The sequence below is a fragment of the Pleionea sp. WD8-19 genome (assembly GCF_055326765.1).
On record NZ_JBUZOU010000003.1, the window covers coordinates 1 to 55,811 of the forward strand.

Annotated in this window: 62 protein-coding genes (1 of these 62 running past the window's edge); 49 read left to right on the forward strand and 13 right to left on the reverse strand. The window is 43.9% G+C overall.

The genetic code is table 11. The features are described from left to right. Positions 1–152 precede the first annotated feature (152 nt). Positions 153–725: a GNAT family N-acetyltransferase gene (locus tag ACTUJY_RS04260; RefSeq protein WP_463614818.1), complete on the forward strand. Its 573-nt coding sequence runs from the start codon at positions 153–155 to the stop codon at positions 723–725. 234 nt (positions 726–959) lie between these two features. Then, the gene (locus ACTUJY_RS04265; protein WP_463614819.1) at positions 960–2,963 is read left to right on the forward strand and encodes a collagenase; all 2,004 of its coding nucleotides are present in this window, start codon (positions 960–962) and stop codon (positions 2,961–2,963) included. Positions 2,964–3,092: 129 nt separating this feature from the next. Here the strand turns inward: ACTUJY_RS04265 and ACTUJY_RS04270 are convergent, their stop codons facing one another. Beyond that, positions 3,093–5,834 carry an RICIN domain-containing protein gene (locus ACTUJY_RS04270; RefSeq protein WP_463614820.1) on the reverse strand — a complete coding sequence of 914 codons (2,742 nt, stop codon included), beginning with the start codon at positions 5,832–5,834 and terminating at the stop codon, positions 3,093–3,095. Between the two features lie 307 nt (positions 5,835–6,141). Further along, complete coding sequence (locus ACTUJY_RS04275) at positions 6,142–7,947, reverse strand: cellulase family glycosylhydrolase (protein ID WP_463614821.1); 1,806 nt, start codon at positions 7,945–7,947, stop codon at positions 6,142–6,144. A 400-nt stretch (positions 7,948–8,347) separates the two neighbouring features. Here ACTUJY_RS04275 and ACTUJY_RS04280 point away from each other — a divergent pair, with 400 nt between their 5' ends. Genes ACTUJY_RS04280 through ACTUJY_RS04290 form a run of 3 tightly spaced genes read left to right on the forward strand, consistent with a single transcriptional unit; the run spans position 8,348 to position 11,632 of the window. Then, on the forward strand, positions 8,348–9,601 hold the full coding sequence (locus tag ACTUJY_RS04280) for an ABC transporter substrate-binding protein (RefSeq protein ID WP_463614822.1): 1,254 nt from the start codon (positions 8,348–8,350) through the stop codon (positions 9,599–9,601). Next, entirely contained in the window at positions 9,537–10,997 is a 1,461-nt protein-coding gene (locus ACTUJY_RS04285) for a histidine kinase (RefSeq protein ID WP_463614823.1), read from the forward strand. Before ACTUJY_RS04280 ends, ACTUJY_RS04285 begins: the two co-directional genes overlap by 65 nt. Continuing rightward, positions 10,988–11,632, forward strand: a complete 645-nt coding sequence (locus ACTUJY_RS04290; protein ID WP_463614824.1) for a response regulator transcription factor — start codon at positions 10,988–10,990, stop codon at positions 11,630–11,632. Before ACTUJY_RS04285 ends, ACTUJY_RS04290 begins: the two co-directional genes overlap by 10 nt. A gap of 111 nt (positions 11,633–11,743) precedes the next feature. Here the strand turns inward: ACTUJY_RS04290 and ACTUJY_RS04295 are convergent, their stop codons facing one another. The 3 genes from ACTUJY_RS04295 to ACTUJY_RS04305 are packed head-to-tail and all read right to left on the reverse strand — an operon-like array spanning position 11,744 to position 13,755. Beyond that, the gene (locus tag ACTUJY_RS04295) at positions 11,744–12,337 is read right to left on the reverse strand and encodes an outer membrane beta-barrel domain-containing protein (RefSeq protein WP_463614825.1); all 594 of its coding nucleotides are present in this window, start codon (positions 12,335–12,337) and stop codon (positions 11,744–11,746) included. Continuing rightward, positions 12,307–13,065: an SH3 domain-containing protein gene (locus ACTUJY_RS04300; protein WP_463614826.1), complete on the reverse strand. Its 759-nt coding sequence runs from the start codon at positions 13,063–13,065 to the stop codon at positions 12,307–12,309. The genes ACTUJY_RS04295 and ACTUJY_RS04300 overlap by 31 nt, the downstream gene beginning before the upstream one ends. A gap of 27 nt (positions 13,066–13,092) precedes the next feature. After that, on the reverse strand, positions 13,093–13,755 hold the full coding sequence (locus ACTUJY_RS04305; protein ID WP_463614827.1) for an outer membrane beta-barrel domain-containing protein: 663 nt from the start codon (positions 13,753–13,755) through the stop codon (positions 13,093–13,095). A gap of 454 nt (positions 13,756–14,209) precedes the next feature. Here ACTUJY_RS04305 and ACTUJY_RS04310 point away from each other — a divergent pair, with 454 nt between their 5' ends. The 11 genes from ACTUJY_RS04310 to ACTUJY_RS04360 all read left to right on the forward strand — a co-directional run bounded on the left by ACTUJY_RS04310 (position 14,210) and on the right by ACTUJY_RS04360 (position 29,324). After that, positions 14,210–14,809 carry an AraC family transcriptional regulator gene (locus tag ACTUJY_RS04310; RefSeq protein WP_463614828.1) on the forward strand — a complete coding sequence of 200 codons (600 nt, stop codon included), beginning with the start codon at positions 14,210–14,212 and terminating at the stop codon, positions 14,807–14,809. A 3-nt stretch (positions 14,810–14,812) separates the two neighbouring features. Beyond that, on the forward strand, positions 14,813–16,582 hold the full coding sequence (locus ACTUJY_RS04315) for a tetratricopeptide repeat protein (RefSeq protein WP_463614829.1): 1,770 nt from the start codon (positions 14,813–14,815) through the stop codon (positions 16,580–16,582). Continuing rightward, on the forward strand, positions 16,579–19,425 hold the full coding sequence (locus ACTUJY_RS04320) for a tetratricopeptide repeat protein (protein ID WP_463614830.1): 2,847 nt from the start codon (positions 16,579–16,581) through the stop codon (positions 19,423–19,425). The genes ACTUJY_RS04315 and ACTUJY_RS04320 overlap by 4 nt, the downstream gene beginning before the upstream one ends. After that, positions 19,406–20,215 carry a tetratricopeptide repeat protein gene (locus ACTUJY_RS04325; protein ID WP_463614831.1) on the forward strand — a complete coding sequence of 270 codons (810 nt, stop codon included), beginning with the start codon at positions 19,406–19,408 and terminating at the stop codon, positions 20,213–20,215. The genes ACTUJY_RS04320 and ACTUJY_RS04325 overlap by 20 nt, the downstream gene beginning before the upstream one ends. Then, positions 20,212–20,523 (forward strand): hypothetical protein, encoded by a 312-nt coding sequence (locus tag ACTUJY_RS04330; RefSeq protein ID WP_463614832.1) that lies wholly within the window; start codon positions 20,212–20,214, stop codon positions 20,521–20,523. Before ACTUJY_RS04325 ends, ACTUJY_RS04330 begins: the two co-directional genes overlap by 4 nt. Before the next feature lie 7 nt (positions 20,524–20,530). Continuing rightward, the gene (locus tag ACTUJY_RS04335) at positions 20,531–21,223 is read left to right on the forward strand and encodes a MotA/TolQ/ExbB proton channel family protein (protein WP_463614833.1); all 693 of its coding nucleotides are present in this window, start codon (positions 20,531–20,533) and stop codon (positions 21,221–21,223) included. A 7-nt stretch (positions 21,224–21,230) separates the two neighbouring features. Further along, the gene (locus tag ACTUJY_RS04340; RefSeq protein WP_463614834.1) at positions 21,231–21,734 is read left to right on the forward strand and encodes an ExbD/TolR family protein; all 504 of its coding nucleotides are present in this window, start codon (positions 21,231–21,233) and stop codon (positions 21,732–21,734) included. After that, the gene (locus tag ACTUJY_RS04345) at positions 21,718–22,332 is read left to right on the forward strand and encodes an ExbD/TolR family protein (protein ID WP_463614835.1); all 615 of its coding nucleotides are present in this window, start codon (positions 21,718–21,720) and stop codon (positions 22,330–22,332) included. Before ACTUJY_RS04340 ends, ACTUJY_RS04345 begins: the two co-directional genes overlap by 17 nt. A gap of 1 nt (position 22,333) precedes the next feature. Next, a complete protein-coding gene (locus ACTUJY_RS04350) occupies positions 22,334–23,299 on the forward strand; it encodes an AgmX/PglI C-terminal domain-containing protein (protein WP_463614836.1) in 966 nt (321 codons plus the stop codon). A gap of 424 nt (positions 23,300–23,723) precedes the next feature. Then, a complete protein-coding gene (locus tag ACTUJY_RS04355) occupies positions 23,724–28,757 on the forward strand; it encodes a PKD domain-containing protein (RefSeq protein WP_463614837.1) in 5,034 nt (1,677 codons plus the stop codon). A gap of 150 nt (positions 28,758–28,907) precedes the next feature. Then, positions 28,908–29,324 (forward strand): DUF6491 family protein, encoded by a 417-nt coding sequence (locus tag ACTUJY_RS04360; protein ID WP_463614838.1) that lies wholly within the window; start codon positions 28,908–28,910, stop codon positions 29,322–29,324. 128 nt (positions 29,325–29,452) lie between these two features. Here ACTUJY_RS04360 and trhO read toward each other — a convergent pair whose 3' ends face one another. The 3 genes from trhO to fusA all read right to left on the reverse strand — a co-directional run bounded on the left by trhO (position 29,453) and on the right by fusA (position 33,692). Next, positions 29,453–30,445 carry an oxygen-dependent tRNA uridine(34) hydroxylase TrhO gene (trhO, locus tag ACTUJY_RS04365; RefSeq protein WP_463614839.1) on the reverse strand — a complete coding sequence of 331 codons (993 nt, stop codon included), beginning with the start codon at positions 30,443–30,445 and terminating at the stop codon, positions 29,453–29,455. A 130-nt stretch (positions 30,446–30,575) separates the two neighbouring features. Next, positions 30,576–31,514: an AEC family transporter gene (locus ACTUJY_RS04370; protein WP_463614840.1), complete on the reverse strand. Its 939-nt coding sequence runs from the start codon at positions 31,512–31,514 to the stop codon at positions 30,576–30,578. 93 nt (positions 31,515–31,607) lie between these two features. After that, positions 31,608–33,692, reverse strand: coding sequence for an elongation factor G (fusA, locus tag ACTUJY_RS04375; protein WP_463614841.1), 2,085 nt, complete (start codon positions 33,690–33,692; stop codon positions 31,608–31,610). A 553-nt stretch (positions 33,693–34,245) separates the two neighbouring features. On the opposite strand from fusA, the gene rpsJ reads away from it, so the two are divergent. The 28 genes from rpsJ (at position 34,246) to rplQ (ending at position 47,971) form a co-directional block, all read left to right on the forward strand. Next, positions 34,246–34,557 (forward strand): 30S ribosomal protein S10, encoded by a 312-nt coding sequence (gene rpsJ, locus ACTUJY_RS04380; RefSeq protein ID WP_144393999.1) that lies wholly within the window; start codon positions 34,246–34,248, stop codon positions 34,555–34,557. A gap of 90 nt (positions 34,558–34,647) precedes the next feature. After that, entirely contained in the window at positions 34,648–35,283 is a 636-nt protein-coding gene (gene rplC, locus ACTUJY_RS04385) for a 50S ribosomal protein L3 (RefSeq protein ID WP_463614842.1), read from the forward strand. 11 nt (positions 35,284–35,294) lie between these two features. Continuing rightward, positions 35,295–35,912 (forward strand): 50S ribosomal protein L4, encoded by a 618-nt coding sequence (gene rplD, locus ACTUJY_RS04390; protein WP_463614843.1) that lies wholly within the window; start codon positions 35,295–35,297, stop codon positions 35,910–35,912. After that, complete coding sequence (gene rplW / locus ACTUJY_RS04395) at positions 35,909–36,202, forward strand: 50S ribosomal protein L23 (protein WP_463614844.1); 294 nt, start codon at positions 35,909–35,911, stop codon at positions 36,200–36,202. The genes rplD and rplW overlap by 4 nt, the downstream gene beginning before the upstream one ends. A gap of 18 nt (positions 36,203–36,220) precedes the next feature. Continuing rightward, positions 36,221–37,048: a 50S ribosomal protein L2 gene (gene rplB, locus ACTUJY_RS04400; RefSeq protein ID WP_463614845.1), complete on the forward strand. Its 828-nt coding sequence runs from the start codon at positions 36,221–36,223 to the stop codon at positions 37,046–37,048. A gap of 14 nt (positions 37,049–37,062) precedes the next feature. Then, entirely contained in the window at positions 37,063–37,338 is a 276-nt protein-coding gene (rpsS, locus tag ACTUJY_RS04405) for a 30S ribosomal protein S19 (RefSeq protein WP_463614846.1), read from the forward strand. Positions 37,339–37,351: 13 nt separating this feature from the next. Beyond that, positions 37,352–37,684, forward strand: a complete 333-nt coding sequence (gene rplV / locus ACTUJY_RS04410; RefSeq protein ID WP_463614847.1) for a 50S ribosomal protein L22 — start codon at positions 37,352–37,354, stop codon at positions 37,682–37,684. A gap of 10 nt (positions 37,685–37,694) precedes the next feature. Continuing rightward, positions 37,695–38,396: a 30S ribosomal protein S3 gene (rpsC, locus tag ACTUJY_RS04415; protein ID WP_463614848.1), complete on the forward strand. Its 702-nt coding sequence runs from the start codon at positions 37,695–37,697 to the stop codon at positions 38,394–38,396. Positions 38,397–38,407: 11 nt separating this feature from the next. After that, the gene (rplP, locus tag ACTUJY_RS04420; protein WP_309204310.1) at positions 38,408–38,821 is read left to right on the forward strand and encodes a 50S ribosomal protein L16; all 414 of its coding nucleotides are present in this window, start codon (positions 38,408–38,410) and stop codon (positions 38,819–38,821) included. Continuing rightward, positions 38,821–39,012, forward strand: a complete 192-nt coding sequence (rpmC, locus tag ACTUJY_RS04425) for a 50S ribosomal protein L29 (RefSeq protein ID WP_463614849.1) — start codon at positions 38,821–38,823, stop codon at positions 39,010–39,012. The genes rplP and rpmC overlap by 1 nt, the downstream gene beginning before the upstream one ends. Further along, positions 39,012–39,272 carry a 30S ribosomal protein S17 gene (gene rpsQ, locus ACTUJY_RS04430; protein WP_463614850.1) on the forward strand — a complete coding sequence of 87 codons (261 nt, stop codon included), beginning with the start codon at positions 39,012–39,014 and terminating at the stop codon, positions 39,270–39,272. The genes rpmC and rpsQ overlap by 1 nt, the downstream gene beginning before the upstream one ends. Positions 39,273–39,384: 112 nt before the next feature. Further along, a complete protein-coding gene (gene rplN / locus ACTUJY_RS04435) occupies positions 39,385–39,753 on the forward strand; it encodes a 50S ribosomal protein L14 (protein WP_463614851.1) in 369 nt (122 codons plus the stop codon). A gap of 13 nt (positions 39,754–39,766) precedes the next feature. Next, entirely contained in the window at positions 39,767–40,087 is a 321-nt protein-coding gene (rplX, locus tag ACTUJY_RS04440; protein ID WP_463614852.1) for a 50S ribosomal protein L24, read from the forward strand. A gap of 20 nt (positions 40,088–40,107) precedes the next feature. Beyond that, positions 40,108–40,647, forward strand: a complete 540-nt coding sequence (rplE, locus tag ACTUJY_RS04445; RefSeq protein WP_463614853.1) for a 50S ribosomal protein L5 — start codon at positions 40,108–40,110, stop codon at positions 40,645–40,647. A gap of 11 nt (positions 40,648–40,658) precedes the next feature. Then, entirely contained in the window at positions 40,659–40,964 is a 306-nt protein-coding gene (gene rpsN, locus ACTUJY_RS04450) for a 30S ribosomal protein S14 (protein WP_463614854.1), read from the forward strand. Positions 40,965–40,981: 17 nt separating this feature from the next. Next, entirely contained in the window at positions 40,982–41,380 is a 399-nt protein-coding gene (gene rpsH / locus ACTUJY_RS04455; protein WP_463614855.1) for a 30S ribosomal protein S8, read from the forward strand. 11 nt (positions 41,381–41,391) lie between these two features. Beyond that, on the forward strand, positions 41,392–41,925 hold the full coding sequence (gene rplF, locus ACTUJY_RS04460; RefSeq protein ID WP_463614856.1) for a 50S ribosomal protein L6: 534 nt from the start codon (positions 41,392–41,394) through the stop codon (positions 41,923–41,925). A gap of 9 nt (positions 41,926–41,934) precedes the next feature. Continuing rightward, positions 41,935–42,288, forward strand: coding sequence for a 50S ribosomal protein L18 (rplR, locus tag ACTUJY_RS04465; protein ID WP_463614857.1), 354 nt, complete (start codon positions 41,935–41,937; stop codon positions 42,286–42,288). A gap of 10 nt (positions 42,289–42,298) precedes the next feature. After that, the gene (rpsE, locus tag ACTUJY_RS04470) at positions 42,299–42,805 is read left to right on the forward strand and encodes a 30S ribosomal protein S5 (protein WP_463614858.1); all 507 of its coding nucleotides are present in this window, start codon (positions 42,299–42,301) and stop codon (positions 42,803–42,805) included. Between the two features lie 5 nt (positions 42,806–42,810). Continuing rightward, positions 42,811–42,993 carry a 50S ribosomal protein L30 gene (gene rpmD, locus ACTUJY_RS04475; RefSeq protein ID WP_463614859.1) on the forward strand — a complete coding sequence of 61 codons (183 nt, stop codon included), beginning with the start codon at positions 42,811–42,813 and terminating at the stop codon, positions 42,991–42,993. Between the two features lies 1 nt (position 42,994). Next, positions 42,995–43,432 carry a 50S ribosomal protein L15 gene (gene rplO, locus ACTUJY_RS04480; RefSeq protein ID WP_463614860.1) on the forward strand — a complete coding sequence of 146 codons (438 nt, stop codon included), beginning with the start codon at positions 42,995–42,997 and terminating at the stop codon, positions 43,430–43,432. Then, a complete protein-coding gene (gene secY, locus ACTUJY_RS04485) occupies positions 43,432–44,766 on the forward strand; it encodes a preprotein translocase subunit SecY (protein WP_463614861.1) in 1,335 nt (444 codons plus the stop codon). The genes rplO and secY overlap by 1 nt, the downstream gene beginning before the upstream one ends. A 41-nt stretch (positions 44,767–44,807) precedes the next feature. Further along, a complete protein-coding gene (gene rpmJ, locus ACTUJY_RS04490; protein ID WP_463614862.1) occupies positions 44,808–44,921 on the forward strand; it encodes a 50S ribosomal protein L36 in 114 nt (37 codons plus the stop codon). A 104-nt stretch (positions 44,922–45,025) separates the two neighbouring features. Next, the gene (gene rpsM, locus ACTUJY_RS04495) at positions 45,026–45,382 is read left to right on the forward strand and encodes a 30S ribosomal protein S13 (RefSeq protein ID WP_463614863.1); all 357 of its coding nucleotides are present in this window, start codon (positions 45,026–45,028) and stop codon (positions 45,380–45,382) included. Positions 45,383–45,398: 16 nt separating this feature from the next. Further along, positions 45,399–45,788 carry a 30S ribosomal protein S11 gene (gene rpsK / locus ACTUJY_RS04500; RefSeq protein ID WP_463614864.1) on the forward strand — a complete coding sequence of 130 codons (390 nt, stop codon included), beginning with the start codon at positions 45,399–45,401 and terminating at the stop codon, positions 45,786–45,788. A 17-nt stretch (positions 45,789–45,805) separates the two neighbouring features. Continuing rightward, the gene (gene rpsD / locus ACTUJY_RS04505) at positions 45,806–46,426 is read left to right on the forward strand and encodes a 30S ribosomal protein S4 (RefSeq protein ID WP_463614865.1); all 621 of its coding nucleotides are present in this window, start codon (positions 45,806–45,808) and stop codon (positions 46,424–46,426) included. Between the two features lie 31 nt (positions 46,427–46,457). Then, positions 46,458–47,441 (forward strand): DNA-directed RNA polymerase subunit alpha, encoded by a 984-nt coding sequence (locus ACTUJY_RS04510; RefSeq protein WP_463614866.1) that lies wholly within the window; start codon positions 46,458–46,460, stop codon positions 47,439–47,441. Between the two features lie 125 nt (positions 47,442–47,566). Continuing rightward, positions 47,567–47,971 carry a 50S ribosomal protein L17 gene (rplQ, locus tag ACTUJY_RS04515; protein WP_463614867.1) on the forward strand — a complete coding sequence of 135 codons (405 nt, stop codon included), beginning with the start codon at positions 47,567–47,569 and terminating at the stop codon, positions 47,969–47,971. Between the two features lie 153 nt (positions 47,972–48,124). On the opposite strand, the gene ACTUJY_RS04520 is transcribed toward rplQ, so the two are convergent. Together ACTUJY_RS04520 and smpB are read right to left on the reverse strand one after the other, a co-directional pair. After that, complete coding sequence (locus ACTUJY_RS04520; RefSeq protein WP_463614868.1) at positions 48,125–49,153, reverse strand: LysM peptidoglycan-binding domain-containing protein; 1,029 nt, start codon at positions 49,151–49,153, stop codon at positions 48,125–48,127. A gap of 64 nt (positions 49,154–49,217) precedes the next feature. Continuing rightward, complete coding sequence (gene smpB, locus ACTUJY_RS04525) at positions 49,218–49,691, reverse strand: SsrA-binding protein SmpB (RefSeq protein ID WP_463614869.1); 474 nt, start codon at positions 49,689–49,691, stop codon at positions 49,218–49,220. Positions 49,692–49,905: 214 nt separating this feature from the next. Here smpB and ACTUJY_RS04530 point away from each other — a divergent pair, with 214 nt between their 5' ends. Continuing rightward, entirely contained in the window at positions 49,906–50,343 is a 438-nt protein-coding gene (locus ACTUJY_RS04530; RefSeq protein ID WP_463614870.1) for a type II toxin-antitoxin system RatA family toxin, read from the forward strand. Continuing rightward, positions 50,343–50,618, forward strand: coding sequence for an RnfH family protein (locus tag ACTUJY_RS04535; protein WP_463614871.1), 276 nt, complete (start codon positions 50,343–50,345; stop codon positions 50,616–50,618). Before ACTUJY_RS04530 ends, ACTUJY_RS04535 begins: the two co-directional genes overlap by 1 nt. A 12-nt stretch (positions 50,619–50,630) precedes the next feature. Here the strand turns inward: ACTUJY_RS04535 and ACTUJY_RS04540 are convergent, their stop codons facing one another. Beyond that, the gene (locus ACTUJY_RS04540) at positions 50,631–51,281 is read right to left on the reverse strand and encodes a hypothetical protein (RefSeq protein WP_463614872.1); all 651 of its coding nucleotides are present in this window, start codon (positions 51,279–51,281) and stop codon (positions 50,631–50,633) included. A 73-nt stretch (positions 51,282–51,354) separates the two neighbouring features. Here ACTUJY_RS04540 and waaA point away from each other — a divergent pair, with 73 nt between their 5' ends. After that, a complete protein-coding gene (waaA, locus tag ACTUJY_RS04545; protein ID WP_463614873.1) occupies positions 51,355–52,647 on the forward strand; it encodes a lipid IV(A) 3-deoxy-D-manno-octulosonic acid transferase in 1,293 nt (430 codons plus the stop codon). An 83-nt stretch (positions 52,648–52,730) separates the two neighbouring features. Here waaA and ACTUJY_RS04550 read toward each other — a convergent pair whose 3' ends face one another. Next, positions 52,731–54,062 (reverse strand): TolC family outer membrane protein, encoded by a 1,332-nt coding sequence (locus ACTUJY_RS04550; RefSeq protein ID WP_463614874.1) that lies wholly within the window; start codon positions 54,060–54,062, stop codon positions 52,731–52,733. 169 nt (positions 54,063–54,231) lie between these two features. After that, positions 54,232–54,885: a protein-L-isoaspartate O-methyltransferase family protein gene (locus ACTUJY_RS04555; RefSeq protein WP_463614875.1), complete on the reverse strand. Its 654-nt coding sequence runs from the start codon at positions 54,883–54,885 to the stop codon at positions 54,232–54,234. Positions 54,886–55,015: 130 nt separating this feature from the next. On the opposite strand from ACTUJY_RS04555, the gene ACTUJY_RS04560 reads away from it, so the two are divergent. Beyond that, entirely contained in the window at positions 55,016–55,642 is a 627-nt protein-coding gene (locus ACTUJY_RS04560; protein ID WP_463614876.1) for an NUDIX domain-containing protein, read from the forward strand. A 78-nt stretch (positions 55,643–55,720) separates the two neighbouring features. After that, positions 55,721–55,811, forward strand: the start of a protein-coding gene (locus tag ACTUJY_RS04565; protein ID WP_463614877.1) for a DUF1249 domain-containing protein. Its footprint extends 401 nt past the window's final position; the window shows 91 of its 492 coding nt (coding positions 1–91); its start codon is at positions 55,721–55,723; its stop codon lies off the right edge, out of view.

Genomic DNA, 55,811 nt, shown 5'->3' on the forward strand with positions numbered 1-55,811 from the left:
AGCATTTTAACGTGGGGCACTACAGTTCCATTTCGAGGACGGTGAGCCGACTCAACCAGGCGATGAACGATAATGCGCGGTTGCAGGAAGAGTATAATAGTATATATCAAGATTTGACCCCTTGGTAATCAAAAACCATAAGAAGCGATAGAATGGACCATCGGCACACACAAGTACTGACACAGTCAAAACGATTATCTCTAAAGCCGCTTCAAGCGGAAGATGCGCAAAGGTTATACGAATACCGTAATCAACCTAATGTGGCGTTATTTCAAGGTTGGACTCCAGAGAGTAGCGAAGAAGTTAGCAACTACGCAAATGAAATGCAAAGCAGAGCGTTTGCTGCACCTGGATACTGGTATCAGGTAGTTCTGCATTTGAGTTCTGGCGAAGTTATTGGCGACGTTGCTTTTTGTATCGATACGGAAACGAAGCAGCAAGCGGAATTAGGTATTGCTCTCGATGAAAAATTCCATGGTCAAGGTTATGCCACTGAAGCCATTTCCGCCTTGGTCGACTATTTATTCAGACAGTTTAGATTGCATAGAATTCACGTTTCTGTCGACCCGGAAAATCATGCATCGAGAAAGTTGTTCGAGCGAGTCGGGTTTCGAATGGAGGGCCATTTAATAAAAGCGGTAATGTTTAAAGGACAATGGAGTGATGATGTGATCTTAGCCGTGCTTCGTGAAGAGTGGGAGGCGCGGTCGAGACAAAGTTGTTAATTGTGTGTTGCAATGCGATGACAGATAGTCGCAATTGTCTATTTATTCACCGAGTCTTAGATTTTTTTCTTATCTGATGTTAAACGATTTTGGATAATTTTTTTCGTAGCGTAAGAAAACAATACAAGTTTTAAAATTCCTTGAAGCCGTTTGCACTTTCATCGTAAATATTCACTATGAAATCAAGCTGGTAACCGTTATTGATCACACCACTATCAATAACAGAGAAAGGCAATGTTTGTTCATAATAATTTACTTAAACGAGTCACTTTGGGCTTAATTTTCGGTGTAATGATTTTACCTGTTGTGAAAGCAGAATCAAAAGCGGTTCCTCCTTCTGTACCTATTCCAAAAGCAGTGACTCAAACTCAGCTCGACTGTGATATGAATGGTTTTGCTGAGAAAAGCGGAGATGAACTGGTCGCACATATTCGAAACGAAGACGATGCTTGCCTGAATCAACTGTTCACAGCAAATGATATTAGTTTCGCCGCGTTTCAAGAAGCCAATATGAATACTGTTGCAATAGCAACAGCGAGCTTGGCGCAAAGTTATTCGATAGACGAAGGTCCCAATGATATTGGCAAGCTGTACCTGTTTTTAAGAACCGGTTTTTTTATCCAGTATTACAATAGCGAACAGGTACCGGACTATTCCAGTGTTGTACAAACCAATGTCATTGCCGCACTGGATAACCTGGTCAACAATGCAGATTTTTACAGCAACAGCGATCAACACGGAAGAAACATTAGCGACGCCATCATTCTTATGGACAGTGCGGAATTACAGCATCGTTATTTACCTGTGGTAAGCCAATGGCTATTACGTATTGACGAAAATACGATGACGCATTGGTATATGCGAAATGCCATTAATTCAACATTGAATATTGTGTTTCGAGGCCATTGGAATGCTGAATTTGTAACGCTGGTGAAGCAAGATGCATTATTAGTAGAACAACTGGCGCGTGTTTCTCAGCTGGACTGGATGCTCGAACACGACAGCGATTTTATTCAGGAAAATGCGGCACGAGAACTCAGTCGGTTATTACAGTACCCCGATGCTGAAGTTTATAACGAGGTATCGACGGCGGTGCATGCAATTTTAAATCGCTATGAACTGGGTGGGTTGGGTAACAATGTTTGGATCGTCGTCGCTGAAAATGTGAACTACTACGCCGATTGTAACGATTACGGCACGTGCAATTTTGAAGAGCAACTGGAACAAACCATTTTGCCTCTTTCACATTTTTGTAGTGACAGTATTCGCATTCGCGCACAGGAAATGAATGATGAGCAATTTGTTAACTCCTGCCAGTTAATGCAGGATCAAGAAACGTTTTTCCATGAAAAACTGAATACAGGTATGCAGCCAGTCGCAGACGATTTAAATACGTCATTAGAAGTTGTGGTGTTCGACGCCAGCGATCAATACGAAGATTATGCAGGTTTATTTTTCGGCATTAATACCAACAACGGCGGTATGTATCTGGAAGGTGATCCCTCTCACGTTGACAATCAAGCTCGTTTTATTGCTTTTGAAGCGGAATGGTTACGTCCGGATTTTCTGGTTTGGAACCTGAATCACGAATACGTGCATTATTTAGACGGTCGATACAACCTCTACGGAAGTTTTTCTGCTGCCAATACAGCAACGCATAAAACCGTATGGTGGATCGAAGGATTAGCTGAATATATTTCGAAAAAAGAAGATAACGCTGAAGCGATAGAATTGGGTCGCAACCAAGAGTTCAGTTTAAGTGAAATTATGAGCAATACTTATAACAGCGATGTCGATCGTATTTATCGCTGGGGTTATCTGGCGGTGCGTTTCATGTTTGAACAGCATCACGATGATGTGGAAACCTTATTGGGATATCTTCGAGCCGGTGATTACGATGCTTACCTGAACTTCATTAACAGTTTAGGCACAACTTATGACGACGAATGGAATGACTGGCTGCTGACGATTACAACCGATGGTGGTGACGATGACGACGGCGATGACGGTAACGGTGATGACGGTGGCGGCGATGACGGTGGCGGCGATGACGGTGGCGATGATGACGGTGGCGATGATGACGGTGGCGATGATGGCAGCGGGAACGATGGAAACGGGAACGATGGCGACCAAAATACCGACGATACTACCAGCTCTCGTTCGGGCGGGGTGTTGCAGGGAGCGACTGCCTGGTGCTTGCTGCTGATGTTAATGACTTTGCGTCGTAAAGTTTATTGACCCTGCATAAGTTAATCATTTTCTAGCTAGTTTTAAAAGTGAAACGGTTAGCTGAAGTCCTTCTTTTTTCAGACTCATAACTTCCTGCTAACCGTTTCGGTTTACAAAGTAGTTTTAGATGTTAAGTGACTACTCATTGCCAGTCTTTTTTCGAGTTGGAAGCGATACGTTTTTCCAGGTTTGACCGTTGTCTTCTGACATCACCAGTCGATTGTCACGAGTACATCCCGTTGCATGGCACTCACCATTCGATAAGTAAGCCCAAACGACTTGCGACGATCCATACTCAAATTTTTGTAAGCCTTTAGCCATTTGCTGTAACTGATTTCGATGGTTCAATTGTTTGAAGGCTAAGTTTTCATGCAGTGGTACAGCATCGTTGTCATTACGCCGATTATTTTCGTTAATAGGACGCCAGTTTTCCCCTGCGTTTTCGGTTAAATAACTCTGCGTTTTTGGGTTAATGCCTTCGTGAATAACCACTTCAATAAATCCACGCTGTTCATCGACAAAGTGAGGCAAATGAACCGAGTAAGTTGCTTGATCATTTTTTATCAACTCGATGGCTTGCCAGCTTTTTCCACCATTAGTGGTTTTAAATAGTTGCTGTTGGTTTGCTCCACCCGCCAGCCAACCCAGTTGCTCATTAACGAAGTAGCTTGCATCGCCAATCGGTTTTGAAAGTTCTTTCCAATTTTTGCCGCCATTGGTGGTTTTAAAAAGCAATCCTTGGCTAAAGTTGCTGCTGGTTTGGAGTTGTACATCGATCCATCCCATATTGTGGTTTATAAACTGCAGGGAAATTTTTCCTATTCGTGGATAGGCTTCATTGATGGAATGAATATTGAGCACTTTAGAAGACCAATTTTCTCCGCCGTCTGTTGTATGATACAGAGTCCAACGGTTCTGGTTTTCAGCAAGAATCCACCCTTGTTCTGGCGAAATAAAACTGACGCTTTTTAAATGAGATACAGCCAGTTGTTCCGGTGTGATATCAGTCCAAAAGGTGCCACGGTCTGACGTTTTGAATAACCCATTTTCGAGAAGAACCCAAGCGTTTTCGTCGTCGAATAAATCAAACTCGGTAACCGATGGGCTTTTGTTGGATACAGCAGCATTGCTCGCGACGATGCCATCAGCAACATTTGAGTCGATGTTAATGACAACGCCGCCCCAAGACTCATTATGCCCACCCGTGTACTGGCGAATTCGTTTGGCATTCCAAACGTTGTCACTTAAACAGGGCATGTTGTAAGCCGAGGCATTGACATTGTATTGATTGTAAATCCAACTGGCTCCCCATATGGCATCGGGAACGGTAGCTGCGTTGGCGTAATCATCAACATTACAAGGCGAAGCATAAACAGCACCTTGATAACTGCGTTGACGCAAGCCATCGGTCCAGCCACTGATAAAGGATTGAGTTGCAGCAATGCAAGAAGCCGATTCGTTGTAGTACTCCATATCGTAATAAATGATGGAGTTATTTAATCCTAAGGCGTCGGCACTGTTGGCTGCGTTTGTTGCTTCCGCTAATCCTTGGTTGTAGGCGGTGTTGGTGTTGTAACTGATGCGCGAACGATAACTGGTGCAGGGAGCTTGAGGTCCCACCCAAATCGGCATATAGCGCCAGCCCTGATTAGCGGTACTTTCGATCCAAGACGCCGTTAATTGAGGTTGGCTGCATGCGCGTAAACTGCCGCCAATGTAAATACCCACGTAATGATATGGGCTGCTTTGCTTCCAGGTTTGCATGGTAGACAAGTTGGGTGCTGTACACGCATCAAAGCCGTGACCCGTGACATGTTGAGTACCCCCGTTTCCTCCTCCAGAGCTAACGGGGTTTAAACGCCACAGTTGATTGGTGGCTACGGCACCTGCGCAGCTCCATTGTTGTACATCAACTCCGTTTCCAGTTGCGCCAGTGCCTCCTTCTACATCCAGGCAACTTTGACTGTGCAAGGCTCGGAGTTGGAGTTGATCATTGGTTGGTACCAGTTGCCACAATTGATTGGTATCGTTTACACCACCGCACGACCATTGATGGGCTGTTGCACCGTTGGCTGTTCCGCCAACGCCTCCTGCAATAGTAAGACACTTGTTACTGTGCACGGCTTGAAATTGAAGTGCATCACCAACATCGACTGAACGCCAAAGTTGATTGGTATCGGAAGCGCCACCACATTGCCACTGGATAATATTGGCACCGTTGCTGGTAGAGCCCGATCCGCCCGATACGTCTAAGCACTTATTGCTGTGTTTCGCAATCCATTGAAACTGCGTGTCGATAGGAACCAGTCGCCACATTTGGTTGGTGCTGCTGGCACCACCGCAAGACCATTGTTGCACATCGGCGCCATTACCGGTTGCTCCAGCACCGCCTTCTACGTCTAAACATTTATTGCTGTGTGACGCTCGCAAATGCAGTTGATCGCCGATGGTTGCAACCGTCCAAATTTGGTTGGTTTGTGAAGCGCCAATACATTGCCACTGATGCACTGTTGCTCCATCGTTTTGAGATACGCCCGAAACATCAAGACACTTGCCACTGTGTTTTGCAATCACTTGATAACCGTTGCCCATGGGCACGAGTCGCCACAACTGATTGCTTGCAGCGGCGTTACCGCATTGCCATTGATGAATATTGGCACCGTTGGCTGTAGAGCTTGTTCCTCCTGAAACATCGAGGCACTTGTCGCTGTGTTGCACTTTAATTTGAAAATAAGTGGAAGTAAGTGAGTTGATGGATGGTGCGTTGGATTGTGTTTCGTTTATTTCGCTGTTGGCTTCAGTGCTTTGTAGTTGTGTGAGTAACACGCCAGCCAAAAAAACACTTTTTGGGATGGCCCAAAACTTGTTGTTCAAAGTCATAGTAGAACTCCTCAAAGAGTAATGAGATGAGAGCGATTCGATAAAAAAACTACGCTTGAACATGCTAGGAATGTGATGCTTTATCTGCATCGGACTTAGGACTGAATTTGGGTATATAAAACTCAAATTTTCGGCATTTGCGATTTATGATAAGCGGTAAAAAAAGGTTGATTGTGATTCTAGAAATGCGAATTTCTGAGTGAAAGGTGAAAGTAACATTAATGAGTTAAGGAAGTCACTCAGTAAAAAATCTATCTCGGTTACCCCCTATCGACATTACGATAGGGGGATGTTTTAGTTAATTGTTTTAAGACTGCCAAAGGGTTTGGCCGTTACGTATGATCCTTATTTTTCCATCATTTGAAATTTGCAAACTGGCACCTGGATTATTGTAAGTGTGGGTGTGCCAAATGGCAGAACCCGAACGATAAATGACTAAATTTCCATCCGATTGCATGAAGCAACGGGCACCCGGATTGGAGTATGTGTGCGAGTGCCACATGGGTGTTCCATCGTTTCGGTAAAGCACCAGGTTGCCATCGGTTTGCATCACCAGTCGATATTGTGAGTTGTTGGAATAGTAAGAAGTGCCTACCGTGAGCTCTCCCGTTGATGTGATGGTTTTCCAATGGTTGGTGCTGCCACTGATGTTTTTGATGGTCCAGCGCTCCCATTCGAGCAGTGCGGTTCGGTTTGCGCGAACGGGAGCGGCGCCGTTTTCAGAAGACATATACAAATTAGTCGCTACGGGTTTGATGCCGTAAACATCACCACCAATGGGCACAATGGTAAACTTGCAGTCGCCACAATATCGGTTAGAGTTATTAAATTTTAAGTAATGGCCACTGCTTTGATCCACGTCTAAATATTGATCATTGGTAGCTTGAATGCTGTAACTGCCATCGCTGTTCGGATACACGTAAAACATTTCCCAAGGACCGCGAACATTTCGGTTAGCATTAATATAATGGGTTCCATTTTCTGAGCTTAAATATTGCCCATGAAACGCTTGAATGAAGACGGGGTTGGCACGACCAGTTTGAAAGTTTACGCCACCCGGTGGTGTACCGCCACAGTTTGGATCGCTTGGAAAGTTGGCTGGGCTGCCTAAAAATCCGTTCATGCCTCCCACATGCGTGCCATTACCTGGTAACCAAGGATTTGCCGCTGTATCGCAAAAACATTGGTCGTCTACATGTCCGGCTTCGTCTTTGGTAAATTGCCAAAATGAAACTTGGTCAACCTTTAGTGTGTTTTCAAAATAGTTGAGCCATTCCGATACGTTGGCATCGGTACGTTGATTCATATCGGTAATACCAAACTCACCAATAATGGCCGGCTTACATCGCTCGTGTGCCAAGTTGACCCACTGTTGCATTGAGCCGAACTCAAGTCCATTAACGGAGCCTTCGCTGCCTAACGCGCCGGCAGCATAAAAGTGAACCGAAATATCATCCGAAGCGTTGATGACACGAATCGCAGCTTCTCGAGTATCGCTTGACCAACGGTGCTCGAGTGAACCGGGTACCGGTTGGAAGCTAATATGAGTCGCGCCTGCATTACGCATTTGCTGGACTTTCGATTCATAGTGACTGGCAAAACCAAGAGGGTTCTCGTGTCCTCCGATTTCATTGCCGAGCGACCAATAGATGTAATTTTTGTTCGCGTTAGGGGGGATGACGTTGTTGATCATGTTATTGATTTGGCCATCATTGGCTTGCAATCTTGCCAAACTGTTGTCGCCGGAAGAGTCAAACAGATCAACAGTGAGTGTCATGTTACGTGCTCGAGCAAGCTCCGCCAACCAACTCACGCGGTTAGCCATTTTACTGTATTCGTTGTCGTTATAACCCCAAAACGCCCATATACGAACGTTGGAAACGCCTAGGTTTTTTAATCGGTCCAAATCGGGGCGAGCATTGTTTTCTAACGTGAACCGGTCCGATGGCATACTCCCATCCGGATTAACTCCTAGGTCTGTGTAGTTACCAGCAACAAAAGAGTGTGTGGTGTTATTGGTTGGATTGATAAAAGCTTTGCCTTTCGCCTGACTGAAGGCAGGAGCCAGTATTGTGAAAATCAATACCAGCGCCAAGTGAAAATGCCGTCTCATTACATTCTCTCCTGATAAACGTGCGATGAATAAGTTAAAAATGTGACCAAATTCATTGGTCGAGTTCGACTTCGAACGATTGAAGTGTAAAAATATTTGTGGCGTAAAAAATCGGTCTTAAGGCTGAAATCCAAGCAAACTTATCGTAGAGTAGACCTCGAAATGCGATTTGTTTTATAGCAATTAGAGTGTTTTTTGAACAAAAGTATTCTTACAGCGTCGCAGAGCCTAATAAGTCGATCGATAAGTTAAGTTTACGTGGAGTGCCTATGAAGGATACGGATAAACATATTTTGAAACACAGAATTTTGGTAGGAAACTTTACCTAACGCGTAGATTCTTTAATGATGGGATTGTATTTCAAGTTGATCAGTTTTTAATCGTAAATGAGTAAACTTAAATGAAAAGGAATCGTAGAGCTTATAAAGTTTGCTTCTTCGTCGTGACTTATTGCTTAAGTTGTTTTGCCTTAGCCAAACAAGGTGAACACTTCAATAAGCGAAACACTGAAATTACGTTATCGTTTTGGGGTGATCCGTGGGAAGTAGAGGTGACTCAAAACTTAATTCGGGTATTTGAACTTGAAAACCCCAGCATTAAAGTGAAAACCCGGCACGTTTCATACGATAAGTATTTTGAATCGATTGACGACTGGCTCAACTCACCATCTGTCCCGGATGTTTTGTTCTTATCACATATAGAAAAGTGGGCAAGTTCCGGCCAATTGAAACCATTAGATGAATTTATCGCTAAAGAGCATTACGACACGAGCGACTTCCATCCGGCGCTGCTGCGACTTTTTCAGTTTGACGACCGAACTTATGGTTTTCCAAGAGACAATGATACAAAAGTTATTTTTTTTAACAGAAAACATTTCAAAGACGCCGATTTGCCAATACCTGAGTGTGGCTGGCAATGGGAAGACTTTAAATACGCCGTTAATAAGCTTACTAATTCCTCTAAGCAGCAATATGGCATTGTTCACAATAGCGAATGGTTGCCCCTGCTATTCTTGCAAAACACGCATCATATTTATCAACCTTCCATAACACAATTAACACGTACGGAAGAAGGTGTTGAAGCCATTATCCAATTTGTAAAAGTCATTCGTGAATACAGCCCAATAAAGAAAGTCCATGTCAGTTCTCGCGAAGCTGCGCAATGGTTTATTGAGCAGCGCGTATCGATGATGTTTGGTAATCATGCGCTCGTTCCAACGCTCATGAAAAACAAACAATTAGACTGGGACGTCACTTGCTTGCCACATATGAAAAGGAAAGCCAATAAAATTGGTGGCGCCGGGTACGTGATGAGCCAGCGCACACAAAATCCAGAAACGGCTTGGCGTCTGATTAAGTGGCTTTCCAGTCATAAAGGACAGGCTTTGTTCACTGAGTCCGGCGCTATATTTCCGGCTCGAAAGTCTGTGGCTCATTCAAAACTCTATCAAAAGCTTATCGATAAAAGTCATGCACATGTTTTTATTGCTGAAACAGACTCGGGATTTCCAAACCAGTATCATCCAAATATGGCTCATATTTTAGAACTAAATTACCATTATATTGAGCTTTACCTTCAAGGGAAAATCGATGTTGACCATGCTATTGCACAAGCCAATGCAACAACTGAAAAGCTCTTTTTTAAGCAACTTTGAACGGTATTTTGCGACTGGCAGTATAAAAAAACGTATCTTAAATGGTTACCGATTTGCACTGATTTTATGTTTGTTTGTATTGTTCAGTAGCTTGACGATTATTCAGTTTACGCATCGAGACTTCATTCAAAACAGTGACACCGATAGAGAGCTACGTTGGTTATTGACGCAGCTTCATTTAACTTACAATGAAGTGAATGAATCTGTTCGAAATTATCTTTTATCTTCCGACGAACAGTATTATTTGGAGTACGAAAAATCAGTTCAACGATTTGATGACGCATTACGTAATGTTACGCGTTTTTCTCAAAACCAGTCGCTCAATCAAGAGTTGCAAACGTTTAAGCGGCTTTACGATGTTCTGGTTGATGAAACAAAACAAAATATCGATCTGATAAAGTTGGGGTATCCACAATCGGCTCAGTTTTTGTGGGAAAAGGGGACATTAAACTTACGTCAAAAAATAAACGAACACATTAATTTGTCCTACGCAATACTCGATGGAGCAATACAGAAATCCATACAAGAAGAGCAAAAAAAAGAACTATGGATTTTAATGGTGACTTCCTTGTTATCATGTATGGTTGCTGCCTTTGGTATTTTTATAGGAAAGCGAATTTCAAAAAGTTTAACCAAACCTATTGAACAAATTGAGAGTTCGGCGATAGAAATTTCGAGAGGGAACTTGAATGTAAAGCTTCCTTTTTCCGAAAGTGGAGAGTTATCTCAGTTGGCTCAATCAATGCATCATATGGCTGCAGGTGTGAAGTCATTGATTACGCAAAATGAAAAGAAGGCGATTCAAAGTGAACGCACTCGCTTAGCGCGAGATCTACACGACGAGCTCTCTCAAACGTTATTTTCGGCCAAGTTAATGGTTTCTAATATTGTCAACGTTGATGCCGAGGCAGCCTTCAATCAAAATCAAGTAGAAAAATTACAAAACCAATTACAAGTGGCACATGAAGAATTACGAAATTTGTTACATTATTTACTGGAATGTAACTCCGAAGAGTGGAATGCTACCACTGCAGTTTCTCAGTTGATTGAACGAATTCGGTCGAACTCAAATTTACACGTTGAAGCGCAGATCGATAGCCTCATGGGAATAAGTGAACGACAACACATATTGCTTTATCGAATCGCTCAAGAAGCAATCAATAATGTGATCAAGCATTCGCAAGCATCTCAGTTAAATTTAATGTTAACGCAACAAACGCATCGCGTATCATTGAGTATTAAGGATAATGGTTGTGGGATAAAGAAAGTGGACAGTTCGGGGTTAGGAATCAATATAATGCGGCAGAGAGCAGAGGAAGAAGGTGCAACATTAAACATTGAAAGTAACGATGGTGGAACTAAGGTGTTATTGCAACTGGAGGTCGTATGTCATTAACTCAGCGCTCAGAGAGTGAATCGTATCAGCTTATGATTGTGGATGATCACTCAGTCGTTAGAGAAAGTTTGTGCGCGTTTCTTAACGCTCAGCAAAGCCTAAAAGTAGTAGCAGAAGCCAGCGGTGGTGAAGAGGCTGTCGTCGTTGCTCAAACCCTAAAGCCAGATTTGATTGTTATGGACTTATCAATGAAAAATGGTGATGGAATTTATGCGATACAAAAAATAAAAGAGCTCGGAATTACGAGTAAAATTATAGTGCTTTCAAGTTATACTAGTGCTGTATTAATGAATGATGTTAAAGCTTCGGGTGTCAATGCCTATGTAACCAAAGAGTCCAGTTCTCAGGAACTGTTAGACGTCATTTATTGTGTATTAAAGTCAGAATTGAAAATATTTAAAAACGAAAAAGACGTTGATAATTCGCCTCCTCAAATCACTATGGAAGCGTTAACCAAAAGAGAGAAGCAAATTATGAAGCTGGTTACAAAAGGGATGAGTAATCAGCAAATTTCCGATGAGCTCTGTATCGGCCTAAAAACGGTTAAAACGCATTTGAGCAATATATTTGCGAAACTGGAACTTAGAGATCGGACACAATTAGCGATTTACGCTATGAATCATTTGTTGCCTTAAAGTGAGCTTCATTTTTACAGTAGCTCGATAGTGCTACAAAAAAACAATGCTCACTAAACGTGTTTTAAAAAAGTTACCTATACCCCAATGCTCAACCCATTTGTATAAACGTTAAAATAACTTGCTTAACGTTAAAGTAATATGAGATTGCCGAGTACTTTCATCTTCTTGCAGTAAAATTGAGTCGTAGATGTAATGTCGATAGTCGACTCTCAAATTATAGTCACGAGATAATCCCAGTTGGTAACCCAAGCCAGCGGTGTAAGTAAAGCTTTCTTCACCACCAAATTGAGTGTCTCCAATACCAGCAACTAAATAAAGGGACGAGAGTTGCGCTTCTGAACCAGAAAAAAATTGTTCACCGAGTAAAAACTGGTAGCCTAAAAGAAAATCGTAATGACGAAAATCTCGATTATTACCGGTAAAAAATGGGCCATTATTTCTTTCATAACTCGATAAGGCGACATTCGCTTGGAAGTAGTTGATTTGTAAAAAGGTATCTTCCGAAGCCAAAAAGTTAAAATGAATACCGCTGGAAAACTCACTGCCGAAATCTTGAATATTCAAAAGTCCGAAGCTGACACCTATTTCAAAGCGTTCATTATCGAGTGATTGCATGGCTGCTTCATCGGCTGCGAGAGTTACTCCCGAGCCAGAAACAATGAGCCCTGCGGTTAGAAAAATGCGTTGAATCCAATGTGCCATCGATCAAGTCTCTCATCGTCTGCTACGGTTGATACTTTATAGTTTCGGTATCCCGCTTGAATAACAAAGTTTCGGCCAAGGTAGTAACTCGCGCCCGCACCAAAGTGTGTGTAACTGGAGTCTTCAATAGGTAGAGGAACTAATTCCGGTTGCACGGTGACGGACATTTGTCCGCTGCCCAAAGTGAATGCGGGTGAAACTACCCATTCAGAGTAAGGTTCAAATTGTAGGTTGACACCATAATAACGACCACGTACTTCGGCGTCGTAAAATTTACTGTGCTCTACTTCAACCGCAAGCCAAGGATAAAATCGATATCCGGAGGTTACGCTAAAGGTTTGAGCTCCTTTGAGTTGCCCATCAGAAAACTCGCCGCTATTAAAGCCGATATGCCAGCTGTCTTTCAGGTAATCCCCATAACTGACATTGGGCATATCGACGGGTTCACCAGTCGGCAATAAGGTGCGGGCAATTTGATTTGCTTTGACCCATCCGGTTTTACCATTTTGAGCCCGAATTTCATACCAGTCCGGACGACGGGTCAATAAGGTAATGCTTTCGCCTTGTTCGACTGTAAAAATTACTGGGTAGCCGCGGCCGGGACCAGTATGCATTTCAAGAAATGGATCGATCACTTCCAGTTTTACACGGGAAGTACTGCTTTCAGCCGAAAGAGTGGCAGTGTTCAGGGTAAAAGCAATGGCTAACCAGACAAATAATTTTTTCATAATGAATGTCCTTGTATACCCATTCGGCTAAAACAATATGTTTAAACCTAACGACCACTCAATATTATGAGTGCGTTTACTGTCAGACAGAAACTCGCGTTTAAAGGTGTGATCTTTAATGGTAAAGTCCCAGGTTAACCAATCGGTTACAACGCTTTTGTATTGAGTGCCCAGAACCAGCCCCGTATCATTATTGGCTGCGAATTCAATATCACTTACACCCAATAAAAGGTAGATATTGGAATTGAATTTACTTTTTTCACCGGCGAAGGACCGTCCCTGTGATAACCGGTAACTGCCTAACACTGCGGTATATTCAAAGTCGCGATCGTCGGGTCGAAGAAAATTACCGCCGGAAATATCTTCCCCGGTTGCTCGTGAAATATGGGCATTTGCGAGTTGAGCCGAAACAACCCAGTACGAATTAATGTGGTAACTTAAGTTAAATCCGGTTAGTGTGTCGCTTCCAAAATCTTCCACGGACAATATCCCGTAAAAAAGTCCTGCTTCAAATCGTTCGCTGTCAATTGCCGCTGTGTTGGCTGCGATGACTTTTTTATTGGGCTCAATTATTTTGACACTTTCAGATTGATTGGATTGCGCTTGTAATAGGCAGGGTAATATCAATGTTGCGATCGATAAACCCTTAATCCGAATATGTTTTATCCACTTGAAGTCTTTTTCCACCATAACCTCTCACCAATGAAATCAGGGTAACCTGATGAAGTACCAGAAGCGTTTTAAATGAAAGTTTCAGTAGCCTCTACTGAGTTTTAGCTATGCCTTTTTTCTTTAAAGGCTGCTTGCTAAGCCGCTTTGTTTAAAACAAAAAGCACATACTGTGCGGCTGAGTTTCAAACACCTCGGGTATTGGTTTGGCATTGTATCGAATGAATTTCAAGAGTCGAGTTGGTGAAAGAAGATCTTGTGACTGCTGTCAAACTTTAACAAGGAAAAGCCGGGGAATTGTGACAGAGTTTGATGTTTGAATAGTTCAATGTTCAGCCAATAAGATGAATTTTGTATAGTGCTTTTCCATCGTTCGGAACACCGTCGTTGTTTTCCTCGATGACTCTATAAAACATCTCAATGCCAGTTATGGTGATCTGGGTTGGTTAAGAAGTACATACTGGATTTAAATATCATGAACAAGCTTATTGTCAAATTACTGCTGCTTTGTTTGCTGATTCCTGCAAGCTTGTCGGCCATCGATGAAAAACCGCAAGCAGGTTCCGAAATTAAAGATGACGTAGGAAAAGAACGCAGCCCAAGTGATACTGAAAAGGAAGCACTGGCGACGTTAAAGCAGGTATCAACCGGCTTGCAAGCGTTGAAAAAAGATGTGGTCTCACTCAACAATGATCTTCGGATGATGGAAGAAAAATTGCTTTTTCCATCCAGCACAAAATTTACAGTGTTTGTTTCCTTAACGACCGGACAATTCTTTAAATTAGAAAGCGTTAAACTAAAAATCGACGGACAGCTGGTCACTTCTCACGTTTATTCTGATGTGCAGCGCCAGTCGATGGCAAGAGGCGGAATCCAAAAGCTTTATGTTACCAATTTGAGTCAGGGCAAACACAATGTAACGGTGTTTTTTACTGGTACTGGCCTGAATGGGCGGGCGCATAAATTGGCGAAAACGCTCGATTTCGACAAGGGAAGTGCCGGTGAATACCTGGAAATTGCAATTGGTGATGATGGTGAAACTCAAGAGCCCGTATTTCAGTTGAAGCGGTGGTAAGCCATGTATTCCGTTGCGAAAAAGCTTTACGGCTGTTTGGTAAAAATGAAAGCCCTTCTGTTGATTTTTGGTTTGTCGGTGAGCGCCTCTCATTCGACGACGCTGGACGATAATCCACATAGCAAAGCAGACTTGGAGTGGGGTGCTGTACTTTATCAATATTTTCAGAAAGATTATTTTTCAGCATTGATCGAATATCAGTATGCAAACGCCATTAATAATCCAGTAGCACAAAGTGGAGCCGGTCAGCTATTACAAGGTGGTATGTTTTTATCATACGGACTCGCAGATGAGTCGCGCGCCATTTTTGATCGCGTACTTGCTGAACAAGCCGAAGCTTCGGTACAAAATAGAGCATGGTATTACCTGGCTAATTTGTATTACCACAAGTCTGAACCCGACAAAGCATACGATGCGTTACAAAAAATATCAGGCGCCATTCCCGATGATCTGCATCCGGATTATCATTACCTGGCAACATTAATAAATAATTCCGCTGAACATCTACCGATGTCAGAAAGCGTTCTTTCCAGCTTGCCAGAAAACCATTCTCACTATCCGTATATCGCCTTTAATTTAGCCATTCAGTATTTACGGACGGGTGATTTGGCTATGACATTGCAGCATCTGCATAAAGTCGTCAGTTTCGAAATGGTTAACGAAGAGTTGGCGACCTTGTCGGATCGCGCCAAGCACGGTTTAGCGCAGCTTTACTTACAACAAGGAAATCCTGTAAAGGCTTGGCAGTTTCTTACTGCGATTCGTACTACCGGTCTATATTCGAATCGCGCATTATTAACCTATGCGTGGACCGCAATAAAATTAAAACAGTATAACGATGCAGTTGCTGCTCTTGAGCTATTAAATCAACGCGCCATTGCGATACCCGAAGTACAGGAAGCGAAAGTGTTACTTGCTCATTTGTATGAGCAGGAGGGCTCTCCAAGAAAAGCGTTAAAAGCAAACTTACTGGCGATTGAAGAGTTTTCTCAAGGTTTGAACCAGGTCGCGCAGGCAAGAAAAATCATCGCCAAACAAGACGTACCAAGAGAGTTTATTCGCAACCTGGATGTGATTGTAGACGAAAGCGACTGGTTTGCGGTAGAGCCTTCGGTTGACTATCAAAAACTCACGCCGTTTTTAATCGATCTTATGTCGAGCAAAGTTTTAAATGAGACTTTAAAAGAGCTTTCCGACCTTTATGCGATTCAAAAAAACTTGAGGCATTGGCAGCGTCAATCGGTCGAGCATCAGTTGATATTGCAGGAAGTCGAGCAGAAATCGTTAGCACATCAAGACAAGGCATTAATTAGCCGCGGTGAGGAGCTTTCTAAAATTTTAGAGGAAAAAAAGTCGGAACTTAAACTACACGCGCTGACATTAACGACTGAACAGCAAAAACGATTTCAAGCGGTGATTGAAAACCTGGAGAAAGAGCTTCAACGATTGAGCAGTAAAGTGGCACGAATGTCACAGGTCGAAAAACCATACCAGCAACCAAAAGTGTATTTACAAGAGGTTTCCAAACGTAAACAACAAATCGAGGAGAAGTTGCAAGTAACACAGCAATATATTGCCAAACTGGAGCCTGTTGTACGTAGCCTGGTTAACGCCGAGCTCGATAAACATGAAGAGCGCATGCGTTATTACTGGGCACAATCTCGATTGGCAAAGGCTCGCCTTTACGACACGACGCTAATGACTCTCGATAAAGCGAAAAGTGAACGTCAGTCGCAGGTTGAGAAGCATTCAATGAAGGAGCAACAACCATGACACAACGTGTCGTCAGTTTATTTGTTATTGTCTTGTTAGCGGGATGCGCGTCCGATCGCCAAACGTTGGGCGATTTAAATTATCAACCCAGTAAGGAAAAAGAAATTGCGTTTGATAAACTCTCTCACGAGCAAGTAAGAAAAGAATATCAGGAGTTATTAAGCCTTTTTAAGGATGAAGATTTAAAGGAGCAAATAGAGCGGCGAATTGCCGATGTTTATATGATTGAAAGTGGTAACGCACAGTTAGCAGCAACGCCTGCAAAAAGTTACTACGCAGAAGCCATTAAAAGCTATCAAAATATACTGCAAAAATACCCTAACTCTCCGGATAACGCCGATGTACTCTATCAATTAGCACGTGCTTACGATATGGAAGGCAATCAAGAGCAAGCGATGAACATGTTAACTCAGTTAACGCAATATCATCCGGGGTATAAAAATGGCGCAGAAGCGCATTTTCGTAAAGGCGATATTCATTTCTCGCGCAAAGAATACCGTGATGCCGAAGCCGAATACCGAATTGTTGCCAGTTATCAGGAACCTAAGTTATTACTGTATGCGCACTATATGCTGGGGTGGGCTCATTATAAACAGCTGGATTATGCACCTGCACTTGACTCGTACGCTTGGGTACTGAATCAACTCATTGCCAAGTCTAACTCCAGTAAAAAATTATCCAATACCGAAAAGCCGCTTATTCAAGATACATTAAGAGCGATGAGTTTGAGCTTATCGAAGTTTGGGGGAGCGGAATCGATACTGCAAATAAAAGCTTTAAAAGAACAACCTCACATCTGGATGGTGTACAACGATTTAGGCGATTACTATCTGAGTAAAGAGAGATACGAAGACTCAGCTAAAGCTTATCGATTGTATGTGGACCGTTTTAACGATACAGCTAAAGCACCAGAGTTACACAGTAAGTTGATCGCGACTTATATAAAGGGTGGCTTTCCTTTGCTGGCCTTAAAAGAAAAAGAAAGCTTTGTTGAGTACTACGGGTTAGGTTCTCTTTACGTGAAAAATGTAGGACAGCTGAGTACCGACATGTTGCAACAATTAAAAACGTATATTGAGGAGTTAGCTCAGCATTACCATAGTGAAGGTCAGCAAGCACAAAAAGCGTTAGCTAAACTGCAAAGTGACAAAATGACATTAGATGCTGCAGGTACAAAAAAGCAATCAGAACTTCGCCAATTGAGCTCAAGCTCATTTAACCGAGCGGCACATTTTTATAGTGAATTTTTAAGAACATTTGTTAATGACGAACGTACGGGTGAAATTACCTTTTTACGAGCGGAAGTGTTGTTCCAGGCTGATCGTTTTGTCGAAGCCGTTCGCGATTATGAAGCGGTTGCGTATCAAATTAAAGATTCATCGAGTTCAAAATACAGCGCGAACGCAGGTTACGCGGCCATTATTTCTTATCAAAAGCAGCTTCATAAGTTGAAAGCTGAATCCGAAGAAGCGAAACAATGGCAAGCACAGGCTGTTGAAAGTATGTTGCGTTTTGCCACTCATTTTCACAATGACAAGCGTTCTCCAACCGTTTTAACGAATGCCGCCGAATACTTGTTTACTCTAAACCAATTTGAGAGAGCTTTACATGTTGCTGGCAACTTGATTGCTTCGACACCCAAACTCGATAATGATTTAAAGAAAACCGCATTTGGTATTTTGGCCCACTCCAATTTTAAGCTGAACCGATACGCTGAAGCCGAAAAAAACTATCTCGAACAGCGTAAGCTAACCCAGGCCGGAAATAAGGAATACCGAGAGATAACGGAGCGATTGGCCGCGGCCATGTATAAAAATGCAGAGCAGATGTTGGCTCAGCAAAATACACCACAAGCTATCGAGCAGTTACTCAACATTACGAAACAAGCACCGGAGTCTTCCATTCGAGTCATTGCGCAATATGATGCCGCGCGTTTATTACTGGATGCGCAGCGATGGCCGGAAGCGATTGAACAGTTCAAACAATTAATTCAACTGTTTCCGGAACACAATCACGCGCAAGATTTTTCTCGTAAACTGGCGCTGGCTTATGAAAATAATAAAGATTGGCGTCAGGCAGCGGAACATTACTTGTTTTTGAGTGAACAAGATCCGGATCCAGAGGTGCGTCGAAATGCCTTATTCCTTGCAGCGACAATGTATCGTAAAAGTAAGAACTACGACACAGCAATAAAGCTCTTCCGATCGTATGCTCGAGCTTATGAACAACCCTTTGCCGTACGAATGGAAGCGCGCTTCAACCTTGCTGAGTTGTATGAGTTGACTGATGAATACGCTAAGCAATTATTTTGGTTAAGACGAATTATAGAAGGCGATGCGAAAGGCGCTGAACACCGTAACGACCGAAGTCGATGGTTAGGCGCCTGGGCAAACGTAAAGTATGGAGACTACTTTGTTACTGAGTTTAATCGAAAACGCTTGACCTTGCCTTTGGCGAAAAGTTTACCGAGAAAAAATAAGGTAATGAAAGACGCTATTGATCGCTATCAGAAGGCTGCAGAGTACGGCATTTTGGAATTTGTAACCATGACCAGTGTAAAAACAGCAGAGCTCTATCAGCAACTGGTAACGGAATTAAGAGCAGCGCCAGTTCCGAATGGATTTTCGAACGAAGAACAGGTTGCGTATCGAGAAATTATAGAAGAGCAAGCTACGCCGTTATTGCAAATGGTGCGCGAGTTACACGAAGGAAATGTCATGCGTGCCTGGCAAGGCGAATACGACATGTGGATAGAAAAAAGTTTTCAGGCAATGCGAAATTTTTACCCTGAAAGATTTGCCAAGAATGAAGCGGAGGTGAGTTATGGTGATCAGATTTGGTAGCCGATTAAAGCTCACGGCAATTTGCGGTCTGGTGGCATTATTAACGGCTTGCGCCAGCACGCCAAAAAAAGAGCAGGTTGCACTGGTCAATGAAGGTGAGCAAAAAGTCTCAGCATTGAATACGGAGTCATTTTTGCCATATCTTGAAGTTGATCAGAACACCGGTATTCGTTTGCCTTATCAAGCGCGTTTAAACCCTTATTTAGCGGAACAAGGACAAATTGATAAACAATGGGTGACTGCTTTTATTGAAGCGCGTCGTGCTCTAAAAGCAAACGATTTGAAACATGCCAGAAACCAGCTGGAACAACTCGTTAAGCATCAGCCGCAGTTATCCGGGCCCTGGGTACTATTTGGTCAGCTTGCTGAAATTGAAAAAGATAATACGAAGGCCATTGAGCATTACAGCAAAGCCATTGCGGTTAATGAGAAAAATGTGAATGCATATATTCACTTGGCAAAAGTACAGCGTGTGCAGGGCTTGTTTGTTCAAGCTCAAAATACTTACGCTCAAGCGTTATTATTGTGGCCCGATTATCCGGAAGCGCACTTCAATTTATCCATTTTGTATGATGTTTATTTAAATCAACCACAGTTGGCGCAAAAGCATTTGGAAGCTTACCAACTGTTAAGACCCTTAGATGGGAAAGTAAACGTTTGGCTCTCTGATCTTGAAAAACGTAATGATCAAAGAAATTATGTGAAAGTGGATATCGAACGAAAAGAACAGTTGGTATTGGCGCGTTTGGCAGAACAAAAAAGCGAACAAGAGCAGGAGCAAACACGATGAAAGGCTGCGTATTTTTGTGTTTATCCGGTTTCTTAAGTCTTCAACTTTTTGCTGCAGAAAAGCAGGAAGAAGAGCCTGCGTCAATTATTTTAGAATCCAATTTTATTGGTGATAAAGAGCAACCTTCGGTCAGTTACTTTATCCCCTGGACACGTATTGGCACACCAGACAAGTTACAGTGGCAAATTGGCGATAAAGTTGATCGCACACTGGATCTGGTTGATCGCAAAGTGATGCGTCGTTCAACCACTATTTATCAGGAACTTAACCTGGAACAGAATTCAGCAGTTAACCAAGAGAATCAATGAGGCGGTTATGTCAGATATCTACAGTACTATTGTAAAGTTTTTTCAAGAAGGCGGGATGTTTATCTATCCTATTTCGATAGTCTTGGTGCTCGGCTTTGTCATAGCGCTAGAACGCTGGTTGTTTTTATCACGCGAAAAAGTGAGAAATATAAAAGCGTTTGAGAGCTTTTTACCCTTACTTCGCACTACCGATTTGGAAAAAATGCAGCTCTACACCAGAGAGTGCACCGCTCCAGTTACACGTGTGATTGGCTGTGGCTTAGATATGATGAAAGTTACGAAACACCGTTCTGATATCGAACACTCCATGAACGAAGGTATGCTTGAAGCTATGCCTCGTTTTGAAACGCGAACGGGTTATTTATCGGTATTGGCTAATATTGCTACTCTTTTAGGACTTCTCGGAACCATCGTTGGTTTGATTGGTGCATTTACCGCTGTCGCGAGTGCCGATCCGGCAGAAAAGTCTTCGTTGTTATCTGCGTCTATTTCGGTTGCCATGAACACCACTGCGTTTGGACTCATTGTTGCGATCCCATTGTTGGCGTTCCATGCGTTACTGCAAAATAAAACCGCTGCGATCGTGAGCAGCATAGAAATGGCGGCGGTGAAATTTTTAAACATTATGACGTATAACCGCGCCATTTATGCGGGAGCGCCTGTCGCTGAAACTGCGGTAGCTGAAAACGCAAAAGGCTAATTAAATTATGGCTTTAAAATTCAAAAAATCGGAACAAGAAGACGCGGAACTCGATGTCACATCTTTTATGAATCTGATGATCGTTCTGGTTCCGGTAATGCTGTTAAGTTTGACGTTTACGCAAATAACGGTACATGAAATAAAGCTACCAAATTTGAATCAAAGCGCAACCAGTGCCAATGAGTCTCCTTCGCAATTGGAAGTTTTGTTAACCGACAAAAGCATTAAGGTCTTTTATCCGGGAAATGTGATGATTCAGGATATTCCGAATAAAGTTTCGGATGAAGGTGAGCAATACGATTTTGCTACCCTGTCATTGGTGTTGCAGCAAGTGAAGCAACAATTGAATGAGAAACGCGATGTTCTGATTTTATCGGAACCTGGCGTCGACTATCAGACACTGGTATCTACTATGGATGCAGTCAAGTCTTATAAAACCGTACTGACTGCTAGCTTAGTAGAGGTCGAATTGTTTCCGGAGATTTCTCTGGCCGATGCGAGCATTAAATAATATGGTCAGTTCAAGTATTAGTTCTTCACAACTCGATTTTAATGCGGTTAAAAAGCCAAAGTTTAGTACTAAATTAAACTTGGTCGCTTTGATGGACATTTTTACCATTTTGGTGTTTTTTCTATTGATTAACGCGGGTGATAGCGATCGTTTAGAAAACGCTAAATTCATTAAATTACCCGATTCCAGCGCCAGCGCCGCTCCTCATGTGGAAGCCGTGATAATGATCGCTGAAGATGGCCTTTGGTTAAATGATGAAAAAGTTGTTGAGCAAGAAACCGTATTAAAAGGTGAAGGCGACTTTTTAACAGAGCTTGCACAAGCACTGCAAAGCTATACCGAACGTAAAGGTGAGTTGTCTCCTTATGAAAAAGAAAATGGGCTTGCGGTGACGATTATGGGTGATAAGTCTGTTTCGTTCAGTTTACTAAAAAGTGTAATGACAACGTGCAGTGAAAACGATTTTCGCGATATTTCATTGGCGGTTAATCGAGTTGCCAGTCAATCGTTTTTGATGGCTTCCATGAGCAGTGATGCGCCTTCAATGGAAGACAATAACGTGACTTCGACATCTGCAAGTGGAAATTCGGGGGATTGAAATGACTGCAATTACATTACAACCCTTAGCGTTGGATCTCGCATTACCCTGGCGGCCATTAAAAGAGCAGGAAGAAACGTTTAAAAAGTGGTGTAAAATTGCCACCGCCGTGTTGTTACTGCTGTTTTTAGTCGTTCCTTGGTTACCTGTTTTTGAGTCAGAAATAAAGCCTCGTGAGAAGGAACTGGTTAAAACCAAAGTGATATTAAAGAAAAAGGTTTTTGCAGAACCAGAAGTTGTTCAACCAAAACTTAAACCTCGTCCAAAGCCCAAGCCCGCAAAAGTTAAACCCAAGGTCGAAAAAAACAAACCGAAAAAGGGCAACAATCAACAACAAGCGGCTAAGCGCGAACCGGTCGACACCAAAGCAGCGTTACAAAAGTCTCAAGGCTTAGCGCAGGTAACCAGTGAATTAAATGCTTTGAGAGGAGCGCTCGATGTTGCCGGCATGAAGAAAAAACAAATCACGACCAAAAGCGCTGGTATGGTTGCAACCGTGGACCATAAAGTGCTGGGGGAAAACAAAGCGGCTCGGCGAAGTATTGGGATTAGTGTTCAGGATAATATGATGAAGGGAGAGATAACTCAGCTCTCTTCACACTCGACGACCCAGGTGGATAGTGTTGTTAGCGAAGGCGTCAGTAATGGCAGTAATGCATTTCACAGTTATCAGAGTGGGCAACGAGATATGGAAAGTATTCGCAGAATATTCGAAGAGAAAAAAGGAGCAATTTACGCGCTGTATAATCGTGCGTTGTCACAATATCCAGAATTAAATGGAAAGTTTGTATTTCGTTTAATTATTCAGCCAGATGGAAACATTACGGATTTAAAACTTGTTAATAGCGAACTTTCATTACATGAGTTGGAGCAAAATATTTTAAATCGCATTAGCCAAATTAATTTTGGTTCTGCAGATGTTTCTGCAACTGAAGTTGAGTATAAGTTTGTCTTTATACCCAGCTAGATTTTGGTAACACATGGATGTGAGTGAAATGACATTACTGATTAAAATTTGTCATTGAGAGCCGATTATTCTTGCCGATGATAGGCTCTTTTTTCTAGCCTTATTTTGTATTTAATGGTGCGGTATTTTGCTCGAAAATTGTTCGTATGATTACGAATATATAATAGGCAATGGAAGCCTACGTTTTTAAATGTTACGGAAAGAGCACGATTAAAATAGCTTGTCCTGAGCTAAACAATTGTCGCTTTTTTGCAACACTTGTATAACTCGAAATTGTTAAAATAATCGCTTTAAAAAGTCAAAGCAAACTCAGCCTTAGCTCTTGACGAGATTTTATTCGATATGTGAATTTCTTCCATATTTTCCAGATGTAAAAGTGGCAAACTACAAGTCCGAAGAAGAACGAAAAATCGGGGTAAATCTTATGTCTTCTTTAATTAAATGTACAAACCGTTGGTATTTAATTGCTGCTGCTTTTTTAATCTTGTCTGCTTGTAAAAGTGAGTCAGAAGAGGAGCGCACCAATGAACTGGAGTTTAAACAATCCATTCCATTTGCTTACGTGCAACGAAATATATCGTCGCAAGCGGATGCGTACCAGCGTCAATTCGAACAATCGTTGTTGAGCTCAGAACAATCGCCACTCGATTTGCACTCACCTTATGCCTATTTTCCTGGTGCTCAATTGCATGTACGCTCAGGGTTGGAAGTTGATGCGATCGACCAGGAAGTATTGTCAGATTATTTTGGTTTTACTGCTTACGACGTTAAAGACTTAAATGTATCTCCCGATGGAAAAACGTTAATCTTCGCAGCTCGTGGTCCCGAAACTCACGCCGTACACTCGACTTGGAGCATTTACCTTTATTCTTTTGAAAATAATACGGTTCGTCGAGTGATTGCTGACGACGCCATCGCCAATGCCGGTCACGATACAAACCCAAGTTTTACTTTCGATGGTCAAATTGTCTTCTCTTCCGATCGTGATGCAGGTGACCCTGATAATCCTCGAGAAAATATTGAATTGGTGGGTGAGCTTTGTGAACAAGTTGACCCCGTAGAAAATCCATCGTTGCTTCACCGCATGTCACTCGATGGTCGCAATATCGTTCAATTGACCTACGGGCGTACAAATCACGATTTAAATACAACGCTGTTACAAGATGGACGCATTGCTTTTGTTCGATGGCAGCGCAGTGTACAACCTGCAGAACAGTGCACCGCAGAGAGTTACGCCGATGAACGTTCACCGGTTGCTGCTGGATTAACTTTGCCGGAACTCTGGTCGCAAGATAAACAATGCCGTTACGCTAAATTAACCGAGCAAGGACCCGTTTTTGTCACACATCACTATCAATTGTTGACCATTAATGCAAACAGTAGGGCAATGCAACAATTGTATAAAACCTCAACTTTGGATGCTTCAGAAGCTGCATTTTTAGCGCTCGAGCACATTATTCAAGGAGAAAACGGAAACCTTTTGACGCTTGCAAAACACCAATACAATTCCGTATTAGGCGGTGCTCTTCTTGAGTTTCAGCCTATACATGGCGATAAAAATAACACTGTGTTTGGCGAATTTTCACCACGCTCGTTAACATCAATGGAAGTCGATTTTTATCCGGGTCAGTACTCGACAACCGGTTGGTACAGTTCTTTTGGACCTTACCGTGATGGCTCCAACCGACTTTTAGTCAGTTGGTCGCAATGTTCCATTCTCGAACAAGGTGTTAATCGCTTCTGCCAAGGAACGGATACATCCGGCGTGCTCGATGTGCGTTATGGGATCTGGTCTTACAACCCTGCTGACGATAGCCGGTTACCGGTAGTGCGCGCTCGTAACGGGGTTGTCTTCAGTGAACTGGCACTTGGTCAATCGCAACGCAATGCGACGATGTCGTTAGCTGCGTTTGAGCCTGACTTCGTTGACAATGAAGACGCAACGCGAATTGTGTGTGAGTTTCCAAACAATCCACCGGTTGCCAATGCCGGTACGGATCAGTCTGGTCTTGTTGGAGAGTTGTTCAAACTGAATGGTTCTGACAGCTACGATCCCGATGGTGATCGTTTAAGCTACGATTGGGTTATCACTGCACAACCCGAAAACAGTCAGTCGGTTTTAATTAATGCAAACAGTGTGGCGCCGGAACTTCAAGCCGATGTTGCTGGACAGTATCGGATTCAATTAATGGTCAACGATGGTAGAGATGGCAGTGCTACCGACAGTATGACTATTACCGCTGTCGTAGACAATTACGCTCCGATAGCGCATGCCGGTAACGACCAGTCGGTCAATCTCGGCGCTCGAGTTCAGCTTGATGGTAGTGGCAGTACCGATGCCGACGGTGATCCTTTGAGTTATCGATGGATGGTTTTGAGTGCACCCGAAGGTAGTAACGCAACATTGAATAACGCGAACAGTGTTAACCCAGACTTTACTCCGGATCGAGTTGGAAGCTACCGGTTGCAGCTGATTGTGAATGATGGCTCTATCGATAGCGCTCCAGATACGGTCAATGTGAGCGTCGATACACCTCCAAATAATGCTCCGGTTGCCAATGCGGGTAATGATCAATCCGGTGAGCTTGGGCAAAGTTTCACTCTCGATGGTTCTGGCAGTAGCGATGTGGATGGGGATGCTTTAACTTATCGTTGGAGTATTCAGTCGAAACCCTCGAGCAGCAGTACTTCACTTTACAGTAGCAACAGTGTGAACCCACAACTGACACCGGACGTAGAAGGCAATTATGTGATCCAATTGATTGTGAACGACGGTCAGTTGGACAGTGGCATTGATACCGTTACGATTTCTGTCGTAAAAAATAACCAGCCGCCTATCGCTGATGCTGGTGCCGATCAGCAGGGGTTAACCGGGCAAAACTTTATTTTAAATGGCTCGGCCAGTCATGACCCAGACGGTGACCGTTTAACTTACCAATGGACGTTAATCAGCCAACCCGAAGGCAGCTCTGCGAATTTGGTGAATGCGACCAGCGTCAATGCATCGCTCACAGCGGATCGAGAAGGTAGCTATACCTTGGAACTTGTCGTACGAGACGCGGAGTTCAGCAGCCGTCCCGACTCTGCGGTCATTACTGTTGAGCGCTCCAACCAACGGCCGATCGCAGATGCCGGGAGCAACCAAACCAGTGAAGTGGATGTTGCAATTGAGTTGGATGGTTCGCGAAGTTCCGACCCTGACGGTGATCCTCTCAGCTACAGTTGGATTTTGACTAGCGTGCCAGACGGTAGTGCTGCTGTTTTAATGAATTCGGATCGTGTTAATCCTGGTTTAACTCCCGATGTTCAAGGCCAGTATGTTGCGCAGTTGGTCGTAAACGACGGCCGTGAAGACAGTGATCCAGACAGTGTTTCTATTGAGGTCACTGCCGCCAATGAGCCGCCAGTAGCTCATGCTGGAGCTGATCAGACAGTCACTCTAGATAGTTTGGTGTCTTTGGATGGTTCGGCTAGCTTTGATCCTGAAGGGGCTGCTCTTACTTTCGAGTGGATTCTGATCAGTCAACCCGATGGTAGCAATGTAGAGCTTGCCAACGCCGACGGTGCAAACCCAACCTTTACTGCCTCTGCGGTTGGACAATATGTCATACAGTTGGTGGTTAATGATGGGCAAAAAGACAGTCAATCGGATACGGTTACGATTACTTCTGAGAGTCAAAATAGTGCGCCTGTTGCCAATGCTGGTAATGATCAACCGTTCCATCCGAATACGGAAATCCAGCTCGATGGTTCGGGCAGCTACGACATTGATGGCGATCGTTTGACTTATCGTTGGTCGGTTGTTGCACCAGCGGATTCTTCCAATATTTCGATTTCTGACTCAACATCCGTTTCACCCAGAGTCAACATCGGTGATCAACGAACCTATCAGTTGCAACTGGTGGTCAATGATGGCCAGGTCGACAGTGCTCCGGATGTGATTGCATTGACACCACAAAATACTCGGCCGGTAGCCAATGCTGGAATGGATCAAACGGCATATGAAGGGGAAACTTTAACGCTCGACGGTTCTGCGAGTAGTGATATGGATGGTGATCCACTTAGTTACGAGTGGCAAATTATCAGTCAACCCGATGGTGGACAAAGTACCTTGTCGGATACTTCTTCTGTAAAACCGACCATTACGTTGAGCTTGCCCGGTACTTATCAAGTAGAACTGCGAGTGCATGATGGCTTTATTTGGAGTGAGCCTGATACTGTGGTTTTGACGATCGAAGACAATGTCGCTCCTGTCGCTAAAGCAGGTCCCGATCAAAGTGCCTATGTGGGTTCTCAGGCAACGTTAGATGGTTCTGCAAGCTATGATCCCGATGGTGACGCTATCAGTTATCGTTGGAGTATCGTCACCAAGCCAGAGTCCAGCCAAGCGACTTTGTCGGATCCTGCTTCCGTGGGTCCGCAACTGGATATCGATCGTTCGGGTGATTACGTGTTCCAGTTAATCGTAAATGATGGACGAGTCGACAGTGCCCCCGATACGGTCATGATATCGACCCAAAACTTGCGCCCAGTGGCTGAAGCAGGTGTTTCGCGCACTGTGAATGTCGATGATTTGGTTCAGTTGGACGGTAGTGGCAGCTACGACCCTGAGGGAGAGGCGATCAGCTATCGTTGGAGTGTTTCAAGTCATCCGGAAGGTGGCGCGCCGAACCTGATGAATGCACAAAGCGTTAACCCTGAGTTTACACCGACTAAAGCTGGGACTTATGTGCTGCAGTTGATGGTGAATGATGGCACGCTCGACAGTTTGCCAGACACCGTTACTATTGAAGCCGAGGATGTTCCTCCGGTGTGTGAGCTGGACAGCAATACTCAGCGTGTGATTCCAGTTACGATCCGCGATTTTACGCCAGAACATCCAGATTTTGAATATCGAATTGGAGAAGATTATGGCATCGTTGGAGAAGATTTAAACTGGGAAGGTAAACCGGGATATTTACACGGTGACGAAGGTACGCTAACGACACACAGTGCTTTCTGGTTCTACAAGTGGTATCACGATGTCGATGGTATAAACATCAATATCAGTAAAACTCTGGTGATGACCCGCGAACCAGACTCTACCATCTGGGAATACAGCAACAGCAGCTTCTTCCCGATTGATGGTGAAGGGTTTGGTAATTCCGGATTGACAACGCCAGATCATAACTATCACTTTACGCTAGAAACGCATTTGGAATTCGACTATCAAGGCGGTGAAGTCTTTACCTTCCGCGGTGATGATGATCTCTGGTTGTTTATCAATGGAAAACTAGCGATTGATATTGGTGGTGTGCATTCTGCAATTGAAAAGTCGATCGATCTGGATGAAATGGCAGATTACTTGGGTATTACGCCGGGTAACCGATACAGCTTTGATCTTTTCTTTGCTGAACGACACACGACGCAATCCAACTTTATGTTCCAAACGAACCTACAACTGGAGTGCGTTGAATAAGAGCTTGGTTGCTGCTTCTTAATAGCCATTCCAAACGGCACAGGTGTGAAGCGACCTGTGCCGTTAACGATTAAAAATGAGATTGCCTTTTGTCAACCAATTGGATAGGTTCTTCGTTAAGGATTAATGAGACTTTAAGAGGAGAAAAATATGAAAATCGTTTGGCCTATTATTGCGTTATTCTGTTTGTCGAGCTGTGCTTCGACGGGGAAGCAAGTTGTTAAAAAAGAAAGCGTCTACCAGAGTTATGTCAGCTCACAACAGTTGGAGTCGATAGCAAAGATAAACGCATTTCGATTTTATGGTTGGAATGCGCTCGATAGGGAGCATCTGATTATTTCAACGAGTTTTAGTAAACCTTATTTGATTACCCTAAAAAGCCCATGTTACGGCCTCGATTTTTCTCATTCGATTGTCGTGAATAACAAAGGTTCATCGTTGAGCGCCAAGTTTGACTCGATAACCGTTCCTAAATCGAACGAAATGAAGTGCCTTATTAAAAGCATTCATAAATTGACACGGGAACAGAAAGATCAGCTTGTGAAGTTAGAAAAAGCAGCGGGTTGAGTTGATTTTTTCGCTGAGTTTTAGTTTAATGCAAAAGAACTCCATTGTATGATTGTGGAGTTCTTTTAGCTAGAAGCCCTATCAAAACTCTACTTTTGATAGGGCTTTTCATTTTATTATTTGAATATTCAAACTGTCGTTTTTAGCGTAGAAATCTTTTTGCGTTTTTTCTTTTGTTTTTGCGCTAGCATCGTAGCGGCTTCGTTTCCTAAATGGGCTTCACCACGCTGTTTTGCCAGTTGAATCTGCTTTTCTCGCTGTGCATAACGCTCTTTTTGCTCAGGTGTTGTTTTGTCATAACAATGTGGACAACTGACGCCCTGAACAAAACGATCGCTTTGTTTATCCTTTTCGGTAATGGGTAATCGGCAGGCATTGCATTGATCATAACCGCCTCGTTCCAAGTCATGATTTACCGTCACCCGATCGTCAAACACAAAACATTCGCCTTGCCACATGCTTTGTTCTTTGGGGACTTCTTCCAAGTATTTTAAAATGCCACCTTTCAGGTGATAAACCTCTTCGAACCCTTGTTCCTTTAAGTAAGCTGTTGATTTTTCACAACGAATGCCTCCGGTACAGAACATGGCGACTTTTTTATGCTTGTTTGGGTTGAGGTGATCTTTAACGTATTGAGGAAACTCACGGAACGTTTCTGTGTGTGGGTTGATCGCGTTTTGAAAGGTGCCTACTTCCACTTCGTAGTCGTTACGCGTATCCACCAGAATGACTTCTGGATCACTGATCAACGCATTCCAGTCTTTCGGTTCGATATAGGTTCCGACTACTTTGTTCGGATCGATGTCTTCCACGCCCATGGTAACTATTTCTTTTTTCAGTTTTACCTTAGTGCGTTTAAAAGGTGAAATGTCGGTATAGGATTCTTTGAACTCGATAGGATTTAAGTTTTCTTGGCTATTTAGCCAGGCCAATAGAGTGTCGATCGACTGTCTTGAGCCGGCAACGGTGCCATTAATGCCTTCGTGTGCTAAAAGCAAAGTGCCAACGATTTTGTTGTCGGTCATTACTTTTAACAGTGGTTGACGTAGGGATTCGAATTGGTCGAGCTTTACAAATTTATAAAGGGCGCAGACGACATACTGCGGGTTGTCGTAAGTCATATTTTCTCCTGCTAGCCGAAACGTAAATTCGGTGCTTGGGGTTCATCGTATTTTGAAATCAGCGAAAGCTGAAAGGCCGCCATTATAATTGATTAATTTATCATCGCAAGTTGATTGGTTATCGACACACCTAAACCAGCTTTAGCCAAAATAACCAAAAAGGAATGGTGAAAATGGAAAGGAGTGTGGAGATCAATACCATAGAGGCCAGATAAGGGGAAGACTCTGGATCTTGAGATGCAAACATAAACACATTGATCCCCACTGGTGAAGCGGACAGGGTCACTGCAATGGTAGTGAGTAAGGTAGGTAATTCGAACAGGTGCACGCAACACAACCAAATGAAAGCGGGCAGTATTAACAATTTCAGTGCTGCAACTATTCCCGTAAGTAAGTGATTACCCTCTACACGATACTGACCTAATGTAGCGCCCAGAACAATTAAGGCGCAAGGTAGGGCGGCCAATTTTAAATAGCTCAGTGGTGTCAGAACGATTTCGGGAAGCTCGAAATGTAACCAACGAAGTACTAGACCGCTGAGTAAACTGAGCACTATGGGACTGCGTGTGCTAATCCAAACACTGGCTGCAATCGAGCGATACCAGCTTCCTGCTTTTTCCTGGGTAATATTGGCGGTTAAGGTTGTGAGCGTAAACAATAGTAGGCTGTGAAAGGCGATGATAAAAAATGCGGGTAACAGGATTATTTCACCAATTAGAGCCAGCAACACTGGAACGCCAATCAAAACATTATTGGAAAATGTAGCCGCCAGACAGAGTAATTCGGTTTTCGGAAAAGTTTTCTTAAATCCAAGATGGAACAACAGAAAAGCCAAACCAAACAGAAGCACAACCGGCCCATAAAAGGCGAGTAATAAATCAACCGATAAGCCGGTATTACTTTCACTTTGGTAAATACTTAAAAATAGCAAAGCGGGAATAAATACAATAAAGGTTAGCTTGGAAAGCCCATTAAATTGCTCTCGAGTCAGAAACTCAATTCGTCCCAGGGCAAAACCTAGGGCAATCATAATGAGTAATGGAAGTATGGCCGAGACAATGGTTGTCATAAGTCCAACTTAGCACTTATCCGAAATAAAAAATAACCCCGAAAGGTTTTCACCAATCGGGGTTATTAACTACGAGCATTTAAAGCGGAGAAATTATTTCTTCTCTTTACGCTCTTTTGCTTCGGCGATCACTTGTTCAGCAACGTTTGCTGGACAAGGCGCGTAGTGCGAGAACTCCATAGAGAACTGACCACGACCAGAAGTCATGGTACGCAGATGACCGATGTAGCCGAACATTTCAGACAGAGGTACGTCGCCTTTAATACGTACGCCAGTCGGACCGGCTTCTTGGCCTCCGATCATACCGCGACGACGGTTCAAGTCACCAATAACATCACCTACGTGATCTTCTGGAGTGAACACATCCACTTTCATGATAGGCTCTAGCAACTGAGGACCTGCTTTCGGAATGGATTGACGGAAAGCGCCCTTAGCGGCGATTTCGAAAGCTATCGCTGAAGAGTCAACCGCGTGGTAAGAACCGTCGAACAGGTTTACTTTTACGTCAAGCACCGGGTACCCAGCCAATACACCTTCAGCCATCATACCTTTAAAGCCTTTTTCGATTGCAGGCCAGAACTCTTTCGGTACGTTACCGCCAACAACGGTTGACTCAAAGGTAAAGCCACTGTTCGGTTCACCTGGCTCGATAATGTAATCAATTTTACCGAACTGACCTGAACCACCAGACTGCTTCTTGTGGGTATAACTGTCTTCCACTCGTTGAGTGATGGTTTCGCGGTAAGCTACTTGAGGTTTACCGACATCCAATTCAACACCATGAGTACGCTTCAGGATATCCACTTTGATATCCAAGTGCAGTTCACCCATACCTTTCAGGATGGTTTCGCCAGAGTCTTGATCAGTTTCAACCTGGAACGAAGGATCTTCAGCAACCATTTTTGATAGTGCAACACCCAACTTTTCAGATGCGCCTTTGTCTTTTGGAGCAACCGCGATAGAGATAACGGGATCTGGAAAGACCATAGGTTCCAAAGTGCAAGGGTGATTAACGTCACAGAGCGTATGTCCGGTTTGAACATTTTTCATACCGATGACTGCAAGAATGTCTCCGGCTTGAGCGCTGTCGAGTTCAGTACGTTCGTTGGCGTGCATTTCAACCATACGGCCGATACGCTCCGTTTTACCGGTGAAAGAGTTCAGAACCGTCATACCCTTAGTCATTTTACCGGAGTAAATACGAATAAAGGTTAAGGCACCAAAACGGTCGTCCATAATTTTGAACGCAAGCGCTCGTAAAGGCTCATCAATATCAACTTTTGCAAATTCGCCCGTTTCATTACCTTCTTCATCAGTCAAAGGTTGTGGATCAACTTCGGTAGGCGATGGCAGGTAGTCAACAACAGCATCAAGAACCAACTGTACACCTTTGTTCTTGAAGGCAGAGCCACAGAACGTAGGGAAGAACGCTAGGTCACGAGTGCCTTTACGAATACAACGCTTGATGTCTTCAATAGAAGGTTCTTCACCTTCTAGGTATTTTTCCATCAAATCGTCGTCTTGTTCGACTGCCGTTTCGATTAATTTTTCGCGATATTCTGCCGCTTTCTCTTTTAAGTCTTCAGGAATATCAACGACTTCGTAATTTTCAGGCAATCCAGAGTCGTCCCATACGTAAGCCTTTTGACTTAGCACATCGACAACGCCTTTAAAATCGTCTTCGATACCAATAGGTAAAGTCATAACTAAAGGATTCGCGCCTAATACGTCTTCTACTTGTTTAACAACGCGGTAGAAGTCGGCACCCATGCGGTCGAGTTTGTTAACAAAGATAATTCGCGCAACTTCTGAATCATTCGCGTAGCGCCAGTTGGTTTCGGATTGAGGCTCAACACCGCCGGAACCACAGAAAACACCCACACCACCATCAAGAACTTTAAGCGAACGGTAAACTTCAACGGTGAAGTCAACGTGTCCGGGGGTGTCGATGATGTTTAAACGGTGATCCTTCCAGAAACAAGTGGTAGCGGCTGATTGGATAGTAATTCCACGCTCTGCTTCCTGCTCCATAAAGTCGGTGGTTGATTCACCGTCATGGACTTCACCTGTTTTATGGATCTTTCCGGTCAGTTTCAAAATACGCTCAGTAGTGGTGGTTTTACCCGCGTCCACGTGAGCGAAAATGCCTATATTTCTGTATTTAGATAAATCAGCCATTGTTCTACTCTTAACGTTAAAAATAAACTTGTTTTCGGGGTGCTTTTCGCGAAAGGCGCGCATTATACACTAGTTAATTCATAACAGTTATAGCTTATTGAATAAAATTCACGCAAAGCCGAAAAATTTATGCGTGTTTTTCTGCTATCCTCTTATAGCCTTCATTAGGAGAGTTAAAAATGCCGCATTGAGAAAGCTGAATGCTTAAGGTATTCAGTAGTTTAGAAGGCTTTTAATGACATTTGTCGATGGTAGCAAAGTACTATAAATGGATTTCTTGAAAAATATTCGGTAGCCAGTGTTGCTTAGCAAATGAACTTTCCCTATAATGGCGCGCCCTCCTGATAGGGATATGGATAAACATCGATGACCGCACCTTATTTCAATAAGGGCTAACTGCTTTAATCGGTGAGCAGACACAAACGAGAGGTCTGCCAAAGGACAATCGAACCTAATATGGGGTTCGAACTGGTAAGACTGCCGTTTCCCAATAGCACGTTATGGGAGGGCGGTTTTTGACATTTTTAAATTGACTAACTGGAGTGTCTTTGCGATGGCAAAGCAGCGTATTCGAATTCGACTAAAAGCTTTCGACCACAAGTTGATTGACCAGTCTACTGCAGAAATCGTGAACACTGCGAAACGTACTGGTGCTCAGGTATGTGGACCTATTCCATTACCTACTCGAAAAGAGCGTTATACCGTACTGATTTCTCCTCACGTGAACAAAGATGCGCGTGACCAGTACGAAATTCGTACTCACAAACGTTTGGTAGACATTGTTGAACCAACTGATAAAACTGTTGACGCGTTAATGAAGCTGGATCTGGCTGCTGGCGTTGACGTTCAAATCAGCTTGTCATAATCGAAAGCCGGGTATAACTGAAAAGTTGTAACTGATAAGAATCTTGACTAGAGATGCTTGCATTTTCAGCATCATTTAGAGGGCCGTAACATGACAATCGGAATCGTAGGCCGCAAATGCGGTATGACCCGAGTATTTACAGAGGCTGGAGAGTCCATCCCTGTAACGGTGATTGAAGTAGAAGCCAATCGCATCACTCAGGTTAAAACACAAGAGACTGACGGCTACAGTGCTGTTCAGGTGACTACGGGTAGTAAAAAAGCTTCTCGTGTAAATAAAGCTGCCGCTGGCCACTTCAAAAAGGCCGGTGTTGAAGCAGGTCGCGGATTATGGGAATTTCGTGTGGACACTACCGATGGCCTTGAGCTGGGCGGAGAAATTAAAGTTGATATCTTCGAAGCGGGTCAAAAAGTAGATGTTACCGGAACTTCAAAAGGTAAAGGTTTCGCCGGTACCATCAAACGCTGGAACTTCCGTGGCCAAGACGCGACGCACGGTAACTCGATTTCTCACCGTGTACCAGGATCCATTGGTCAAAACCAAACACCTGGTCGCGTATTCAAAGGCAAGAAAATGTCCGGTCACATGGGTGCTGAGCAAGTGACTACTCAAACGCTTGAAGTAGTTCGTGTTGACGCCGATCGCAACATTATTTTAATCAAAGGTGCCGTACCTGGTGCCACTGGCGGTGACGTAATTGTTCGTCCTGCAGTTAAGGTAGGCTAAGGGGAAGACGAATGGAAATTAATTTATCTGTTCCCGGTAATAACGCTAGTGGAGCTCTGCAAGTTTCCGAATCCGCGTTTGGCCGCGAGTTCAATGAGTCTTTGGTTCATCAAGTAGTTGTTGCTTATATGGCAGCGGCTCGTTCTGGAACCCGTGCTCAAAAAACGCGTAGCGAAGTCAGCGGTGGTGGTAAAAAACCTTGGCGTCAAAAAGGTACAGGCCGCGCACGTGCCGGTACCATTCGTAGTCCAATCTGGCGTAGCGGTGGTGTTACATTCGCTGCTAAACCACAGGACTACACGCAAAAAGTAAATAAGAAAATGTATCGCGGTGCGATGCAGGCCATCCTTTCTGAACTGGTTCGTCAAGAGCGTCTGATTGTGGTGGAAGACTTTGCGGTTTCTGCGCCAAAAACCAAAGAATTGGTTGGTAAGTTAAAAGAGTTCGGTCTGAAAGACGTTTTAATCGTAACTGATAACGTTGAAGAGAATTTATACCTGGCTTCGCGCAACTTGCACAAAGTTGAAGTGCGCGACCCTCAAGGTGTTGATCCCGTCAGCCTGATCGCTTTTGATAAGGTGTTAATGACTGTTGCGGCAGTTAAGAAATTCGAGGAGATGCTGGGATGAACCAAGAACGTTTAGCAAAAGTGCTTTTGGCACCTCACATTTCTGAAAAAGCGACTATCAATGCAGAAAACGGTCAGTTCGTTTTCAAAGTTGCGAAAGACGCGAACAAGCTGGAAATTAAAAAAGCGGTTGAAGCCATGTTTGAAGTAGAGGTGGAGTCCGTACGTACCCTGAACGTGAATGGTAAAACCAAGCGCGTAGGTGCAATGACCGGCCGTCGTAAAAATTGGAAAAAAGCCTACGTGTCTCTGAAAGAAGGTCAGGACATCGACTTTGTAGGCGCCGAATAAGCGAAGAGGTGAATTAAGATGGCTATTGTTAAAGCTAAACCAACTTCTGCAGGGCGTCGCTTTGTCGTTAAAGTGGTCAACCCTGACTTGCACAAAGGCAAGCCACATGCAGCTCTGTTGGACAAAAAGAGCAAGAAAGGTGGCCGTAACAATAACGGTCGCATAACGGTACGTCACATTGGTGGCGGGCATCGCCAACATTATCGTATCGTTGACTTCAAACGTAATAAAGACGGTATTCCAGGCACAGTTGAGCGTCTGGAATACGATCCAAATCGCAGTGCTAACATCGCTCTGGTTCTGTACGCAGACGGCGAGCGTCGTTACATCATTGCGCCTAAAGGCCTGCAAGCCGGTGATGCGATCCTTTCAGGAGACCACGCTGCAATTAAAGCAGGTAACACTTTGCCAATGCGCAACATTCCGGTAGGTACTACGGTTCATTGTGTTGAAATGAAGCCTGGTAAAGGGGCTCAAATCGCACGTTCTGCTGGTACTTACGCGCAAATCGTTGCTCGCGACGGTGGTTATGTCACTTTGCGCTTACGCTCTGGCGAAATGCGTAAGGTTCTGGCTGATTGTCGTGCGACCATTGGTGAAGTTGGTAACGCCGAACATATGCTGCGCTCACTGGGTAAAGCCGGTGCATCGCGTTGGCGTGGAGTTCGTCCTACTGTTCGAGGCGTTGCTATGAACCCAGTCGACCATCCACACGGTGGTGGTGAGGGACGTACCTCAGGTGGCCGTCATCCTGTAACTCCATGGGGTGTACCAACTAAGGGCAAGAAGACTCGTAGTAACAAACGTACCGACAAACTGATTGTGCGTCGTCGTAACAAGAAATAACAGAGGGTAGAACTGTGCCACGTTCATTAAAGAAAGGCCCATTTATCGACCTTCACTTGATGAAGAAAGTCGAAACGGCCCTTGAAACGAATAGCAAGAAGCCGATTAAAACCTGGTCACGCCGTTCCATGGTCTCACCTGAGATGGTTGGCCTGACTATTGCGGTTCATAACGGTAAGCAACACGTGCCTGTTTTCGTAACGGAAGACATGGTAGGTCACAAGTTGGGTGAGTTTGCACCGACTCGTACTTACAAAGGCCACGTTGCTGACAAGAAATCCAAGCGATAAGGCGGAGGACAACATGGAAACTCAAGCAGTTTTAAGACATGCACGCATCTCCGCGCAAAAAGCCCGTTTGGTAGCCGATCAAATTCGCGGTCTGCCGGTTGAGCGAGCTTTACAGCTTTTACAATTCAGTCCCAAAAAAGCCGCTGGCTTAATGAAAAAAGTGTTGGAGTCTGCCATTGCAAACGCCGAACACAATGATGGTGCTGATATCGATGAGTTGAAAGTTTCAACTGTTTTCGTAGACGAAGGCCCAACATTGAAGCGCATTAAACCGCGTGCCAAGGGTAGAGCTGATCGCATCTTCAAGCGTTCGTGCCACATCACCGTTAAAGTCGCGGAAAAGTAGGAGATAGGTAATGGGTCAGAAAGTACATCCAACCGGTATCCGTTTAGGGATTGTCAAGCAGCACAATGCCACCTGGTATGCTGAGCGTGGAGATTATGCCGACAACCTGGAAAGCGACATCGCGATCCGTAAATGGTTGCATAAAGAGCTGGCTTCAGCCTCTGTTTCTCGTATCGAAATTGAGCGTCCGGCCAAAGCATTGAGAATCACCATTCATACGGCGCGTCCTGGTATCGTGATCGGTAAGAAAGGTGAAGACATCGAAAAGTTGCGTAAAGCGCTTTCTAATAAGACAGGTCTTCCTACTCAAGTTAATATTGAGCAAGTACGAAAGCCTGAGCTGGACGGCCAATTAGTTGCCGACAGTGTTGCACAGCAATTAGAGCGTCGCGTCATGTTTCGTCGTGCTATGAAACGAGCGGTACAAAATGCTATGCGATTAGGAGCTGGTGGTATCAAAATCCAGGTTTCTGGACGTTTAGGCGGTGCAGAGATTGCTCGAGCCGAGTGGTACCGTGAAGGTCGTGTACCTTTGCACACTCTACGAGCCAATATCGATTACGCAACGTCAGAAGCACACACCACTTACGGTGTAATTGGTGTGAAAGTGTGGATCTTCAAGGGTGAAGTTTTAGGTGGTGAAGAGCAACAGCAAACCGAAGCTGAAGCGCCAGCACCTAAAAAGAAAGGCACCCGAGCTAAGAAGAAGTAGGGGTACCGACCATGTTATTACCAAAAAGAACGAAGTTCCGTAAGGTACAGAAAGGTCGTAACCGCGGTGTTGCGATCGCTGGTGGTAAAGTTAGTTTCGGCGAGTTTGGCTTAAAAGCTACCACTCGTGGACGACTGACTTCACGCCAAATCGAGGCCGCACGTCGTGCTATGACACGTCATATGAAACGTGCTGGTAAAGTTTATATACGGGTATTCCCAGACAAGCCAATTACTCAAAAACCTCTTGAAGTACGTATGGGTAAAGGTAAGGGTAGTGTGGAATACTGGGTAGCCCAGATCCAACCCGGTCGTGTGTTATACGAAGTTGAAGGGGTACCAGAGGCGCTGGCTCGAGAAGCATTCCAATTAGCGGCTGCTAAGTTGCCAGTTAGAACCACCTTTGTAACTCGGACGGTAATGTAATGAAAGCAAGTGATTTACGTGAAAAAAGCGTTGATGAGCTGAATGCAGAGCTGATCGAGCTTAGCAAAGAGCAGTTTAATCTGCGTATGCAGCATGCAACTGGCCAGTTGAATCAAACGCATCAACTGAAACAGGTGCGCCGCAATATCGCGCGCGTGAAAACTGTACTTAACCAGAAGGCAGATTCGTAATGAGCGAGCAAGCAACTGTAAAGCGCACACTGCTGGGTAAAGTAGTGAGCGACAAGATGGATAAAACCATCACCGTGCTAATCGAACGCCAAGTAAAGCATCCTTTGTATGGAAAATTTATCAAGCGCTCGACCAAAGTACATGCTCATGATGAGAACAACGAGTGCCGTATGGGCGACGTGGTCAGAGTGGTAGAGAGCCGCCCTCTGTCAAAGTCAAAAACCTGGCAGCTTGTTGAGATTGTCGAAAAAGCAAACTAATTAGATGAGTCACAGTGAAACACTGTGACTTGCCAATGATTTTAATGTATACTCCCGCGTCCTTTTTGCCGGACTATCGGCTATGAATGCGGGTTGAATGCGGAGATAACCGATGATCCAGATGCAATCGATGCTTGATGTCGCCGATAACAGCGGTGCTCGTCGAGTAATGTGTATAAAGGTCTTGGGAGGATCGCACCGACGTTACGCCAATATAGGTGACGTAATTAAGGTGAGTGTCAAAGAAGCGATTCCACGCGGAAAAGTTAAGAAAGGTGATGTTTTGAACGCGGTTGTCGTTCGTACCCGTAAGGGTGTTCGCCGTCCTGACGGATCCATTATTCGCTTTGATGGCAACGCAGCGGTTCTTCTGAACAATAACTTGCAGCCGATTGGTACGCGTATCTTTGGACCTGTAACCCGTGAATTACGTGGTGACAAGTTCATGAAAATCGTATCACTGGCTCCTGAAGTGTTATAAGGAGACTTAAGGCATGCGTAAGATCAAAAGCGGCGATGAAGTCATAGTAATCGCAGGCAAAAGCAAAGGTCAGCGTGGCAAGATCACTAAAGTTTTAGTTGAACACGATAAAGTTATCGTTGAAGGCGCAAACATAGTGAAAAAGCACCAGCGCGCTAATCCGCAAGCTGGTATTGAGGGTGGCATCATTGAAAAAGAAGCACCACTTGATGTTTCTAATGTAGCAATTTTCAATCCGGCAACTGGTAAAGCTGACCGTGTTGGTATCAAGACACTGGATGATGGGAAAAAAGTACGTATTTTCAAGTCTTCTGGTGAGCAGATTGATATTTAATCTAACTTGGTGAATTAAAGATGGCGAAACTGCACGACTTATACAAAGACAATGTAGTCAAGCAACTTCAAGAGAAGTTTGGCTACAAATCTGTCATGCAAGTCCCACGCATTACAAAGATCACATTGAACATGGGTCTGGGTGAAGCGGTAGGCGACAAGAAAGTTATCGAACATGCAATGAACGATATGACCGCAATCTCAGGCCAAAAGCCGGTAGTAACCCGAGCTCGAAAGTCTGTCGCTGGTTTTAAAATCCGTGAAGGATATCCCATTGGATGTAAGGTAACATTGCGTGGCGAAAAAATGTGGGAATTCTTCGAGCGATTGATTTCTATTGCTATTCCTCGTATCCGTGACTTTCGTGGCTTAAACCCTAAGTCATTTGACGGACGTGGTAATTACTCTCTAGGGATTAAAGAGCAAATCGTATTCCCAGAAATCGACTACGATAAAGTCGATAAGGTGCGTGGTCTGGATATTACTATCACAACCACTGCGGATTCTAACGAAGAAGCTCGAGCGTTGTTAGACGCCTTTAACTTCCCCCTCAAGAGTTAAGGAACGAGGTTATGGCTAAAGTATCAATGATAGAGCGTGAAAAAAAACGCGCTCGTACTGTCGCGAAATACGCAAAAAAACGCGCAGAATTGAAAGCGATTATCCTGGATCCCAATGCGAGTGACGATGACAAATGGGAAGCGCAACTGAAATTGCAAAAGTTGCCACGTAATGCAAGTCCTGTTCGTCAACATAATCGTTGCCGAGTCACGGGTCGTCCTCATGGCTACTTACGCAAATTCGGCCTTTGCCGAAATAAATTGCGTGAGCATGCGATGAAGGGAGACGTTCCTGGCTTGGTTAAAGCTAGCTGGTAAGATTTGGGAGAATCGTCATGAGTATGCAAGATCCAATTGCTGACTTATTGACCCGTATTCGTAACGGTCAATCAGCAGGCAAAAAATCCATTTCCATGCCTTCTTCTAAGCAAAAACTCAATGTGTGCAACGTGTTGAAAGATGAAGGTTATATCAGTGACTACTCAGTTTCGGAAGAAGCCGGTAACAAGCGTGTCCTATCAGTCGTATTAAAATACTACGAAGGACGCCCGGTTATCGACAACATCAAGCGAGTTAGTCGTCCTGGTCTTCGCATTTACAAAAAGGTTGATGAGTTACCAAAAGTTCTAGGTGGACTGGGTATCGCTATCGTATCAACCTCAAAAGGTGTGATGACTGATAAAGCTGCACGTGCTGCCGGTCACGGCGGTGAAGTGATTTGCACCGTAAGTTAAGGAGTTGAATCATGTCACGAGTAGCTAAAAATCCAGTTTCGATTCCATCGGGTGTTAATGTCACCATCAATGGACAAGAAATTACCGTTAAAGGTAGTAAAGGCGAACTAAAAAATGTTTTGCACACTGCTGTTGATGTGAAACAGCAGGACAATGTGTTGACGTTTGAGCCAAAAGAAGGTGTTGCTAACGCTAATGCGTTTGCTGGAACTATGCGTTCAATCGTTAACAATATGGTTATCGGTGTCAGTGACGGCTTCGAAAAGAAGTTGCAACTGGTGGGCGTGGGATATCGTGCGCAGGCCAAAGGTAAAACTTTAAGTTTGACGCTGGGTTTCTCTCATCCGGTAGACTATGAAGTTCCAGAAGGAATCACTGTAGAAACTCCTTCTAATACGGATGTAGTCGTAAAAGGGGCTGACAAGCAGTTAGTTGGTCAAGTTGCAGCTAATATTCGCGCGTATCGTCCGCCAGAGCCATACAAAGGTAAAGGTGTTCGTTATGCTGACGAAAATATTCGTCGTAAAGAAGCGAAGAAAAAGTAGGGCGTCGTCATGAATAAGAAGCAAGCTAGAATTCGTCGCGCCGCTTCTGGGCGCTATCACATGAAAGAGTTGGGTGTAAATCGCTTGGTCGTCAATCGTACGCCACGCCATATTTATGCGCAGGTTATTTCAGCAGAAGATGGTCGTGTTTTAGCAGCCGCTTCATCATTGGAGAAGGTTGTTAAAGGCGAACTGAAAAGCACGGGTAACGTTGAAGCCGCCGCTAAAGTCGGTAATCTGGTTGCAGAACGTGCTTTAGAGGCAGGCGTATTAAACGTTGCGTTTGATCGCTCTGGTTTTAAATACCATGGTCGAGTTAAAGCATTGGCGGATGCGGCTCGAGAGAAAGGTCTCCAGTTTTAAGGGTTGAATGATGGCTAGACAAGAAGTGAACAACACCGAAGGTCTGGTGGAAAAATTAGTCAACGTTAACCGTGTCGCCAAGGTGGTTAAAGGTGGTCGTATTTTCTCTTTCACCGCTTTAACTGTTGTCGGCGATGGTAAAGGTAAAGTTGGCTTTGGTCGCGGTAAAGCCCGCGAAGTTCCAGCAGCAATTCAAAAAGCGATGGAGCAAGCTCGTCGCAATATGGTTCAAGTAGAACTGAAAGATGGTCACACGTTGCAGCACGCGATTAACGCTGCACATGGAGCCTCTAAGGTTTACATGCAGCCTGCATCTGAAGGTACCGGAATTATTGCCGGTGGTGCGATGCGCGCTGTATTCGAAGTACTTGGTATTCAAAACGTATTGGCCAAGAGTAATGGCTCTACTAATCCGATTAATATCGTGCGTGCCACGATTAAAGGGTTAGCGAACATGGCGACTCCTGAGTCAATGGCTGCCAAGCGTGGCAAGTCTGTAGAAGAAATTCTGGAGTGATTGTCATGGCAACGAAAACATTTAAAGTGACTCAAACGCGTTCAAGCATTGGCCGACTAAAAGCACATAAAGCGTGTTTAGCTGGCCTGGGTTTACGCAAAATTGGTCATACCGTTGAGGTGATTGATACACCTGAAAACCGTGGTATGGCGAATAAAGTCTACTACATGGTACGCGTGGAGGACTAAAATGCGATTAAATACTTTGAGCCCTGCTGAAGGGGCAAAAAAAGCTCGTAAGCGTGTTGGTCGTGGGATTGGTAGCACTTTAGGCAAAACGGCAGGTCGTGGTCATAAAGGTCTCAAGTCTCGATCAGGTGGGAAAGTAAATGCCGGCTTTGAAGGCGGTCAGATGCCTCTCAAGCAGCGTTTACCAAAGTTTGGTTTTACCTCTCGTAAATCACTAGTTTCTGCAGAAGTTCGTTTAGGCGAACTGAACAAGGTAGAAGGCGAAGTTGTCGATTTGTTGAGTTTGAAAGCAGCTGGCGTGATCAATAATAATATTGAAAACGTTAAGGTCATGCTTTCTGGTGAAATCAAAAAAGCGGTAACAGTAGCAGCATCGATTCGCGTTTCCAAAGGCGCTAAAGCGGCTATCGAAACCGCTGGTGGTAAGGTAGAAGGCTAATGGCTAAAGGACCCGCTTCATCTCAAAATAGTGGTTTGTCTGAGCTGAAACAACGTTTGTTGTTTTTGCTCGGCGCACTCATTGTTTTTCGTATTGGTTCTTTTATTCCGGTTCCCGGAATCGATGCTTCCGTGTTGCAACAAATGTTGGAGCAGCAATCGGGTAATTTGTTAGCGATGTTTAACATGTTCTCCGGTGGAGCCTTGTCAAGAGCCAGTGTGTTTGCTTTGGGGATCATGCCTTACATTTCAGCCTCGATCATAATTCAGATCATGGGATTTGTGGATGACCGACTCAAGCAACTGAAAAAAGAAGGTGAGGCTGGTCGTCGCAAGTTGAATCAGTATACGCGTTATTTGACATTAGTATTGGCAACTATACAAGCGATTGGTATTTCCATGAATTTGCCAGGTATGTTGCCAGGTATTGTGCCTAATCCTGGTTTTGCGTTTTACTTTGGAGCCGTAGTGTCTCTAGTAACAGGAACCATGTTTTTGATGTGGCTAGGGGAGCAAATCAACGAGCGTGGTATCGGAAATGGTATTTCGATGTTGATTTTTGCCGGTATTGTTGCTGGTTTACCTGGTGCGATTGGCACTACCGTCGAACAAGCTCGAACGGGTGAACTTCATGTATTAGCGCTGATGGGTATCGCGGCATTGGTAATTGTTGTTACCTTCTTCGTTGTATGGGTAGAGCGTGGTCAACGTCGAATTGTTGTTAACTACGCGAAACGCCAGCAAGGCCGAAAAGTATTTGCGGCGCAAAGTAGCCATTTGCCATTAAAGGTGAATATGGCGGGTGTCATTCCAGCTATCTTTGCAACCGCAATCATCATGTTCCCTGGTTCCATTATGCAATGGGTTGGTCAGGGTAACGAAAACTTGGGCTGGTTGCGCGATATTACCGTGCAGTTGCAACCGGGAAATCCCTTGTACATTCTTCTCTACGCAATCGGTATTATCTTTTTCTGTTTCTTCTACACTGCTTTGACCATGAATCCTCGTGAAACAGCAGACAACTTGAAGAAGTCAGGAGCGTTTATTCCTGGGATCCGTCCTGGCGAACAAACCTCGAAATACATCGACAAGGTTATGACGCGGCTAACTCTGGCTGGTGCGCTCTATATGGCTATAGTGTGTTTGCTCCCAGAATTTCTAATCTTGTTTTCGCAAGTGCCTTTCTACTTTGGTGGTACTTCATTGCTGATTATTGTAGTTGTGGTAATGGATTTTATGGCGCAAGTTCAAAGCCATATGATGTCTCGCAATTACGAATCAGTATTGAAAAAGGCAAATTTCAAAAATTATGGCGCTGCCGGTCAAATCCGCTAAGCGGATAGACTAAGGTATGCGGAAGACTTTTGGAGTAGGTTATGAAAGTTCGTGCTTCGGTAAAAAAGATTTGCCGTAACTGCAAAATCATTCGTCGTCATGGCAGTGTGCGTGTGATTTGTGAAGACCCACGACACAAGCAGCGTCAGGGTTAATTGGTAGATAAATATAAACAGGTTGTAATTTACCCGTTTAGCGGCTATCCTATTGCGCCTTTTTGGCTAGGGTAGCCAAAACATATAGAGTGGAGTTTGATTAAATGGCCCGTATAGCTGGCATTAACATTCCTGTACATAAGCATGCAGATGTCGCATTAACTGCGATTTACGGTGTTGGCCGCCCTCGCGCTTTGGCAATTTGTGAAGCAGCGGGTATCGAGCCTAGTGTAAAAATCAAAGATCTGGATGAAGCTCAGATCGAAAAATTGCGAGCTGAAGTCGCTAAGTTTACAGTTGAAGGTGACTTACGTCGTGAAGTGAGTATGAATATTAAGCGATTGATGGACCTGGGTTGTTTCCGTGGCATTCGTCATCGTCGTGGTTTGCCGGTTCGTGGTCAACGTACCAAAACCAACGCTCGTACTCGCAAAGGCCCTCGCAAGCCGATTAAAAATTAACGCTAGGATTTGAATTATGGCAAAAACACCAACAAAAACCCGTAAAAAGGTTAAAAAGCATGTGGTTGATGGCATGGCTCACATTCATGCCTCATTTAATAACACCATTGTAACCGTAACCGATCGTCAAGGTAATGCTCTGGCTTGGGCAACTGCCGGTGGATCGGGTTTCCGTGGCTCACGTAAAAGTACACCATTTGCAGCTCAAGTGGCTGCTGACCGTGTTGCCAACATGGTTAAGGATATGGGTATGAAGAATCTTGAAGTATTCGTTAAAGGTCCTGGACCTGGCCGCGAATCTGCTGTTCGAGCATTTGGCGCAGCTGGTTTCAAGATCACTAACATCACTGATGTGACCCCTATTCCTCATAATGGTTGTCGTCCGCCCAAGAAGCGACGCGTGTAAGATAACGGAGACGAAAGATGGCTAGATATCGTGGTCCAAAGCTAAAATTGTCACGTCGCGAAGGCACCGATTTGATGCTGAAAAGTGGCGTACGTGCAATTGAAAGTAAATGTAAAATCGATCAAACACCAGGTCAGCATGGCTCAAAACGCCCACGTTTGTCTGATTATGGTGTTCAGTTACGTGAAAAGCAGAAAGTACGCCGCATGTATGGTGTTTTAGAAAAGCAATTCCGTAACTACTACAAAGAAGCGGCTCGTCGTACTGGTGCTACTGGCGAAAACTTGTTGCAACTACTAGAATCGCGATTGGATAACGTAGTTTACCGTATGGGATTTGGAGCAACTCGCGCAGAAGCTCGTCAATTAGTCAGTCACAAGTCGTTGATGGTGAATGGCGTAGTTGTCAACATTCCGTCCTATCAGGTACAACCCGAAGACGTAATCACGATTCGTGAAAAGTCAAAAGGTCAGGCACGAATTAAAGCAGCATTGGAACTTGCTGCACAACGTGATAAACCAACATGGGTAGAAGTTGATGAGAAAAAAATGGAAGGTACTTTCAAAAGCGTTCCTGAGCGCAGCGATTTACCTACCGAAATCAACGAAAACCTGATTGTGGAGCTGTACTCCAAGTAAAGCCTAATTCTTTAAAGAGGACAGGACTTGTATGGGCAATGTCAACGAATTTTTGACACCGCGACAAATTAAAGTTGAACAAATAAACGATAACCGCGCCAAGGTGATTTTGGAACCTTTCGAGCGGGGTTTCGGTCATACTTTGGGCAACTCGTTACGTCGAATTTTGCTTTCCTCGATGCCAGGCGCTGCCGTGGTAGAGGTGGAAATCGATGGCGTTTTGCATGAGTACACGACCATTGAGGGTGTGCAGGAAGATGTTATTGAAATCTTGCTTAACCTGAAAGGGCTTGCTGTACGCCTGGAAGACAAAGACGAAGCAATTCTTACGCTGCAAAAAAGCGGTGAAGGCGATGTGACTGCTGCTGATATAGCTGGACTGTCCGGAGTTGAGATCATCAACCCTGAACATAAAATTGCTACATTAACCAAAAACGGTTCGTTAGCAATGAACATTAAAGTGGCAAAAGGCCGTGGTTACGAGTCGGCAACGGCTCGGCATAACAGTGAAGAAGACGCGCCTATCGGTCGTTTGCAAGTTGACGCATCTTTCAGTCCTGTGCGCCGAGTTTCCTACGTGGTTGAAGCTGCCCGTGTCGAACAGCGTACTAATCTGGATAAGCTGGTGCTGGAAATTGAAACCAATGGCACTATCGATCCCGAAGAAGCGATTCGTCGTAGCGCAACCATCTTGCAAGAGCAATTGGCCGCCTTCGTTGATCTGAAAGATGAGAAAGAGTCTGAGCCTGAAAGCAGAGAGCCGGAAATTGATCCAATTCTATTACGTCCGGTAGATGATTTAGAGCTGACAGTACGCTCAGCAAACTGCCTAAAAACAGAAAACATTCATTACATTGGTGATCTGATCCAGCGAACCGAAGTTGAGTTGTTAAAGACTCCTAACTTGGGTAAGAAGTCGTTGACAGAAATCAAAGATGTTCTGGCCTCTCGTGGCTTGTCATTAGGTATGCGTTTAGAAAACTGGCCTCCAGCGAGTTTGATGGACGACAAGTAAAAGAGCGATTTTAGCAGTCCAATAAATTCACCGACTCGTAGCAGTCGGTGAACTTATTTTAATAACGTTAAATAAATAAGAGCAGTACTATTGCAGGCTGTTCAGTATTAAGAGGTGTATATATTATGCGTCATCGTAAAAGTGGCCGTAAGTTAAATCGTAACAGCAGTCATCGTCAGGCGATGTTTAGCAACATGGCAGTTTCACTGTTTAAACACGAACTGATCAAAACGACTTTGCCAAAAGCAAAAGAATTGCGTCGCGTTGCTGAACCCCTAATCACTTTGGCGAAAACCGACAGTGTTGCCAATCGTCGCTTAGCATTTTCTCGCACTCGCTCGAAAGAAGCGGTAGGAATTTTGTTCAATGAATTAGGTCCGCGATATCAAGATCGTCCAGGCGGTTATTTACGAATCATCAAGGCCGGTTTCCGTGCCGGCGACAACGCTCCAATGGCTTTGGTCGAGTTGGTTGATCGCCCACAAGTTGAAGAAGATATTGTTGAAGAAGTGGAAGAGACCGAAGAGTAAGTTTATCACTCAATTAGCATTACATTTTAAAGCCAGTCTTCTTACGACTGGCTTTTTTTATATGTGAACTCTGATCTATTCATGTTTTGTTCTGGAGTGCGTTTACTACCGCAGAAATTTACTATAATTAACTGACTTTGATTTTGGTGATAATTATGGTGTTTGTTTCAACTGCGCTTTGAGCTTTATTGCCCGTTCGCGGTAATTGCGAGCCGATGCATGATCACTTTGGATAAAAAGGACCTGGTCCCAAAGATTAATCGCTTCGTTAAGTTGCTGAGCACGAAACAGCAACACAGCTTCTCTATGTAAGCTTTCAGAAAGCTCTTCGGAAACCTGTTGAGTTAATTCGGAGTTGGCTACCTTTAATGACTGCGCACTGGTATACGATTGAAAGGCTTGCTGATATTGTTTGTCTAGAAGTTGTTGTTGGCTGATTAATAGTAACTCCCTTTGTTTCAATTTTTGTTTTGCTTGATTCAGTTGTTTCTCATAAGCGGGTAGTTTGCTTTCAACTTGGATGATAAATTCGGTTCGCTGTGTAAGTTGCTGTTGGTTTTGCGCCTCGTCGACATACCGGAAAAGGGCTTGCTGGGCTAATTGACGAGCTTCGTTAATTAACGGATCGGCTGCCGGTATTAAACTTAAACTTTGGAATGCCTCTAATGCCCGTTGTTGCTTTAGCATGCTTTTGGCATTGGCGATGTGTTGCCCCGCCGCTGAACTGCCTTTATTAATTCGAGGAATTAAAATTTGCTGGCCAATGGAAAGACCGCGTGGATCAACAATATTGTTATATCTAGCTAGTCCATAAAACTCCAATGAGTGGCCCAGGTAGCGTTTGGCTAATAACGCCAAAGAATCACCGCGCTTTACTTGATATGCAAACGAATCTGCGCCGTAGCGTTCTTTAGGATCTTCCTCTAACTGAGCCAATAATCGCAACGCAACTGAGTGTTGTGGATGCTTTTTCAGAAACTGTTGCAAAGCTTGTTTGGCCTGTTTGGGTTCTCCTTTTTCCAACCACTGAATAATTTGCGATATCGAGTAATTAACCGGTTTACTTGGCGGTTCGATGTGAGTAACGGGCGCCGGCGATTGCTCTCTGGTAAAGCTACTGCAACCGGCAAGCATACCAGCCAATAGAACGAAAATAATCAGTTGCAGTTTTTTGTTTAACATAGACGTTTCGAGTTAGCTCTGTTGTTATGAGTCTAGAGGACCGTGGCGAGTTCTGCCACCGGTATTAAGTACCCGATTTGAGTACCCGTTGTTTTTGCCTGTTCCATTCGCGATCTTTTTCGGTGGCTCTTTTATCGTGAAGTTTTTTACCTTTAGCCAGACCGATTTCTAGCTTAACCCGATTCTTTTTCCAATAAAGTTTGAGTGCCATAATGGTAAAACCTTGGCGCTGCTGCGCACCGAATAGTTTTCCTAACTCGCTGTTGTGTAACAGCAATTTGCGATAGCGTGTCGGGTTAGGTGTGATGTGTGTCGAAACCGTTTGTAGCGGTGAAATATGACAACCCAGTAACCAAGCCTCGCCGTCTTTCAGGAAAATATAACTGTCTGTTAAATTAACTTTGCTTTCGCGTAAGCTTTTGACTTCCCAGCCTTCCAGCACCAGTCCTGCTTCAAAGGTATCTTCAATAAAATAGTCGTGCCGCGCCTTTTTGTTTTGCGCGATTACATTTTCCGGAGTTTTTTTCTTTTTCGCCATAATACTGCCTCTGTTAAGGTTCGATATTATACGGTGCTACAGTCATGAAAGCGAAATCCCAACCCTCTAAGTTAATAAATTTTCGGCAGTATTGGATTCATGCTGGCTCAAGCTTATGAAAAGTAAGCCATACTCACTACTTTAAGGCGCCAAATGCAGCCTTTAACGAATTAATGATACAATGCGGTTCCTTTGATAAAATCCCTGTTGCAAGATGCCACAAGTTGTAAAATCCGCTTTAGTTCCTTTTTCTGCTGCCTGTATGTACAAATTGGTTAACGATGTAGAGCGCTATCCGGAGTTTGTTCAGGGCTGCCAGGCCAGTGAAGTTCTGAATGAAAATGAGCAAAGTATGACCGCGCGCCTTCATGTTTCACAAGCAGGAATGAGCAGTGCATTTACCACGCGCAATACGTTGAAAAAAAATGAGCAGATCCGCATGGAGCTGGTGGATGGTCCATTTGAGTTTTTAACCGGTATATGGACGTTTACCGAGTTAGAGCAGAACGCTTGCAAAGTGGAGTTTCATCTCGACTTTAAATTTAAAAATCCAATAATGGGAATGGCGTTTGGTAAAGTCTTTCAAAAGTTAGTGGAGTCTATGATGCAGGCTTTTGTCGATCGGGCCAAACAGTTGCAAGGTGAGTCCTGATGCTGGTTGAAGTTGTGTATGCGCTTCCTGATAAACAATCCCTGTTAAGCCTGGATATAGAACCGGGGACTACGGTAGAGCAAGCTATCCGTCGTTCCGGAATACTTGAACAATATCCAGAGATTGATTTACAGGTTAATAAAGTTGGGATTTTTAGCAAACTTACTACTTTGAATACAGAATTGCGTGAAAAAGATCGTATTGAGATATATCGTCCTTTGCTCGCGGATCCAAAAGAAGTACGCCGTCGCAAAGCGCTGAAGAAAAAGATTTGAAATACGCCATTCTCAGTTAGGTTTAACCTCACGCATCAGTAATCCGCTCGTTGAAACAAACACTTCATACTGACGAGGCTTATCGGCCGCAACGTAAGTGGATGAGCCATACTCTGTATCAAGCAACCAACCGAGTGTATCGTATTCTGAACGTAATTTAACCAGATCCAGCCAACGCTTTTCCGCCAAACTATATGCCGAAACCGGGTTAAGGGTTGCGTCTTCTATTCGATTATATCGCCCGGTCACTCGATTCAGCTGATAATGAGTATGTAAGCCGATTATATTGGCGATGGGTTTCCACTTGATGATATCCGCTTCGATTCGAAATTGATCACCAGTCAACAAATAGGTGTGTTGACTGCCATCGTTTAACAGTATTTTGGCTTCAAATTGCTGCTGCGCCTTCGGCACTAGAGTGACTTTTGCCACCAATGCTTCATGCGTGAGCGCGTAAAATCCTTTAACGCTTATCAATATCCCAGCAGTTAGTAGCGACAGCGGAGCAAAAATGAGTGTGAGCAGCAACCGGTAGCCGGTTTTGATTAAGCGCATACGTCGCAATGCATGAATAGCGGCCACCAGATAGATAAAAGTGAGTAGCCCAAACAGAATAGCGATAATCCATAACCACTCCAAATTGAAGTTTTGCGCGGTCTCCACGTCTGCCTCATTTCTTACTTGTATGCTATGTTTATACAGGATAAACAGGCTCTTGCAAAATCCCTGTGCTAAAATGCCAGAAAAATTATTTACTGGTTTATTTGTGTTCAGATTTCTTTATTCGTTGATTTTTATTTGCGCACTTCCTATGGTTTTGCTGAATTTGTATTTAAAGGCACGACAACATGGGAACTACCGGAAACGTTGGCAAGAGCACTTCGGTATTTTTGAAGCGCCTGGAGTAAAAGAATCTATTTGGGTGCATGCCGTTTCGGTGGGCGAATCTTTAGCGGCCATTCCAATTATTAAGCGCTTACAAAAAGAACATCCTGATCTTCCTATCGTTGTAACCACTACAACACCTACTGGTGCGGAAAGGGTTAATACCTTGTTAGGCGACAGTGTGATACACATCTATTCGCCTTATGACTTACCCTGGGTTGTTAATCGGTTTATTCGCAAAATTAAACCTAGACTTACCGTCATTATGGAAACTGAGTTGTGGCCTAATTTTGTACACTACAGCCGTAAACGAGGTGTTCCGGTTGTGGTCGTAAATGCACGATTGTCGGCGCGGTCAGCACACAGTTACGCTCGTTTACCCATTCCTACAAATCGGTTATTGTTAAAGCCGATTACACACTTTGCTTGTCAGAGTGAAGGGGATGCCAAGCGATTTGTCGAATTAGGTGCTTTACGAGATAAAGTATCGGTAACTGGGAGTGTAAAATTTGACTTACAGCTTCCAGACGACTTGGATACTCGAACTCGCGAAATATTTGAGTGTTGGCATAAAAAGTATTTTATCTGGGTTGCCGGAAGTACGCATGTTGGCGAAGATGAAATAATTTTGAGCGCGCACCGATTATTGCTTGATGCAGGAATTCTTGCCAAATTGATTATTGTACCACGTCATCCGGAGCGCTTTGATTCCGTTGCTGAATTAATTGAACAGCGCGGATTTGCGCTTGTCAAGCGCAGTCAGTCGGAATCTTTTAATGAACAATCCGAAGTATTTTTGTGTGATACCATGGGAGAAATGATGTATTGCTACAACGCTGCGGATATCGCTTTTGTAGGTGGAAGTTTGATAGAACGCGGTGGGCATAATCCACTGGAGCCTGCTGCGTTATCCAAACCGGTACTCACAGGAAAGTACGTATTCAATTTTTCGGATGTGTATAAAAATATGTTTGATGCCGAGGCGGCTCAAGTAGTGTCTGAAGAAACTCTGGAGCCCGTTCTCGCTGAACTTTACAATGATGCAAGCAAACGAAAGCGAATGGGAAAGGCGGGTTTTCGAGTCGTAGAGTCTAACCGTGGTGCAATTACTCGAACACTTAAAATTTTAAATCAATATTTATAAAGTTATTGGAAAGTGATGTCCCGTCCTAAAAAACTGTCAACGTATTTTAGGACGGGACAATTAACACTTAGTTGTTAATTAAATTATTTTTCTAAAAGCATATCGACTTGCTTCAAGTCTTGTTCACTGAGTGTTCCTGCCGCCTGTTTTAATCTTAAGGTATTAAGAATGTAATCGTATCGCGCCCGTGCTAGGTTTTGTTTTGCGTTGTAAACCACTCGAGTGCTGTTTAATACATCAACAATGGTTCGGGTTCCTACTTCAAAACCAGCTTGTGTGGCTTCAAGTGCTGCCTGACTCGAAATAGTAGACTGTTCCAATGCTTTGACTGAGCTAATGGAAGCTAAAATTCCAAGAAAAGCACTACGCGTTTGACGAGTTGCGGAACGATGTGCGCTTTCCATGTTGTGGACCGCTTGTTGGAATAAATGTTGAGCTTCGCGAACAGTGGATTGTGTTGTTCCACCAGAGTAAATTGGAATGCTTAAACTTAATGATAGTGAAGTTTCTTCAGACGGTATGGTTTGATCACTGCCTTTAGGCTTGGTATCACTATCGCTATGAGTGCCTCTTAAATTTAAATAAGGTAGGTGTCCAGCAAAATTGAGTTTTACAGTTTCTCTCGCAATATCCTTATCGATTCTACGGGCGCTTAAAGATAAATTACTGTGCTCCGCTTTTATAAGCCATTCCTCCACTTTTGCAGGCTCTGGCGTTCGTAAACTGAATTTATTTTTTAGAGGAATTAGAAAATCATAATATTCGTTTGAAATTTCGCGTAACGCTTCTATCGCATTGTCCAGTGTATTTTGAGCGCGAATATTATCAGCCAATGCTTGATCATAACGTGCTTGAGCTTCATGAACATCAGTAATAGCAATCAGCCCAACTTCAAACTTTTGGTTAGTTTGCTCAAGCTCTTGCTCAATAGCTTTCATTTCTGCACTCGAAAAGTCGACTCCATCTTGAGCAGCTAAAACATTAAAGTAAGCTTCAGCGACACGAACGATGAGAGATTGTTTTTGCGCTTCATGCTCGACACCTGCTCGAAGCGCTTGCTTTTTACGTATATCCAGTCCTTTCCAAACTCTATGATCGTACACAACTTGGGATAACTCCAATCCAAAACCGCTTGATTTAGATTCAGACTCATCTGGCTGCAAAAACTCATTGACGCCTTTAGATTTTCTTTTCGATATCCCATAACTACCAGATAACGACGGCAATAAATCACCAAAACTCTGATTAACTCGCTCTTCAGTAGCTTTTAAGCCCATTTCACTCGCTAATATTTGCGGATCATTTTGCAGGGCTTGTTGATAAATTTCCCAAAGGCCTGTTTTTGCAAAGGCCGGTTGAAAACCGGTAGACAATAAAAGTCCGGTGGCAGTTAGCCATTTTAGTTGTTTTTTCAAAACGATTCTCCGTTGTAGGGATTCCCAATTAATCGTGCTCTGGCTGTTCATTTCCTATAGAACAACCGGTATTGCTTTATAAAGTCGTAAATATAAACGATAACTTACCTGAAAACTGTGTCAGATAGTGTTGTCCAATTGTAAATGAATGTTGTCGGCAAGTAACAGCCTAAAATACAAACTCTTCAGTTTCCTTTTCCTGAATCAGCCAAGGTGTATCCATTTCAAACAGGTGTTGCACTCGTAATTCACCCTGAGCATTTTTAGAGTAGAGTTTGGCGTAAAGACTGTTTTCGATACCTTCGACACAAAACAATCGACCATTTTCGTTTAGTAATTGAAGGTAGTGCGTTGGTGGTTTTGAGAGGGCTGCGGTAATCGCAATGACGTCGAATCGCTCTGAAGGTTTCCAACCTTTCGAAACGTCGGTGATTTCAGTGGTAATGTTGGTTAAGTTAAGTTGTCGAAAACGCTGCTCAGCTTCGACAATAAAGTCTTCGTAAAGATCCAAAGTCAATAACCGGTTTGCTTGAGAAGCGATTAATGCGGCGGTAAATCCACTGCCGGTTCCAATTTCTAACGCTTTATCAGCTTCTCGAATACTAAGCGACTGTAGCATTCGAGCTTCTTCTTTTGGAGTGAACATTTTTTGACCATGAGCAAGTGCAATGGATAGATCCGCAAAAGCAAGTGCACGCTGAGCCTCTGGCACAAAGAGCTCACGAGGTACACTCGCCATCAAGTTTAGCACTTTTGGATCACTGACATACCAGGGACGAATTTGTTGTTCAATCATATTAAAGCGAGCTTTTTCTTTATTCATTGTGCGCTCTCTTGGTTTTTCTATTCCGTAAAAACGGTGTTTTATTGATGATAACTTGTTGCCAACTTTGCGAATCGTTTATAGTCGCAGTATAAACCCATCACAGCAAACCCTGAAAGGATAGTTTGTAATGCCAGACGAAGCCAATTGCAAAGACATGCATTATGCGATTGAGTCTGAACACACTTTGTTTGAAGGCTTTTTCAAGGTTTGTCGATATCAGTTTGAACATGAACTTTTCAATGGAGACAAACACACGGGGGTGAAAAGAGAAGTCTTTTTACGCGGACAAGCGGTGGGCGTATTGTTAGTCGATTTACCGCGAAAGAAACTGGTTCTGGTTGAGCAGTTTCGCGCTGGTGCAGCAGCTGCAAAAGCTCAAAACCCATGGTTAGTTGAGTTGGTCGCCGGTATTATTGAGCCTGGTGAACAACCAGAACAGGTTGCCGAGCGAGAATCACTGGAGGAAGCCGGTTGCCAACCGACACAGTTGGTCCCAATGTATCGCTATTGGGTCAGCCCTGGTGGAAGCGACGAAGTGTTTCACCTGTTCTGTGGGCTGGTGGATTCTGCTCAAGCCGATGCTTTTGGTGGTTTAGAACATGAGCAGGAAGATATACGCGTTCATGTGGTGAGTTTCGAACAAGCTTACCAATGGTTACAACAGGGGAAGTTAGACAATGCCATGGTGATCATCGGAATCCAATGGTTAATGTTAAATGAGTCACAGTTGCTTCAACTCGTGGCGAGAAATTGAACATTACCGCTCCAGAGCTCGATTTTACCACCGAAAATAGGCTATTGTTGTATAAGTATCAGATAATTAAAGTGATTGATGATAAATTCGAAACGTAAATATGTGCCTGATTTGTCTGAGTATATGTCTCAGTGCGAGATGAATTACGCACTGATGACACGTCTGTTGG

Bases quoted from the DNA above. Each gene is read 5' to 3' on its own strand.
- ACTUJY_RS04265 (WP_463614819.1), top strand. From the start codon at position 960: ATGTTTGTTCATAATAATTTACTTAAACGAGTCACTTTGGGCTTAATT.
- rpsQ (WP_463614850.1), top strand. From the start codon at position 39,012: ATGAGCGAGCAAGCAACTGTAAAGCGCACACTGCTGGGTAAAGTAGTG.
- ACTUJY_RS04355 (WP_463614837.1), top strand. From the start codon at position 23,724: ATGTCTTCTTTAATTAAATGTACAAACCGTTGGTATTTAATTGCTGCT.
- rplB (WP_463614845.1), top strand. From the start codon at position 36,221: ATGGCTATTGTTAAAGCTAAACCAACTTCTGCAGGGCGTCGCTTTGTC.
- ACTUJY_RS04330 (WP_463614832.1), top strand. From the start codon at position 20,212: ATGAAAGGCTGCGTATTTTTGTGTTTATCCGGTTTCTTAAGTCTTCAA.
- ACTUJY_RS04280 (WP_463614822.1), top strand. From the start codon at position 8,348: ATGAAAAGGAATCGTAGAGCTTATAAAGTTTGCTTCTTCGTCGTGACT.
- ACTUJY_RS04300 (WP_463614826.1), bottom strand. From the start codon at position 13,065: ATGAAAAAATTATTTGTCTGGTTAGCCATTGCTTTTACCCTGAACACT.
- ACTUJY_RS04295 (WP_463614825.1), bottom strand. From the start codon at position 12,337: ATGGCACATTGGATTCAACGCATTTTTCTAACCGCAGGGCTCATTGTT.
- ACTUJY_RS04270 (WP_463614820.1), bottom strand. From the start codon at position 5,834: ATGACTTTGAACAACAAGTTTTGGGCCATCCCAAAAAGTGTTTTTTTG.
- rpsD (WP_463614865.1), top strand. From the start codon at position 45,806: ATGGCTAGATATCGTGGTCCAAAGCTAAAATTGTCACGTCGCGAAGGC.
- rpsC (WP_463614848.1), top strand. From the start codon at position 37,695: ATGGGTCAGAAAGTACATCCAACCGGTATCCGTTTAGGGATTGTCAAG.
- rpmC (WP_463614849.1), top strand. From the start codon at position 38,821: ATGAAAGCAAGTGATTTACGTGAAAAAAGCGTTGATGAGCTGAATGCA.
- fusA (WP_463614841.1), bottom strand. From the start codon at position 33,692: ATGGCTGATTTATCTAAATACAGAAATATAGGCATTTTCGCTCACGTG.
- ACTUJY_RS04350 (WP_463614836.1), top strand. From the start codon at position 22,334: ATGACTGCAATTACATTACAACCCTTAGCGTTGGATCTCGCATTACCC.
- rpmD (WP_463614859.1), top strand. From the start codon at position 42,811: ATGGCAACGAAAACATTTAAAGTGACTCAAACGCGTTCAAGCATTGGC.
- secY (WP_463614861.1), top strand. From the start codon at position 43,432: ATGGCTAAAGGACCCGCTTCATCTCAAAATAGTGGTTTGTCTGAGCTG.
- ACTUJY_RS04360 (WP_463614838.1), top strand. From the start codon at position 28,908: ATGAAAATCGTTTGGCCTATTATTGCGTTATTCTGTTTGTCGAGCTGT.
- rplV (WP_463614847.1), top strand. From the start codon at position 37,352: ATGGAAACTCAAGCAGTTTTAAGACATGCACGCATCTCCGCGCAAAAA.
- rpsE (WP_463614858.1), top strand. From the start codon at position 42,299: ATGGCTAGACAAGAAGTGAACAACACCGAAGGTCTGGTGGAAAAATTA.
- ACTUJY_RS04370 (WP_463614840.1), bottom strand. From the start codon at position 31,514: ATGACAACCATTGTCTCGGCCATACTTCCATTACTCATTATGATTGCC.
- rplW (WP_463614844.1), top strand. From the start codon at position 35,909: ATGAACCAAGAACGTTTAGCAAAAGTGCTTTTGGCACCTCACATTTCT.
- ACTUJY_RS04520 (WP_463614868.1), bottom strand. From the start codon at position 49,153: ATGTTAAACAAAAAACTGCAACTGATTATTTTCGTTCTATTGGCTGGT.
- rplQ (WP_463614867.1), top strand. From the start codon at position 47,567: ATGCGTCATCGTAAAAGTGGCCGTAAGTTAAATCGTAACAGCAGTCAT.
- ACTUJY_RS04340 (WP_463614834.1), top strand. From the start codon at position 21,231: ATGGCTTTAAAATTCAAAAAATCGGAACAAGAAGACGCGGAACTCGAT.
- ACTUJY_RS04535 (WP_463614871.1), top strand. From the start codon at position 50,343: ATGCTGGTTGAAGTTGTGTATGCGCTTCCTGATAAACAATCCCTGTTA.
- ACTUJY_RS04510 (WP_463614866.1), top strand. From the start codon at position 46,458: ATGGGCAATGTCAACGAATTTTTGACACCGCGACAAATTAAAGTTGAA.
- ACTUJY_RS04335 (WP_463614833.1), top strand. From the start codon at position 20,531: ATGTCAGATATCTACAGTACTATTGTAAAGTTTTTTCAAGAAGGCGGG.
- rpsN (WP_463614854.1), top strand. From the start codon at position 40,659: ATGGCTAAAGTATCAATGATAGAGCGTGAAAAAAAACGCGCTCGTACT.
- rpsM (WP_463614863.1), top strand. From the start codon at position 45,026: ATGGCCCGTATAGCTGGCATTAACATTCCTGTACATAAGCATGCAGAT.
- ACTUJY_RS04325 (WP_463614831.1), top strand. From the start codon at position 19,406: ATGGTGATCAGATTTGGTAGCCGATTAAAGCTCACGGCAATTTGCGGT.
- trhO (WP_463614839.1), bottom strand. From the start codon at position 30,445: ATGACTTACGACAACCCGCAGTATGTCGTCTGCGCCCTTTATAAATTT.
- rplX (WP_463614852.1), top strand. From the start codon at position 39,767: ATGCGTAAGATCAAAAGCGGCGATGAAGTCATAGTAATCGCAGGCAAA.
- ACTUJY_RS04315 (WP_463614829.1), top strand. From the start codon at position 14,813: ATGTATTCCGTTGCGAAAAAGCTTTACGGCTGTTTGGTAAAAATGAAA.
- rplC (WP_463614842.1), top strand. From the start codon at position 34,648: ATGACAATCGGAATCGTAGGCCGCAAATGCGGTATGACCCGAGTATTT.
- rplP (WP_309204310.1), top strand. From the start codon at position 38,408: ATGTTATTACCAAAAAGAACGAAGTTCCGTAAGGTACAGAAAGGTCGT.
- ACTUJY_RS04285 (WP_463614823.1), top strand. From the start codon at position 9,537: ATGTTGACCATGCTATTGCACAAGCCAATGCAACAACTGAAAAGCTCT.
- rpmJ (WP_463614862.1), top strand. From the start codon at position 44,808: ATGAAAGTTCGTGCTTCGGTAAAAAAGATTTGCCGTAACTGCAAAATC.
- rplD (WP_463614843.1), top strand. From the start codon at position 35,295: ATGGAAATTAATTTATCTGTTCCCGGTAATAACGCTAGTGGAGCTCTG.
- ACTUJY_RS04320 (WP_463614830.1), top strand. From the start codon at position 16,579: ATGACACAACGTGTCGTCAGTTTATTTGTTATTGTCTTGTTAGCGGGA.
- smpB (WP_463614869.1), bottom strand. From the start codon at position 49,691: ATGGCGAAAAAGAAAAAAACTCCGGAAAATGTAATCGCGCAAAACAAA.
- ACTUJY_RS04555 (WP_463614875.1), bottom strand. From the start codon at position 54,885: ATGAATAAAGAAAAAGCTCGCTTTAATATGATTGAACAACAAATTCGT.
- rplN (WP_463614851.1), top strand. From the start codon at position 39,385: ATGATCCAGATGCAATCGATGCTTGATGTCGCCGATAACAGCGGTGCT.
- rplR (WP_463614857.1), top strand. From the start codon at position 41,935: ATGAATAAGAAGCAAGCTAGAATTCGTCGCGCCGCTTCTGGGCGCTAT.
- ACTUJY_RS04305 (WP_463614827.1), bottom strand. From the start codon at position 13,755: ATGGTGGAAAAAGACTTCAAGTGGATAAAACATATTCGGATTAAGGGT.
- ACTUJY_RS04560 (WP_463614876.1), top strand. From the start codon at position 55,016: ATGCCAGACGAAGCCAATTGCAAAGACATGCATTATGCGATTGAGTCT.
- ACTUJY_RS04310 (WP_463614828.1), top strand. From the start codon at position 14,210: ATGAACAAGCTTATTGTCAAATTACTGCTGCTTTGTTTGCTGATTCCT.
- ACTUJY_RS04290 (WP_463614824.1), top strand. From the start codon at position 10,988: ATGTCATTAACTCAGCGCTCAGAGAGTGAATCGTATCAGCTTATGATT.
- waaA (WP_463614873.1), top strand. From the start codon at position 51,355: ATGCCAGAAAAATTATTTACTGGTTTATTTGTGTTCAGATTTCTTTAT.
- rplO (WP_463614860.1), top strand. From the start codon at position 42,995: ATGCGATTAAATACTTTGAGCCCTGCTGAAGGGGCAAAAAAAGCTCGT.
- ACTUJY_RS04530 (WP_463614870.1), top strand. From the start codon at position 49,906: ATGCCACAAGTTGTAAAATCCGCTTTAGTTCCTTTTTCTGCTGCCTGT.
- ACTUJY_RS04345 (WP_463614835.1), top strand. From the start codon at position 21,718: ATGCGAGCATTAAATAATATGGTCAGTTCAAGTATTAGTTCTTCACAA.
- rpsH (WP_463614855.1), top strand. From the start codon at position 40,982: ATGAGTATGCAAGATCCAATTGCTGACTTATTGACCCGTATTCGTAAC.
- ACTUJY_RS04260 (WP_463614818.1), top strand. From the start codon at position 153: ATGGACCATCGGCACACACAAGTACTGACACAGTCAAAACGATTATCT.
- rpsK (WP_463614864.1), top strand. From the start codon at position 45,399: ATGGCAAAAACACCAACAAAAACCCGTAAAAAGGTTAAAAAGCATGTG.
- rplE (WP_463614853.1), top strand. From the start codon at position 40,108: ATGGCGAAACTGCACGACTTATACAAAGACAATGTAGTCAAGCAACTT.
- ACTUJY_RS04275 (WP_463614821.1), bottom strand. From the start codon at position 7,947: ATGAGACGGCATTTTCACTTGGCGCTGGTATTGATTTTCACAATACTG.
- rplF (WP_463614856.1), top strand. From the start codon at position 41,392: ATGTCACGAGTAGCTAAAAATCCAGTTTCGATTCCATCGGGTGTTAAT.
- rpsJ (WP_144393999.1), top strand. From the start codon at position 34,246: ATGGCAAAGCAGCGTATTCGAATTCGACTAAAAGCTTTCGACCACAAG.